General features: G+C 64.3%; 47 protein-coding genes (1 of these 47 running past the window's edge). 14 read left to right on the forward strand and 33 right to left on the reverse strand.

Going from position 1 to position 57,671, the window contains the following annotated elements:
- Together HY836_RS13520 and HY836_RS13525 are read left to right on the forward strand one after the other, a co-directional pair.
- Positions 1–378, forward strand: a 378-nt coding sequence (locus tag HY836_RS13520; protein WP_290676680.1) for a FlhC family transcriptional regulator, incomplete at its 5' end; no start/stop codon positions are given.
- Positions 379–607: 229 nt separating this feature from the next.
- Positions 608–1,741, forward strand: a complete 1,134-nt coding sequence (locus tag HY836_RS13525) for a hypothetical protein (protein WP_290676681.1) — start codon at positions 608–610, stop codon at positions 1,739–1,741.
- 21 nt (positions 1,742–1,762) lie between these two features.
- Here the strand turns inward: HY836_RS13525 and HY836_RS13530 are convergent, their stop codons facing one another.
- Complete coding sequence (locus HY836_RS13530) at positions 1,763–2,128, reverse strand: PilZ domain-containing protein (protein WP_290676682.1); 366 nt, start codon at positions 2,126–2,128, stop codon at positions 1,763–1,765.
- A gap of 301 nt (positions 2,129–2,429) precedes the next feature.
- Here HY836_RS13530 and HY836_RS13535 point away from each other — a divergent pair, with 301 nt between their 5' ends.
- The 3 genes from HY836_RS13535 (at position 2,430) to HY836_RS13545 (ending at position 4,996) form a co-directional block, all read left to right on the forward strand.
- Positions 2,430–2,690 carry a hypothetical protein gene (locus HY836_RS13535; RefSeq protein ID WP_290676683.1) on the forward strand — a complete coding sequence of 87 codons (261 nt, stop codon included), beginning with the start codon at positions 2,430–2,432 and terminating at the stop codon, positions 2,688–2,690.
- Between the two features lie 154 nt (positions 2,691–2,844).
- Entirely contained in the window at positions 2,845–4,395 is a 1,551-nt protein-coding gene (locus HY836_RS13540) for a methyl-accepting chemotaxis protein (protein ID WP_290676684.1), read from the forward strand.
- 16 nt (positions 4,396–4,411) lie between these two features.
- The gene (locus HY836_RS13545) at positions 4,412–4,996 is read left to right on the forward strand and encodes a chalcone isomerase family protein (RefSeq protein WP_290676685.1); all 585 of its coding nucleotides are present in this window, start codon (positions 4,412–4,414) and stop codon (positions 4,994–4,996) included.
- An 18-nt stretch (positions 4,997–5,014) separates the two neighbouring features.
- Here the strand turns inward: HY836_RS13545 and HY836_RS13550 are convergent, their stop codons facing one another.
- Positions 5,015–6,091: a hypothetical protein gene (locus HY836_RS13550; RefSeq protein ID WP_290676686.1), complete on the reverse strand. Its 1,077-nt coding sequence runs from the start codon at positions 6,089–6,091 to the stop codon at positions 5,015–5,017.
- 110 nt (positions 6,092–6,201) lie between these two features.
- On the reverse strand, positions 6,202–7,185 hold the full coding sequence (locus HY836_RS13555) for an MDR family oxidoreductase (protein ID WP_290676687.1): 984 nt from the start codon (positions 7,183–7,185) through the stop codon (positions 6,202–6,204).
- Between the two features lie 77 nt (positions 7,186–7,262).
- Between HY836_RS13555 and HY836_RS13560 the strand changes: the two genes are divergently transcribed.
- The 3 genes from HY836_RS13560 to HY836_RS13570 are packed head-to-tail and all read left to right on the forward strand — an operon-like array spanning position 7,263 to position 11,665.
- A complete protein-coding gene (locus HY836_RS13560; protein ID WP_290676688.1) occupies positions 7,263–7,913 on the forward strand; it encodes an ABC transporter ATP-binding protein in 651 nt (216 codons plus the stop codon).
- Positions 7,914–7,938: 25 nt separating this feature from the next.
- The gene (locus HY836_RS13565) at positions 7,939–10,512 is read left to right on the forward strand and encodes an FtsX-like permease family protein (protein ID WP_290676689.1); all 2,574 of its coding nucleotides are present in this window, start codon (positions 7,939–7,941) and stop codon (positions 10,510–10,512) included.
- Positions 10,513–10,543: 31 nt separating this feature from the next.
- Complete coding sequence (locus HY836_RS13570; protein ID WP_290676690.1) at positions 10,544–11,665, forward strand: carotenoid 1,2-hydratase; 1,122 nt, start codon at positions 10,544–10,546, stop codon at positions 11,663–11,665.
- 31 nt (positions 11,666–11,696) lie between these two features.
- On the opposite strand, the gene HY836_RS13575 is transcribed toward HY836_RS13570, so the two are convergent.
- From HY836_RS13575 to HY836_RS13595, 5 genes are all read right to left on the reverse strand, one after another.
- A complete protein-coding gene (locus HY836_RS13575) occupies positions 11,697–11,945 on the reverse strand; it encodes a DUF1289 domain-containing protein (RefSeq protein ID WP_290676691.1) in 249 nt (82 codons plus the stop codon).
- A 10-nt stretch (positions 11,946–11,955) separates the two neighbouring features.
- Positions 11,956–14,088 carry a peptidase domain-containing ABC transporter gene (locus HY836_RS13580; RefSeq protein WP_290676692.1) on the reverse strand — a complete coding sequence of 711 codons (2,133 nt, stop codon included), beginning with the start codon at positions 14,086–14,088 and terminating at the stop codon, positions 11,956–11,958.
- Between the two features lie 12 nt (positions 14,089–14,100).
- On the reverse strand, positions 14,101–15,360 hold the full coding sequence (locus HY836_RS13585) for an HlyD family efflux transporter periplasmic adaptor subunit (RefSeq protein WP_290676693.1): 1,260 nt from the start codon (positions 15,358–15,360) through the stop codon (positions 14,101–14,103).
- Positions 15,357–16,964 carry a TolC family protein gene (locus HY836_RS13590; RefSeq protein WP_290676694.1) on the reverse strand — a complete coding sequence of 536 codons (1,608 nt, stop codon included), beginning with the start codon at positions 16,962–16,964 and terminating at the stop codon, positions 15,357–15,359. The genes HY836_RS13585 and HY836_RS13590 overlap by 4 nt, the downstream gene beginning before the upstream one ends.
- Before the next feature lie 95 nt (positions 16,965–17,059).
- Complete coding sequence (locus HY836_RS13595) at positions 17,060–17,239, reverse strand: hypothetical protein (RefSeq protein WP_290676695.1); 180 nt, start codon at positions 17,237–17,239, stop codon at positions 17,060–17,062.
- A 423-nt stretch (positions 17,240–17,662) separates the two neighbouring features.
- Between HY836_RS13595 and HY836_RS13600 the strand changes: the two genes are divergently transcribed.
- The gene (locus tag HY836_RS13600) at positions 17,663–18,724 is read left to right on the forward strand and encodes an AraC family transcriptional regulator (RefSeq protein WP_290676696.1); all 1,062 of its coding nucleotides are present in this window, start codon (positions 17,663–17,665) and stop codon (positions 18,722–18,724) included.
- Positions 18,725–18,766: 42 nt separating this feature from the next.
- Here HY836_RS13600 and HY836_RS13605 read toward each other — a convergent pair whose 3' ends face one another.
- Positions 18,767–19,777, reverse strand: coding sequence for an AraC family transcriptional regulator (locus tag HY836_RS13605; protein WP_290676697.1), 1,011 nt, complete (start codon positions 19,775–19,777; stop codon positions 18,767–18,769).
- A 178-nt stretch (positions 19,778–19,955) separates the two neighbouring features.
- On the opposite strand from HY836_RS13605, the gene HY836_RS13610 reads away from it, so the two are divergent.
- The 5 genes from HY836_RS13610 (at position 19,956) to HY836_RS13630 (ending at position 24,934) form a co-directional block, all read left to right on the forward strand.
- A complete protein-coding gene (locus tag HY836_RS13610) occupies positions 19,956–20,732 on the forward strand; it encodes an SDR family NAD(P)-dependent oxidoreductase (RefSeq protein WP_290676698.1) in 777 nt (258 codons plus the stop codon).
- Between the two features lie 78 nt (positions 20,733–20,810).
- Positions 20,811–21,944: an acyl-CoA dehydrogenase family protein gene (locus tag HY836_RS13615; protein ID WP_290676699.1), complete on the forward strand. Its 1,134-nt coding sequence runs from the start codon at positions 20,811–20,813 to the stop codon at positions 21,942–21,944.
- Between the two features lie 32 nt (positions 21,945–21,976).
- A complete protein-coding gene (locus HY836_RS13620; RefSeq protein WP_290676701.1) occupies positions 21,977–23,509 on the forward strand; it encodes a CoA-acylating methylmalonate-semialdehyde dehydrogenase in 1,533 nt (510 codons plus the stop codon).
- Positions 23,510–23,544: 35 nt separating this feature from the next.
- The gene (gene mmsB, locus HY836_RS13625; RefSeq protein ID WP_290676702.1) at positions 23,545–24,432 is read left to right on the forward strand and encodes a 3-hydroxyisobutyrate dehydrogenase; all 888 of its coding nucleotides are present in this window, start codon (positions 23,545–23,547) and stop codon (positions 24,430–24,432) included.
- A gap of 121 nt (positions 24,433–24,553) precedes the next feature.
- Complete coding sequence (locus HY836_RS13630) at positions 24,554–24,934, forward strand: hypothetical protein (RefSeq protein WP_290676704.1); 381 nt, start codon at positions 24,554–24,556, stop codon at positions 24,932–24,934.
- A 1-nt stretch (position 24,935) separates the two neighbouring features.
- Here HY836_RS13630 and HY836_RS19015 read toward each other — a convergent pair whose 3' ends face one another.
- From HY836_RS19015 to HY836_RS13750, 24 genes are all read right to left on the reverse strand, one after another.
- Positions 24,936–26,354, reverse strand: coding sequence for a putative bifunctional diguanylate cyclase/phosphodiesterase (locus HY836_RS19015; RefSeq protein ID WP_367114704.1), 1,419 nt, complete (start codon positions 26,352–26,354; stop codon positions 24,936–24,938).
- 177 nt (positions 26,355–26,531) lie between these two features.
- Positions 26,532–27,044 carry a DUF4442 domain-containing protein gene (locus HY836_RS13640; RefSeq protein WP_290676706.1) on the reverse strand — a complete coding sequence of 171 codons (513 nt, stop codon included), beginning with the start codon at positions 27,042–27,044 and terminating at the stop codon, positions 26,532–26,534.
- The gene (locus tag HY836_RS13645; protein WP_290676707.1) at positions 27,041–27,481 is read right to left on the reverse strand and encodes an SRPBCC domain-containing protein; all 441 of its coding nucleotides are present in this window, start codon (positions 27,479–27,481) and stop codon (positions 27,041–27,043) included. Before HY836_RS13645 ends, HY836_RS13640 begins: the two co-directional genes overlap by 4 nt.
- Positions 27,482–27,567: 86 nt before the next feature.
- Complete coding sequence (locus tag HY836_RS13650; protein ID WP_290676709.1) at positions 27,568–29,064, reverse strand: M48 family metalloprotease; 1,497 nt, start codon at positions 29,062–29,064, stop codon at positions 27,568–27,570.
- An 18-nt stretch (positions 29,065–29,082) separates the two neighbouring features.
- The gene (locus HY836_RS13655) at positions 29,083–31,173 is read right to left on the reverse strand and encodes a glycosyltransferase family 41 protein (protein WP_290676711.1); all 2,091 of its coding nucleotides are present in this window, start codon (positions 31,171–31,173) and stop codon (positions 29,083–29,085) included.
- Positions 31,170–33,008, reverse strand: a complete 1,839-nt coding sequence (locus HY836_RS13660) for a tetratricopeptide repeat protein (RefSeq protein WP_290676713.1) — start codon at positions 33,006–33,008, stop codon at positions 31,170–31,172. The genes HY836_RS13655 and HY836_RS13660 overlap by 4 nt, the downstream gene beginning before the upstream one ends.
- 167 nt (positions 33,009–33,175) lie before the next feature.
- Positions 33,176–34,084, reverse strand: a complete 909-nt coding sequence (locus HY836_RS13665; protein ID WP_290676714.1) for a nucleotidyl transferase AbiEii/AbiGii toxin family protein — start codon at positions 34,082–34,084, stop codon at positions 33,176–33,178.
- Positions 34,081–34,680 carry a type IV toxin-antitoxin system AbiEi family antitoxin domain-containing protein gene (locus HY836_RS13670; protein WP_290676716.1) on the reverse strand — a complete coding sequence of 200 codons (600 nt, stop codon included), beginning with the start codon at positions 34,678–34,680 and terminating at the stop codon, positions 34,081–34,083. Before HY836_RS13670 ends, HY836_RS13665 begins: the two co-directional genes overlap by 4 nt.
- Positions 34,681–34,813: 133 nt before the next feature.
- Entirely contained in the window at positions 34,814–38,296 is a 3,483-nt protein-coding gene (locus tag HY836_RS13675) for a DUF4157 domain-containing protein (protein ID WP_290676718.1), read from the reverse strand.
- A 12-nt stretch (positions 38,297–38,308) separates the two neighbouring features.
- Positions 38,309–39,676, reverse strand: a complete 1,368-nt coding sequence (locus HY836_RS13680) for an AAA family ATPase (protein ID WP_290676720.1) — start codon at positions 39,674–39,676, stop codon at positions 38,309–38,311.
- Positions 39,673–41,745, reverse strand: coding sequence for a contractile injection system tape measure protein (locus tag HY836_RS13685; protein ID WP_290676722.1), 2,073 nt, complete (start codon positions 41,743–41,745; stop codon positions 39,673–39,675). The genes HY836_RS13680 and HY836_RS13685 overlap by 4 nt, the downstream gene beginning before the upstream one ends.
- Before the next feature lie 21 nt (positions 41,746–41,766).
- On the reverse strand, positions 41,767–44,523 hold the full coding sequence (locus tag HY836_RS13690) for a hypothetical protein (protein WP_290676724.1): 2,757 nt from the start codon (positions 44,521–44,523) through the stop codon (positions 41,767–41,769).
- Positions 44,516–47,245 (reverse strand): hypothetical protein, encoded by a 2,730-nt coding sequence (locus HY836_RS13695; RefSeq protein ID WP_290676726.1) that lies wholly within the window; start codon positions 47,243–47,245, stop codon positions 44,516–44,518. The genes HY836_RS13690 and HY836_RS13695 overlap by 8 nt, the downstream gene beginning before the upstream one ends.
- The gene (locus tag HY836_RS13700) at positions 47,245–50,349 is read right to left on the reverse strand and encodes a hypothetical protein (RefSeq protein WP_290676727.1); all 3,105 of its coding nucleotides are present in this window, start codon (positions 50,347–50,349) and stop codon (positions 47,245–47,247) included. The genes HY836_RS13695 and HY836_RS13700 overlap by 1 nt, the downstream gene beginning before the upstream one ends.
- Positions 50,350–50,363: 14 nt before the next feature.
- Positions 50,364–50,801 (reverse strand): GPW/gp25 family protein, encoded by a 438-nt coding sequence (locus HY836_RS13705; protein ID WP_290676729.1) that lies wholly within the window; start codon positions 50,799–50,801, stop codon positions 50,364–50,366.
- A 7-nt stretch (positions 50,802–50,808) separates the two neighbouring features.
- Positions 50,809–51,081: a PAAR domain-containing protein gene (locus HY836_RS13710; protein ID WP_290676731.1), complete on the reverse strand. Its 273-nt coding sequence runs from the start codon at positions 51,079–51,081 to the stop codon at positions 50,809–50,811.
- A 31-nt stretch (positions 51,082–51,112) separates the two neighbouring features.
- On the reverse strand, positions 51,113–52,804 hold the full coding sequence (vgrG, locus tag HY836_RS13715; protein ID WP_290676733.1) for a type VI secretion system tip protein VgrG: 1,692 nt from the start codon (positions 52,802–52,804) through the stop codon (positions 51,113–51,115).
- 74 nt (positions 52,805–52,878) lie between these two features.
- Positions 52,879–53,547 carry a hypothetical protein gene (locus HY836_RS13720; RefSeq protein ID WP_290676735.1) on the reverse strand — a complete coding sequence of 223 codons (669 nt, stop codon included), beginning with the start codon at positions 53,545–53,547 and terminating at the stop codon, positions 52,879–52,881.
- On the reverse strand, positions 53,547–53,708 hold the full coding sequence (locus HY836_RS13725) for a DUF5908 family protein (RefSeq protein ID WP_290676737.1): 162 nt from the start codon (positions 53,706–53,708) through the stop codon (positions 53,547–53,549). Before HY836_RS13725 ends, HY836_RS13720 begins: the two co-directional genes overlap by 1 nt.
- A gap of 1 nt (position 53,709) precedes the next feature.
- Complete coding sequence (locus HY836_RS13730) at positions 53,710–54,150, reverse strand: phage tail protein (RefSeq protein WP_290676739.1); 441 nt, start codon at positions 54,148–54,150, stop codon at positions 53,710–53,712.
- 9 nt (positions 54,151–54,159) lie between these two features.
- Entirely contained in the window at positions 54,160–54,594 is a 435-nt protein-coding gene (locus tag HY836_RS13735) for a phage tail protein (protein WP_290676741.1), read from the reverse strand.
- A gap of 32 nt (positions 54,595–54,626) precedes the next feature.
- Positions 54,627–56,588 carry a phage tail sheath C-terminal domain-containing protein gene (locus HY836_RS13740; protein ID WP_290676743.1) on the reverse strand — a complete coding sequence of 654 codons (1,962 nt, stop codon included), beginning with the start codon at positions 56,586–56,588 and terminating at the stop codon, positions 54,627–54,629.
- A 15-nt stretch (positions 56,589–56,603) separates the two neighbouring features.
- Positions 56,604–57,611, reverse strand: a complete 1,008-nt coding sequence (locus HY836_RS13745) for a hypothetical protein (protein ID WP_290676745.1) — start codon at positions 57,609–57,611, stop codon at positions 56,604–56,606.
- Positions 57,608–57,671: the end of a DUF4255 domain-containing protein gene (locus HY836_RS13750; protein WP_290676747.1), read on the reverse strand. It continues 509 nt past the right edge of the window; only the last 64 of its 573 coding nucleotides appear in the window; its start codon lies off the right edge, out of view; it ends in the stop codon at positions 57,608–57,610. Before HY836_RS13750 ends, HY836_RS13745 begins: the two co-directional genes overlap by 4 nt.

Below are 57,671 nucleotides of genomic sequence, written 5' to 3' on the forward strand. Positions count from 1 at the left end.
AAGGGTCAGCTGCCCTTCTCGACCGACTGGTTCATGACCTGGCAGCCCAATATCCACGCCAGCCTGTTCCTCAACATCCACGAGTACCTGAACAAGGCCGCCGAGATGGACGAGATCGACGTCGTCATCAAGGCCTACCAGCTGTACCTGGAGCAAACCGAATCCCAAGGCCTGGAGCCCCTGCTGTCCGTGACCCGCGCCTGGCGCCTGGTCAAGTTCATCGACAACGGCATGCTGACGATGACCAAGTGCTCCAAGTGCGGCGGCCACTTCGTCAGCCACCCCCACGAGATTTCGCGTCACTTTGTCTGCGGCCTGTGCAACCCACCCGCACGTGCCGGCAAGGGCAAGGCCGCTGGCGCCATCCAGATGCACTGATCTGCCTGGCCCCCGTTTACTGAATTTGTTTTCCTGCGTTAGTTTTCATTGCTTGTCTCCTCCTAGCGGCACTGCACCTGAGTGCCTTCAAACGGGGTCCTTCGGGACCCCGCTTTTTTTGACCTCAAAGGGCCCCGCTGATCCGGGTTTTCCCCTCGCGCCAGGCACCGCACAATGAATGGCGAGCGCAAGTGCCACTTGTGCACGCTCGATCAAGCAGGGAGAGGGCATGGATGTTTACCTGAATCGGACCTTGGAGCTGGGCCAGAAAGTGCCCTATGGCGCCAGTGACTTCAGGCTTCAGGTCAGCCAACACACTTATCACGTGGGCAACCCGGGCCGCTCGGGCGCCAGCTTTCCCGTCAAGCTCAAGGCTGCCGTGTATTGCGGCGAGACCGAGGTGCTCAATCTCGTCGCCGAGGTGCAGCCCGCCACCAAGGCGCAGGACATGGGCTACCTGTTCAAGTACCAGGCGGGCATCGGTCCTCATGAACCCGATCACATCCTGGCCTATATGGGCTCCAACCCGCAGGCCGACCCGGTTGGCGAACTGACCTTCACCGCCGTGGGCGCCTACTTGCAGGATGAAGACGTGCAGGTGGCCTACGAGCACCAGCGCCGTGGCATCGCCACGGCCATGTACCAGCAGGCCGAAGCGCTGACGGGCAAACAGTTTCTCTCCCGTGCCGGTGATGTGCTGACGGTTGACGGCGCGGCCTTCTGGGCTTGCGCTGATCGTCCCTTTGGCGTGGATGCGCTTTACAGCCAGCCCCGTCGGCTGCTGTGGATCAACCTCGCCGACCTGATGGCCGCCCCCTTGAAAGATCTGCCCAAGGTGGTGTTTGACGCGGATCGATTCACCCGATCAGCCACGGGACAGCGCTGCATCGAGATGGCCAACAGCGGTGGAGGCCCCCGAATGGGCCTGCAGGAGGCCCGCACGCGCGGTCTGGTTGCCCGAGGGCATGACGGGCTGGTCGAATCCTTTGTCAACGATCCGCATGCGGCACCCAAGCTGATGCGCAACGTCCAGTGCAGCTCCCAACCACCCGCCCTGGCCCTGTGCAACGCACGCGGCCTGCCGGATAACACGGTCGCCCCGCCACTGGCCTTGCTGACGGAGGAGTCGCGCGAAGAGGTGCTGCACTTCATCGGCCGCTACCTGCATGCACTGGCTGACCTCAACGCCCTGGACGTGCTGCACCCGATGATCCGCACGCTGAGCCGCCAGAGAACCGTGCACCACGAGCGCGGCGACCCGGACAGCATCGAGCGCGCCCTGGAGGTGCGGCGTGTTCAGTGCATCTCGGTCATGACCGACATGCTGGAAAAGGAAGCGGAGTTCCGCGCCAGCAAGATGTGACCGCTGGCGTTTGCAGGCTGCTCAGCCCTTCTTCACCCACTGCTCGATCATGTCCTTGACGGGCTGATCGATCTTGGCAAAGCGTGTACCGATCCTGAACTTGCCGCCCTTGACCACATGGAACATGACCTTCGCATGCAGGCTGGGATAGTGGTACTTGCTGCGGTCGGCAGGGTCGGGCATGGCGATCAGCACTTGCAGCGTCACTCCCTCGGCAAAGGCCCGCTCGCAAACCAGGCCAAGTCCGTCTCCAGAGACATTGATGATGCGCGCATCCATGTAGGACTGCGGCCCCGTCACAACCCTGGCAGCCCAGGACACATTGACTCGCGGAGTTTGGCGAGCATCTGCCGCTTGTTGCGGCGTCGAATCAGTAACAACGGTCACAGCCTACCTCTTTGCTGGGTGAACGCGGTGGCAGCTCATGCTCGGGAGCCACACACCTGATGGGTTTGTTTGCTCCTAGATCGGCAGCCTCCATCAAACCTTAAGTGGCTTGGGTTGTCACTGAAATATCTCTCGCTTTTACCGGATTTATCACTTTGCACCGAATTTGTGCGTTGCCGCAAAAAGCAAGGCCTGCACGCCGCTTTACAGGGAATCCACGCACTTGCGCAGAACACGCTCAGGCCTTAGAAACAGACAAGCGTCAAATACGTCACGGCTTACGCCCCTAAAAGGAGATGCGATGCCCGGTTCCACGCACCATCCGACTTCCATCAGGAAGCGCATCCGCTACCTGACGACCACCGCCTTCGTGCTGACGGCGATCACCGCACTGGCCATTCTGGCCAACGGCCATGTCGTGCATGGGGCCCTGCTGATGCTCGGCGCCACCCTGCTGCTGCCCGGCAGCATCTTCGGGCGCCGCCATCGTCAGCACCTCAGTGAGGCCGCGCTAGCGTCCAGCACATCGGCTCCACCACGCCGTTGGCGCAAGGCGGCCTGACACACGCATTTGTGCTGCCTGCGGCAGTTTTTTCACTTCAGTCCCTGCCTGCTGCTGCCGAAAACGTCGGAAACCGTCATCTCTTGTGACCTTTGGCGCACCGCGTCAATATCCATCGGATGGCGCCCTGTTGCGAACGTGGACGCAGTGGACCATGAACATCCGACATATCCGAATCGGGCAGCGACTGATGCTGGGCTTCGGCCTGGTCATCGCCTTGCTGATGCTGCTGGCCGGCCTGGCCATCCTGCGCATCAACAGTCTCAACAGCGAGATCGGGTCCATGGTCAAGGAGACCTACCCGCGCACGGTCATCGCCAACAAGATGAAGGCGGACCTCAACGACATCTCTCGCAGCATGCTCAGCATCCTGGTGATGTCCGACGGCGATCAGATGAAGGGCGAGGTGGCCAACATCGAGAAGGTCACCAAGCGCAACGACGAGAACCTCGCGCTGCTCAAAGCCAGCGTGCAGGATGCCGATGGGCTGGCGTTGATCAAGACCATCGTGGAGTTGCGCGAACGCGCCATGAAACACCAGGTCTCGTTCATCAACATGATCAACACGGATGAAAAAGACAATGCGCTGACCAAGTACCTGTTTTCGATTCGTTCGCTGCAGACCAAGTACTTCGCGGCCCTGGACAAACTGATCGCCCAGCAGAACGCGCACATGGAAGAGGCTGGCGCCAATTCAGCGGATCAGGCACGCAAGACGGCCTTGTTCATTCTGATCCTGGCTTTGGCGGCCACGGGCCTCAGTGGTGTGGTCGCATTGCTGGCCACCCGCAGCATCACTGTGCCGCTCAACCGGGCCGTGGGTGTGGCCCAGCGTGTGGCCAAGGGCGACCTGAGCAGCACCATCGTGACCAACAGCCAGGACGAAACCGGGCAATTGATGCAGGCCCTGGCCGAGATGAACGCCAGCCTGCAAAGCATCGTGGGCAATGTGCGCCAGAGCACGGAGCAGATCGCGTCAGCATCGACGGAGATTGCGTCGGGCAACCTGGACCTGTCCTACCGCACCGAGCAGCAAGCCGCCTCGCTGCAGGAAACCTCGGCCTCGATGAGCGAGCTGACCAACATCGTCAAGCAAAACGCCGACAACGCTCGCCTGGCCAGTGACCTGGCTCAGTCCGCATCGAATGTGGCGGCAGATGGCGGCTCCGTCGTGGCGCGGGTGGTGGACACCATGGGGGCCATCGACGCCTCCTCACGCAAGATCGTGGACATCATCGGCGTGATCGACGGCATCGCCTTCCAGACCAATATCCTCGCTCTCAACGCCGCCGTGGAAGCGGCGCGGGCGGGCGAACAAGGCCGCGGCTTTGCTGTGGTGGCCGGCGAGGTGCGCAGTCTGGCGCAACGCTCGGCCACCGCCGCCAAGGAAATCAAGACCCTGATTGGCGAATCCGTCGAGAAGGTGGCGCAAGGCGGCCAACTCGTGAACGAGGCGGGCAGCACCATGAACGAGGTGGTGGCCAGCGTCAAGCGTGTGAACGACATCATCACCGAGATCACCGCAGCCAGCCAGTCGCAAAGCCAGGGTATCGAAGCCATCAACCGGTCCATCCACCAGATGGACGGCGTCACTCAGCAAAACGCCGCCCTGGTTGAACAGGCCGCCGCGTCTGCCGAGTCCATGCAGAACCAGGCGACGAACCTGGCTCAAGTTGTCAGCGTCTTCAAGATTGCCAACCCCTAACCGCAAGAGGGCCCTCATGAAACTGTTTACCAAATCCGCACTGGCCACCGCTGTGCTGGGCATGGCCATGACCTTGGCTCAAGCCGCCGAAGTGGCTGGCGTGAAAGTGGAAGAAAGCGCCAAGGTGGGCGGCAAGGAACTGGTGCTCAGCGGTGCCGGGCTGCGCACCAAGACCGTCTTCAAGATCTACGTGCTGGGCATCTACCTGACCAAGAAAGAAACCACCCAGGCCGGCGTGCTGGCCGCGCAAGGCCCCAAGCGCGCCAGGATCCATGTGCTGCGTACGTTGACGGGCGAAGAGTTCGGCGGCGCATTCCTGGCCGGCATCAACAAGAACCTGGACAAGGAAGAGAAATCCAAGTTCGTCAACCAGCTGCTGAAGTTCGGTGAGCTGTTCGAAACCCTGCCACCCCTGCAACCCGGCGACACGGTGATGGCCGACTGGGTCCCTGGTCAAGGCACCATCATCACGATCAACGGCAAGCAGATCATTGAGCCACTGCCTGATCCCGCCTTCTTCAATGCCATCCTGCGCATCTGGTACGGTGACAAGCCCGCCGAAGTGGCACTCAAGCATGCCTTGCTGGGTGAGCCGACCTGATCGGATCACAAGCTGCAGTCAAGGGTGCACCAGGCCATCCATGCGCACGACTTCAAAGTTGCTGCCCTTGACCTGCTCCAACTCTGACACCAGCTTGTCGTTGTTCCAGCGGTCGTCCGGTGCACCGCTGACAAACCAGTTCCCACCGTTGTCCGCCACGATCAGGCCGTAGGTCTTCATGGCAGTCAACAAGGCGCGCGTCTCCTTCGTGAAGGTGGACGGGATCACATAACTGGCCTTGAGGCGCACACGCATGCCCATGGGTGGCAGATTCACGCTGGTGTTGCTGGATGCCCAGTGCGTCGCTGGCGGCACATAGGCCTTGCGAGACGATCGAACCGTGAAGCGCAAGGCGTGCTTGATGCCTCCCGGCCCGGCAGCGGCTTCTTCATAGCGCGCCAATCCAGGGAAGATGGGCAGGCCGGCCGCATCGGCACTGGTCCAACCTGGCTGACCACCTGGGCGCACATCGTTGCCGTCCAGGAAGAAGATGGCGCCGCAATTGGCATTCCAGCTGCCATCAGGGTTGTAGAAGCCGTTACCCAGTTCGTAGAGGCGGTTGTTGTCGCGGTCGATCACCAGTACATGGCGATCGCCGGTGCTGGCACTGCCACCTTCCACAGGCGCATTGGCCGGAACGGGGTAGGGGCCAGGGTCGCTCTCATCGCCGTAGGCCGTCCAGTGCATGGGCACCTTGGGCTGACTGCTGGCAACGACCACGTAGGGAATACCGATCGGGCCTCCGTAGGCCTTTTCCGAACCGAAATCTGGATGCAGCCCTGCATCCAGGCCAATGCTGGTGAGGATGGCGGTGGAGTTCGGATCGACCGGGCTCTTGCTGATGTCCGTGTTCCACGCATTGTCAGCAGGAAAGGGCACGGCACCATTCAAGGAAGCATTGAGGCCCAATGAAGCTCCCCGCAGATTGCCGTACACCGTGGTGGTCACGGCAGGCAAGCTGGTACCGTTTGACTGAGCTGCCGGATCGGCGGACGTTGTGGGTGTGCCACCACCGCCACCTCCTCCACCGCAAGCTGTCAGAGAAGTTGACAAGGCCACGACAACGGCCAACGTGATGTGATGAGTCTTCAACATGGTCGCCCTTGTGGATCCGGTCGGTATCTGTGCCAGCTCATCTGAAGATGCCACGAGAACCTCGTTACAAGACGTCTGGCTTACAAGCCAGACGTAACAGCCCTGCTGGGTCAGGCGTTCACATCCACCACCACGCGCCCGCGCACTTGCCCCTCGATCAGCTTGTGGGCAATCGAGATGGCGTCGCTCAGGCCGATCTGCTGGGTGATCAGGGCCAGCTTGCTCACGTCCAGATCACGGGCCAGACGCTGCCAGGCCTCCAGGCGATCAACACGCGGGCACATCACGCTGTCCACGCCGGCCAGTGTCACGCCGCGCAGGATGAAGGGCGCCACGGTGGCGGGCAGGTCCATGCCGCCAGCAAGGCCGCAAGCGGCCACGGTGCCGCGGTATTTGGTTGACGCGCAGACATTGGCCAGCGTGTGGCTGCCCACCGTGTCCACGGCGCCCGCCCAGCGTTCCTTGGCCAAGGGCTTGCCGGCAGAGGCGAACTCGGCGCGGTCCAGCACCGTGGCGGCGCCCAGGCTCTGCAGGTAGTCGGCCTCTTGCGGGCGGCCCGTCACCGCGGCCACCTGGTAGCCCAGTCTGGCCAGGATGGCCACGGCCACGCTGCCCACACCACCGGCGGCACCGGTCACCAGCACCTCACCCTTGTCTGGCGTGACGCCATGTCGCTCCAGCGCCAACACGCACAGCATGGCGGTGTAGCCGGCCGTGCCAATGGCCATGGCCTGCGCCGGTGTGAAGGCAGCCGGCAGGGGCACCAGCCAGTCGCCATTCAAACGGGCGCGCTGCGCCAGGCCACCCCAGTGGGTTTCACCCACACCCCAGCCATTGAGCACCACCGCATCACCCACCTTGTACTCAGGGTGCGAACTGCTTTCCACCACACCGGCCAGGTCGATGCCCGGCACCATGGGGAACTTGCGCACCACGGGCGACTTGCCGGTGATGGCCAGGCCATCCTTGTAATTGAGCGTGGAATGCGACACGCGCACGGTCACGTTGCCTTCCGGCAGCGCCGCGTCGTCGATGTCCTTGAGCGTGGCCCGGTAGCCCTGCTCGTCTTTTTCAATGAGGATGCCTTTGAACATGCTGAGAGTCTCCTGCTCGCTGGTGAGCCAGGGCCGCAGCATAACCGCGTGCGGCAATGCCGCTTATGCTTGCGGCCATGCTGCAAGTACGCCATCTGTGCAAACGCTACGGCGCCGAACCCGTTTTTTCGCAGGTTGACCTGGATGTCTCGCCCGGCGAATTCGTGGCCATCGTGGGTGAATCAGGCGTGGGCAAATCGACCCTGCTGAACTGCCTGGCGGGGCTGGACACGGTGTCTGAAGGCACGGTGCGCGTGCTGGATACCCCGATCACGCAACTCGATGACCAGTCCCAGGCGCTGTTTCGGCGCCGGCATCTGGGCTTCGTGTTCCAGGCCTTCCATGTGTTGCCGCATCTGGATGTGGCCCAGAACGTGGCCTTGCCCTTGATGCTTTTGGGGGAGCCTGACCTGGCCCGGGTGCAGGCGGCGCTGGAAGCCGTGGGGCTGTCGGAGCTGGGGGCGAGGCTGCCTCAACAGCTCTCCGGCGGGCAGCTGCAACGCGTGGCCATTGCGCGGGCTTTGATCCACCGCCCGGCGCTGATCCTGGCCGATGAACCCACCGGCAACCTGGATCCGGAGACAGCCGAGAAGATCATGACGGCACTGGTCGATCAGACGCGTGCCCATGGCGCGGCCTGCGTGATGGTGACGCACTCGCAAAGCGCTGCCGGCCGGGCCGACCGCGTCATGCGGCTGACGCGCGACGGGCTGCACCATGTCCGCTGAGGCGCAGGGGTATCGCCACAGCACGATGACGTCCCCCGTCTGGCGGCTCTTGCGCAGCTTCTCCTGGCAGGAGTTGCGCCATCACGGTTTGCGCCATGCCACCGCCGTGCTGGCCGTGTTGCTGGGTGTGGCACTGGCCTTCTCGGTGCACCTGATCAATGAATCGGCGCTCAGCGAGTTCAGCGCCGCCGTGCGCTCGGTCAACGGGCAGGCGGATCTGAGCCTGCGTGCCGCCCATGGCGGGCTGGATGAGGCGCTCTACCCCGTCGTGGCTCGCCACCCGCAAGTGGCCCTGGCCAGCCCGGTCATCGATCTGCAGATTCAGGCCAGCAAAGCCGGCAGCCAGGCCAAGGCGCAGACCCTGCGCTTGATCGGGCTGGACCCGCTGGTGGCCGCGCCGATGGCGCCCCTCATGCTGCCGCAACTGGACAAGGACATCGCCGACCGTGACAAGCTCAGCCTGTTTGCGCCGGATGCCATCTCGCTCAATGCGCCTGCCCAGCGTTTGCTGCACGTGCAGCCCGGCGACGTCATCACTGCGCAGGGAGGCGGCCTGAAGCTGGTGCGCCTGCGCGTGGTGGGCAGCGTGGCCGCAGGCGGCAAAGCCATGGGGGTGATGGACATTGCCGGCGCGCAAGATGCCTTCGGCACACCCAGGCAGATCACGCGGCTGGACATCAAACTGGTGGGCGGCGCACAAGCGCAAGAGGTGCTGCGCGCACTGGCCTTGCCGGCAGGCGTCCAGAGCGACTCGGCCGAAGAGGCGGGCCAGCGCGTCTCCAACGTGTCGCGCGCCTACCGGGTCAACCTCACTGTACTGGCGCTGGTGGCCTTGTTCACAGGGGCCTTTCTGGTGTTTTCGATCCTGTCGCTGTCAGTGGCCAAACGGCAGCAGCAACTGGCCCTGCTGGGCGTGCTGGGGTTGAGTGCCCGCGAACGGCTGCAACTGGTGGTCTGGGAGTCGGCCTTCATCGGCTTGATCGGCTCGGTGCTGGGCATCGCCCTGGGCACGGGGCTGGCAGCCGCCGCCTTGCGCGTGTTGTCGGGCGATCTGGGCGGGGGCTACTTTCCCGGCATCACGCCCAGGCTGCAATGGTCTGCCTGGGCCGCGTTGGGCTACGGCGCACTGGGCGTGGTGGCCGCCATGGGGGGGGGGTGGCTGCCAGCGCGCATGGCCCAGCGGCTGGTGCCCGCCCAGGCACTCAAAGGCCTGGGTGATGCGCTGCATGGTGCTGGCCGCTGGTGGCTCGGGCCCCTCCTCTTGCTGCTGGGTGCCGGGCTGACACGCCTGCCGCCCGTGGCTGGCGTGCCGCTGTGGGCCTACATCGCTGTGGCCTGCCTGCTGGTGGGCGGCATCGCCTGTGTGCCGGCTGCCGTGGGTGGTTTGCTGCGCCTGTGGCCACGACGCAGCCTGATGCGGCATGCCGCGCTGATGTTGTCGCTGGAACGTGCCCGGCGCATGCGGCACACGGCCACGGTGGTCATGGCGGGCGTGGTGGCCAGCCTGAGCCTGTCGGTGGCCCTGACCGTGATGGTGGCGAGCTTTCGGGGCTCGGTCACCGCGTGGCTGGACGTCGTGCTGCCGGCCGATCTGTACGCGCGCACATCGAAAACCACAGGCGGCACGGACAGCCAACACCTCACGCCTGCGTTGCTGGGCCGCATCCGGCAGATCCCCGGCGTGCAGCGAGCCGTGGGCATCCGCGTGAGCAATCTGAGCCTGCGTACCGATCAACCTGCGGTGGCGCTGATCTCTCGCCCCGTCGGGCAAGGCGCCGGAGCACCCGAGCGCAGCCTGCCCCTGGTGGGCGAGCTACAGCCCGCGCAGGCTGAGCGCATCAATGTGTTCGTGAGTGAAGCCATGGTGGACCTGTACGGCGCCCGGCCCGGCACCTTGCTGGCCTTGCCGCTGCGCACGGATCAGCCGCCCACGATGGCGCATGTGCGCGGCGTGTGGCGCGATTACGCCCGTCAGCAAGGCGCCATCGTGATCGACGAGGCCGACTACCAGCGCCTGACCGGCGACACCGACATCAATGACCTGGCACTGTGGCTGACCCAGGACGTCCGCACCGCCGATGTCCAGCAAGCGATTCGACAAGGTGCTGCCGCACAAGGCTTGAACGGCGAGCTGATCGAGTTTGCCGAGCCACGCGAAATCCGCCAGACCACCCTGCGCATCTTCGACCGCAGCTTTGCCGTGACCTACTGGCTGCAGGCCGTGGCCATCGGCATCGGTCTGTTCGGCACGGCGGCGAGCTTTTCGGCCCAGGTGCTGACACGGCGCAAGGAGTTCGGCTTGCTCAGCCACCTGGGCTTCACACGCCACCAGATACTGGCCATCGTGGCAGGTGAGGGCGCGGCCTTGAGCAGCGTGGGCGCCTTGCTGGGCCTGGCCCTGGGCATCGCGGTGAGCCTGGTGCTGGTGCACGTGGTCAACCCGCAAAGCTTTCACTGGACGATGGACATGCTGCTGCCCTGGCCCCGACTGGCTGCGCTGTGCGGCAGTGTGATCGCTGCGGGCACGGTCACGGCCTTGCTGGCAGGGCGTGCCGCCGTGAGCCGCGATGCCGTGATGGCCGTGAAGGAAGACTGGTGAACCCGCACGCACCCGACGAAAGAGGCTCAGGATGAACAAGCCGCCCGACAGGCGCCGTCGCCGCCAGCTGCTGATGATGGCCCCGGCCCTGCTGCTGCCGACCTGGGCACGCTCGACATCCCCCGCAGGCCCGCCGCCCGTGATCCGCCCCACGGACGTGCTGCGCTTTCCGCAGGACTTCGGCGCCCACCCCGCCTTCCACACCGAGTGGTGGTACATCACGGGCTCGCTCCAAACCTTGACCGAGCCCGCCCGTACCTACGGCTTTCAGATCACGTTCTTTCGCTCGCGGGTGGACGTGGCCACGCGCAGCCCCAGCCACTTTGCCGCCCGGCAACTCGTGTTTGCGCACACGGCCTTGAGTGACGTCAGCCAGGGCAGATTGCTGCACGATCAACGCATCGCCCGCGAAGGCTTTGGCCTGGCCGAGGCGGCGCAGGACGACACCCGGATCACCTTGCGAGACTGGACGCTCAAGCGGCAGGGCCCGGCCACACAGAGCAGCTACCACAGCCACATCACCGCACGGGACTTCAGTCTCGACCTGCGCTTCAACCAGACCCAGCCCCTGCTGCTGCAAGGCGACGCCGGCTACTCCCGCAAGGGCCCGCACCCCGAACAAGCCAGCCACTACTACTCGCAGCCGCAACTGGCCGTGCAAGGTCAGATCCGGCATCAACAACAGACCGTGCCAGTCAAAGGCAAAGCCTGGCTCGACCACGAGTGGAGCGAATCCCTGCTGGACAAGGAGGCCGTGGGCTGGGACTGGATCGGCATGAACCTGCACGACGGCAGCGCGCTGACCGCCTTCCGGCTGCGTCGCGCCGATGGCAGCACCTTGTGGAGCGGCGGCAGTTGGCGCCGCCAGGGTGAAGCGCCCCGTTCGCTGAAGCCCGACGAAGTGCGATTCACCCCCGGCCGGACCTGGGTGAGCCCGGCCACGGCGGCACGCTACCCGGTGAGCTGGCTGGTGGATGTGGCCGGCACGCGCTACGAGGTGCGCGCCCGCATGGACAACCAGGAGCTCGACAGCCGGCAAAGCACGGGCGGCGTTTACTGGGAGGGCTTGAGCGAGTTGCGCGATGCGCAAGGCCGCTCGGTGGGTTCGGGCTATCTGGAAATGACGGGCTACGTGGCGGCGATGTCGCTGTGAGGCCGGGCCTTTGGATCCGAAGTCTGCAAGCTCAGCGACGCCGAGGCGCTTGCCGCAAAGGCAGATTGGGCGGCGGGTAAGGTGGCAGGGGCCTGCCCAGTTGCTGCAGCGTGGCACGCGCCTGTGCCACACAAGCCTGTTTCTCGGCCTCGCTCATCTTCGTCCAGCCGGTGATGTCGGCCAGGGTGCGGCCGCAGCCCACACACACATCCTGCGCGTTGAGCGTGCACAGACGCACGCAGGGGCTGGCGACGGGCAGAGCGTCAAGACGATCAGGCATGTCGGCAAGCTTAACTCGCCACCGCCTGCGTGGGATGCGTCACTTTCACGAGTTGCCCAGCTGACAGCATGTGCACCTCATCGTCGGGCAACAAGCTGTGCTCCCGGTGCGTGATGATGAATCGACCACATCCCAGGGCGTTGATGGCGGCCTGCACATGGCGCTCGGTCTCGAAATCCAGCATCGAGGTGTACTCGTCGAGCAGCAGGAAGCGCGGCTGTTTGTACAAGGCGCGCGCCAGCAGCATGCGTTGCTTCTGGCCGCCGGAAAGGGTTGCCCCCATGCCTCCCACCAGCGTCTGATACGCCATGGGCATCCGCATGATGTCCTCGTGGATGCAGGCAGACCGGGCGGCCGCTTGCACCTTCTCCATTGAGGCCTCCACATCGTTCATCGCGATGTTGTCGTACAGCGAACAGGAAAAGAGCTGGTCTTCCTGAAACACCGTGCCCATGACGCTGCGCAGGGCCTGTGTGCCGATCCGGTCCACCGGCGTGCCGTTGAGCAGCACCTCGCCTTGCTCAGGTTGCACCTGGCCGGACAGCACCTTGAGCAAGGTGGATTTACCGCAGCCTGACGAACCGATGACCGCCAGCCCCTGCCCCGCATGCAGCGTCAGGTTCACGTCCTTGAGCACAGGCTCTTCGCCGGGGGCATAGCGGAAGGTCACGTTGCGCAGGGCCAGGGTCATGGGCTCGTCGCTCTTCAGGCTGTCCAGCGCATGGGGCGGCGAGGGCACCTCCGGCTCGGACAACACGATGTCAGCCAGCCGCTCCCCTTGCAGCCGCAGCAAACGCAGGTTGATGACACGCTCCAGCAAGTCCAGCGTGCGGGTGAGGAACTGATCCTTGTAGGCCAGGAAGGCCACCAGCATGCCGATGGAAAACTGTTCCTGGATGATCATGTGCGCGGCCAGGTACAAGACCACAGCCTGCTCCACGGCGCCGATCACGCCGTTGACCGCCTGATAGCCGATCGAGATGCGCTGCTGTTTGACATCCGCATTGACCACGCCCACCTGCTGGTTCATCCACCCATTGATGCGCCAGCCAGGCTGCGAGAAGAACTTGATCGCGGCCACGCCCCGCAAGGTCTCCAGCAGATAGGTCTGGGCATTGGCCTCGCGCACGATGCGTTCTTCAGCGGCTTGCCGAAACGGTTTGAACACGGCAAACCGCGTGATCGCATAGAGCAGGGCCACGCCCAAGGCAATCAAACCCAACTTGGGCGCGTAGATGAACATCATGGCCAGGGTGACCATGCTGATGACACCATCGAGCACGGCTTCGACCAGGTTGGTGGTCAAGGTGTCCTGAATGTGGGTGACCGATGAAAAGCGCGACAGCACATCACCCGTGTGCCGCTTGTCGAAGTAGCCCAGCGGCAGCTTGAGCATGTAGCGAAACACATTGGTGCTCGACGACACGCGCCACGACAGGCTGGCGCCCAGCACGATCCAGCTGCGCAGCAAGCGGGTGCCCAGGCTCATCAGGGCCAGCAGGAAGATGGCCATGGCCAGCACGGCCAGCAAGGGCGTGTCACGGGTGACCACCACGTCATCGATGATCCATTGGCTGAGCATGGGCATCAGGATGGCGAACACCTCCAGCACCACCGACAGCAAGGCCATCTGCGCAAACGCCTTGCCCAGGCCCGTCTGGCCGGCAAACAGCATGCGCAGATCGAAAGGCGTTTTCTCTTGCTTGCGTTCGAACTTGGCATTGGGTTGCAACTCCAGCGCCACGCCCGTGAAGTGCGGGCTGGTTTCCTTCATGCTCAGGCGGCGCTCGCCCATCGCCGGATCGACGATGGTGATGCCGTTGGCATCGGCCTTGGTCAGCACCACGAAGTGGTTCAGATCCCAATGGAGGATGCACGGCGTGCTCAGTTGCGGCAGCTCCTCCAGCTCCAGCCGCACGGCGCGCTGGTTGAAACCCAGCGTGTCGGTGATCTCCATCAGCCGGGCCAGCGTGGCGCCACGCGAAGACAACTCGAAGCGGCGGCGCAAAGTCAGCAGATCGGTTTCATGACCATGGGCCGTGGCCACCATGGCCACACAGGCCAGGCCGCACTCGGCCGCTTCCGATTGCAGGATCAGGGGAACGCGCTTGCGAGGCCACAAGGCAAACAGGGAAGGCTTCATCATCCAGCTCAATCAAAGGCGGCCCGTGAAGGCGAACAGCGGGTCCAGCATCCAGCGGTACAAGGGGCGGCGGTCGATCTCGATGTCGGCACTCAAGGTCAGGCCAGGGTGCAGACGCAGCTCCGTGCCGTAGGCCGTGACGGTGTCCTTGTCCAGCGTCACCTTGACCAGAAAGACGGCGCGCCGGTCCTTGTCATCGCCGCCCTGGCTGCTGCGCTGCACCGGCACATCGGTCTGCGACACACTGCGCACCACGCCTCGGTACTGCCCAAAGCGTTGATAGGGGTAAGCGTCATAGCTCACGCGCACCACCTGGCCGGCCTTGATGAAGCCCACTGCCGTGCTGGGCACATACAGCGTGGCTTCCAGAGCCGCTCGCTCGGGCACCACCGAGGCCAACACGCCCGTGGCGCTCAAGGCCTGCCCGGGCGTGGCCATCAGGCCCGACACCACCCCGTCGATCGGGGACTTGATCAGGGTGATGCGCTGGGCGCGCCTTTGCACCTGCTCTTGCTGCAGTGTCAGCAAATCGCGCTCCAGGCCGGAACGGTCCACCCGTGTCTGCCCGGCCACGCGGCGCAGTTCTTCGCCGGCCTGCGCGGCGTCGCCATCGGCGGCCGCTCGCTGACGCTTGAGCGTCTGCAAGCGGGCCTGCTGATCAAGCAACTGTGCGCGTTGCTGCTCGAACTGCAATTCGGAGATGACGCGATCGGCCAGCAAGGGCTGCAGTTGATCGACCATGCGGCGCGAGGTCGCGATCTGCTGCTCCTGCAGGCGGATCTCTTCATTCAAGGTTTCCAGGTCATGGCGTGCATGGCGTATGCGCTCCTCCAAGGCGCTGCGCGTCGCCTGCCCGATCTGCTGCTGCCCTTCGGCCTGGTTCTCCAGGCGCCGATGCTGGGCCAGCAGGTTTTGCTCCAGCAAGGCATCGGTACTGCCCTCATCGCTGAAGCGCTCCAGTGACACTTCGGCGATCACATCACCCGCCTTCACGTGCTGGCCTTCTCTGACCAACACACGCTTGATGATGCCGCCGCCTTGCTGCCCCTGCGCGGGTACGATCAGCGCCACGCCCTGCTGAGCCTGCACAACGCCGCCCACGCGCTCTTTCTTGGTGTACGAACCCAGGATCAACAAGGCCAGCACGGCCAGCGCCAGCCCGACAAAGAACGCGGTCAGGCGAGGCGCAGACACCGGGCGAATGCCCAGGGCCATGCCGTGTGCGTCCTGTTTGGCTGCCAGAGCTTCCTGGCGAAACAGTTCACTGCTCATGGCAGATCTTTCATGACGTGATGAGGACTGGAGAGGGACATCCGCGCCGACAAAGGGGCCACCGTGGCGGCATCCAATTGTTCGGTCTGGCTGAGGATGTCTACCTGCGCCAGCAGCACATTGATGCGTGCACTCACGCTTTGCGAGCGCGTGGCGATGAGCTGTTGCTGCGCATTGAGCAAGTCCAGATTGGAGCGATAGCCCGCGACGAAAGCGCGCTGCAACGCCTCCAGCGTGGCTTGGGCAGTCGTCGCCACTTCGCGCAACGCACGCACCTGGCGTTGGTACTGCGTCAGGCGCTGATAGGCGTCCTGCAACTCGGCCTGGGCGCGTGCCAGTGCGTCATCACGCTCGGCTTCGGCCTTGATCAACAAGGCTGCTGACTCTTGATTACGCGCGGACTGCCTCCCACCGCTGTAAAGCGGCATGCTGAGCTGGACGCCCAGCGTGCGCTCGGTGTAGTTCAGGGTGTCATGGCTGTCTGCTGACTTGGTGATCTGCCTGGCCCGATTGAGCCCGGCTACGGCATCAATGCTGGGATGCCAGGTTTCAGCCCGGCGGGCCTCGATATCCATCCTGGCCGAACGCACCAGGGCTTGCGCCTCCTGCACCGGCAGGCTGCGATCGGGCACACGGGCCAAGGCCTCGTTCAGGGGTTCGACCACAAGGGTGCCACCATCCTCATCCTGTACGCCATGCAGATTCAGACTGGCCACCTGGGGCACGTTCTGCCCCAGCAGCCGGCCCAGCGCCAGGCGTTGAGACTCGTACTGGCCTTGCCGATCATGCAGGTCTGCCTGCAACTGGTCCAGTCGGGTCGCGGTTTCCAGCGTGTCCAGCGAGGTCCCGACGCCGCCCTTCAAGCGCTGCTCATTGACGCGCAACTGCGCCGCCAGGATCGCTTGCTGCTCCCGCATCAGCTCAAGTTGGGCCGCAGCCTCCACGGCCAGCAGATAGGACCGGCTCACGTCGCGCGCGGCGACCATGCGCGCCAACCGTGCCTGCCAGATCGCACGTTCTGCCAGCGCGCTCTGCGCCTGTTCGGTGGCGCGATCGGCGCCATGCCAAAGTGGCACACTGGCCTGCACGCCAGCACTGGAGCTGGGCTTGCGGGTGGTTTCGTACTGGGTACGCAGCTCATCGTGTTGCCATTGCGCGCTCAGATCAAGGCGCGGCATGTAGGCCTGCGCCCACGCTTGCCGAGCCACGCCACCCTGGGCTTGAGCCTGGGCCACGGCTGCCCGCACCAGGCTGGATTGCTGAGCGACCAGCGTCAGCGCCTCCGACCACGACAAGGCGGCGGGGTCGTTCTCTGCGTCCACCTGGCTCGAGCTGCCATGCGCGAAAGGCGGCATCGACACGATAGGGCTCAGGCGCAAACTCATGCCGCGCATGTCCATCCGCTCAGCCATGGCGATCGCACCGGTGGGCCCCACCTCGCCAGCGGCCACGCACAAACGGGAAGCGCCTCCCAGACCGACCAAGACCAGCGCGACGCCTGCCAGGTCAGTCAGATGGTTCAAACGGTTCGAGCTGGCCCGTCCACCAGGGTGCTTTACCAACTTCAACTCACTCACATCGTCATCCAGAAACACGAAACCCATGCGGAGGCCGGAGCCTCGTTCGCATGGGTATTCAGGGCCAACAGCCTGATCGAACGAGGCTCGGGCCCCGTCAGACCGCTGCTTGGTCCCGCTATTTACAGCTTGCCAATCAGGTTCGAGATGAACTTGACGAGATCGTTGATCTGCTTCCAGCTCACGGTCGTGGTGTTGCCGTTGGTGGTGAAAGTCAGACCACCAGTGGTGACACCGACTGTAGGCAGGGTGATGGCAGCGCCGCTCACGGCGTTCAGTTCTTGCACGGTCAAAGTACGCATAGCTCGTTCCAATGATGTTAGTGATAAAGGTGATGTGGCACTTGGCGATCAACACCTCGCATCCACCATGAAATGTTAGAAACCACACCTCTTCCCTCACGCAGGGCAAACCCCGTGCATTGCAAGACAAGTGTTCCGCAATGGCGCCATTTGCCTGCACCTGGCGCGATGAGATAAGGCCGCGACCTACAAGCCCTGGCGATAACCCGAAACTGTCGGGTACCCAACAGTGCTTAGCACGGCTGTTGTTTAACGACTGACTGAAAGGGCGCCCATCCCTGGAAAGTCCCAGCAGGAGTTACCCTCACAAACGGTCAGCAAAGGCAGTCAATGGCCCATTCCGGTAATGACATTTCCGGCCAAACACCAACAATGTGCGTCCATTGAACACACCCCATCCTCACTCGGATCTGCGCGCATCACATGGTCATCGACGGTCGCTTTCATCGCACAGTAGGTGTGGCCTATGTTCGGCTCATGCTCAGCTATCTGCGCAGCCTGGGCATCGATCCCGCTCAGGTGTATGACGCAGACGCCCTGGCGCGCATCGAACACGCCGATCCGATGGCGCGCTACGCCTTGAGCGAATGGCGCGACACGATGGACCGCGCCCAGGCCTGCACGGGCCAGCGGGACCTCATCCCCAGCATGTCCCAGCATTTCCAGCCCTGGCATGCTGGTGTGGTCGGCCTGACCGTGATGACCAGCCGCACGATCTACCACCTGGGTTGCGCGCTGACTCGCTTTCACCACCTGCTCAACGATGTGCACCGGGTCGAACTGGGCATCGAAGGCGAACGCTTCTATCTGCGCCTGGATCAGGTCACACCAGAGGCATCGGATCGGCTGGCTCGACTGTCATTGACGGCCTGGGGGCAGAACCTGCGCTCGCTCACGGGGCGGCACGATCTGCGCTTCGATGGCCTCTTCACCGGCCCGGCCCCACAGGACATCACGCCCTATCAGCGCCTCTTCGGCGGCACCGTGCAGTTCGAACAGGCAGAGAACTCGATGTGGGGCCCGCTGCCCTATATCCACCTGCCACTCATCCCTCAGGACACCTTCGTGCACAGCATGCTGCATGACCAGGCCCGGGAACAACTGGAAACCATGGCCCAAGGTGCCAGCCGTTTCGTGGCCAGGCTGGAAGCCCTGGTGAAGAAGCACCTTGACCAGGGCGAGGCCACGCTGGACATGCTGGCCGCCGACCTGAACATGCCTGCACGCACCTTGCAGCGCCGCCTGGACGGCCTGGACCTGAGCTTTCGCAAACTGGTAGAGCGGGTGCGCAAGATGCAGGCGATCGGCTATTTGCAGGACACGCGCATGCCCCTGTCGGAGATCGCCGCCACACTGGGCTTTGCCAACCAGGGCAGCTTCAACCGCGCCTTCAAGCGCTGGACGGGCCGCTCACCCGGCGAGTACCGCCATGGCCCCAAGCGAGGCGAACCTGCCGACGCGGAGCCCCAGGCAGATCTGGCCTGACGCCAAACCCATCCTGGCAGGTGCTTCAGTCCGGCAGGCGCTTCAAGCATCCACCACGGCTTGCCGATAGTCCGAAGGCTTGGCCCCCGTCCACTTCTTGAAGGCCCGGTAAAACGCAGCCGGCTCGGCAAAACCCAGGTCGATGGCGATGTCTTCGATGCTGCGGCGGCTGTCTTGCAGGCGCGTGATGGCCATGTCGCGCCGCAGATCGTCCTTGAGCGACTGGTAGCTGTGGCCCTCTTCCTTCAAACGGCGCCGCAAAGTGGCCTCGGTGAAGTGCAGCTCGGTGCACAGCACGGCCAGATCGGGCCATGACCCCGGCGGCTGTTCACGCAGACGGCGCCGGATGCGGGCGGCCAGGCTCTTGGGGTTGCGGTACTTGACCAGGAAGTTGTCCGGCACATCCTTGAAGAAGGACTTGAGCGTGCTGGCGTTCTGCACGATGGGCAGTTGCAGATCGACCGCACGCAGGCACAGGCGCGTCTGCTGGGCATCGAACTCAAGCTGCTCGCAAAACAGCACGCGGTACTCGGGCGATGCGTCCGGCTCGGGGCAGCGGAACGCGCCTTCGGTGAGTTGCAGGCGCCGCCCGGTCAACCAGCAGGCCAGGCCATAGACCATGATCAGAAAGGTCGCGTAAGCGAACAGACGCTGGGGCCCTTGCCGGTCATGCAGTTGCAGCACGGCCTGGTCGCCTTCCACCTCCAGGGAACCGTGCATGTCATCCAGCACCAGGCGCATGAACCTGAAGATGCGCTTGAGCGCCTGGCCCAGGGTGTGGGCATCCAGCACGCTGTGGCACATGAGCACATAGGTGCCCTGGCGGGCGGGGTGGCTGTCCAGGCCGAAGAACTCGTCGTCCAGCTCGCGGGCGATGTCGCGCCACAAGGCGCCGAACTGCGCAGGCGACACCCTCGACAGCGGCTCGCTCACAAACGCCGCCGGGATGCCCGCGCGCTGCAGAAAGCCGTCCACCGCCAGGCCACGCGCCTGCACGCAGCGCAGCGCCTCCTGCACGAAGTGGATGGAGATGGTGCCGCGTTCGGGCTTCATGCCGGGCTCCTTCGCGAGACGGCTGCGCCCCAAGGGATTGCACCGAGTGACTGGCGGGAACGTGCAGCGATATTGACGGATTTGGGCATCGAAAACAGGGCGGCGTCTGCCTAGGATCGGTTCAAGGCGCCGAGCGCCCAGCCATCAACCTTACCCAAGCCACCGAGAGAGACAAACCATGCAAGTATCCGACAGTGTCTTCCTGATCACCGGCGGGGCGTCCGGCCTGGGTGCCGCCACCGCGCAGATGGCCTTGCAGGCGGGCGCCCGTGTGGTAATCGCCGATCTGGCCGAGCCACGTGAAGGTACGTTTGCCCCTTCGGAGAACCTGGTCTACGTCAAGACCAATGTGTGCGATGAAGACAGCGGTCAGGCCGCCGTGCAGACCGCTTTGCAGCGCTTTGGCCGCCTGGATGTGCTGGTCAACGCCGCCGGCATCGGCCCTGCCGAAAAAATCCACGGCAAGAACGGCCCGCATCGGCTGGATTCCTTCACCCGCACCATCCAGGTCAACCTGATCGGCACCTTCAACATGATGCGCCTGGCCGTGCCGGCGATGATCACCTCGGGCGCGCCGGGCAATGCGAGCGATGCCACCGTCTCGCAGGGCGTGATCATCAACACGGCCTCCGTGGCGGCCTTTGACGGCCAGATCGGGCAGGCGGCCTACGCGGCCTCCAAGGGCGGCGTGGTGGCCATGACCCTGCCAGCCGCACGTGAGCTGGCGCGTGACCGCGTGCGCGTCATGACCATCGCCCCCGGCATCTTCGAGACCCCCATGCTGCTGGGCCTGCCCCAAGAGGTGCAGGACTCGCTGGGCCGCTCGGTGCCCCACCCTTCGCGCCTGGGCAAGCCCGCCGAATTCGCCGCGCTGGTGCGCAGCATCGTGGACAACGAGTACCTCAATGGCGAAGTGATCCGCATTGATGGCGGCATCCGCATGGCGGCCAAATAGGCACGTGGCCTGACACGACACCAACCCGCCACGCCAACCTGAACCACGCTATCCAACCGAAAGCCTTTGATGAGCACCATGGATGCCCTACTGAGCGATGACCAGCGCATGGTGCGCGATGCCGCACGCACCTTTGCCCAGGCCGAACTGGCGCCACACGCCGCCCAATGGGATCAGGACGGGCAGCTGCCCGCGTCCGTCGTCAAGCAGATGGGCGAGCTGGGTCTGCTCGGCATGCTGGTGCCGGCCGAACTGGGCGGCACACGCTCTGACGACCTGAGCTACGCCCTGGCCCTGGAAGAAGTGGCCGTGGGCTGCGCCTCGTGTGCCACCTTGATGAGCGTGCACAACTCGGTGGGCTGCGTGCCCATCCTCAAGTTCGGCACGCCCGCCCAGCAACAGCAATGGCTGCCCAAGCTGGCCACGGGCGAGATCATCGGCGCCTTCTGCCTGACCGAGCCGCAATCGGGCTCCGAAGCCGATGCCATGAAGACCCGCGCCGTGTTGGAAGACGACGGCTGGGTGCTCAACGGCAGCAAGCAGTTCACCACCAATGGCGAGCGCGCCGGCATGGCCATCGTGTTTGCGGTGACCGATCCCGAGCTGGGCAAGAAGGGCCTGTCGGCCTTCATCGTGGACACGGCCACCCCCGGCTTCACGGTGGCGCGCAAGGAAAACAAGATGGGCATCCGCGCGTCGGACACCTGCGCCATCACGCTGGACAACTGCCGCGTGCCGGCTTCCAACATGCTGGGCCGGCGTGGTGAGGGCCTGAAGATCGCCTTGTCCAACCTGGAAGGCGGGCGCATCGGCATCGCGGCACAGGCCGTGGGCATTGCGCGCGCCGCGCTGGAAGCAGCCAAGGCCTATGCCGCCGAGCGCGTGCAGTTCGGCAAGACCATCGATCAGCACCAGGCCATCGCCCACATGCTGGCCGACATGCACACCCGCCTCAACGCGGCCCGCCTGCTGGTGCACCACGCCGCCCGCCTGCGCACGGCTGGCGTGCCCTGCATCTCCGAAGCATCACAAGCCAAGCTGTTTGCCTCCGAGACGGCCGAGTGGGTCTGCTCCAAGGCCGTGCAGATCCATGGTGGCTACGGCTTCCTGGAGGACTACCCCGTGGCCCGCCACTACCGCGACGCCCGCATCACCCAGATCTACGAAGGCACCAGCGAGATCCAGAAGATCGTCATCGCACGCCACATCTGATCGTCACCACACACATACCGAGGCAGACACCCATGAGCATCACCCCCGCCCTGTACGGCAATACCGATGGCACACATACCGTGCGCCTGTTGATCAACGGCGAGTTCACGGATTCCGCTTCCACCGAGCGCCGCCCCATCGTCAACCCCGCCACGCAGGAGGTGCTGGCCCAGGTGCCCTTTGCCACGGCCGACGAAGTCAACGCCGCGGTGGCCTCAGCCAAAGCCGCCTTCAAGACCTGGAAGAGCACGCCGCTGGCGGCCCGCATGCGCATCATGCTGCGCTTTCAGGCGCTGCTGCGCGAGAACCTGCCGCGCATCGCCGCCGTGCTCACCAACGAGCAGGGCAAGACCCTGGCCGATGCCGAAGGCGACATCATCCGCGGCCTGGAAGTGGTGGAACACGCCTGCTCGATCGGCAGCCTGCAGATGGGCGAGTTCGCCGAAAACGTGGCCGGTGGCGTGGACACCTACACGCTGCGCCAGCCCATCGGCGTGTGTGCGGGCATCACGCCCTTCAACTTCCCCGCCATGATCCCGCTGTGGATGTTCCCCATGGCCATCGTGTGCGGCAACACCTTCGTGCTCAAGCCCTCCGAGCAGGATCCCATGTCCACGATGGAACTGGTGGCGCTGGCCCTGCAAGCCGGTGTGCCTGCTGGCGTGCTCAATGTGGTGCACGGCGGCAAGGACGTGGTGGACGCCATCTGCACGCACCCTGATATCGTGGCCGTGTCCTTCGTGGGCTCGACCGAAGTCGGCACGCACGTCTACAACCTGGCCGGCCAGCATGGCAAGCGCGTGCAGTCCATGATGGGCGCCAAGAACCACGCGGTGATCATGCCGGACGCCAACAAGGAGCACACGCTCAACGCCCTGGTGGGCGCGGCCTTCGGTGCCGCCGGCCAGCGTTGCATGGCCACCTCGGTGGGCGTGTTCGTGGGCGCCGCCAAGGACTGGCTGCCCGATGTGGTGGCGCGCGCCAGGCTGCTCAAGGTCAATGCCGGTGTGCAGCCTGGCACCGATGTGGGCCCGGTGATCTCGCCACGCGCCAAGGCCCGTGTGAAGTCGCTGATCGACAGTGGTGTAGCCGAAGGCGCCGAGTTGCTGCTCGATGGCCGCGGCATCAGCGTACCGGGCTATGAGCGCGGCAACTTCGTGGGCCCGACCGTGTTTGGTGGCGTCAAGACCGACATGCAGATCTACACGCAGGAGATCTTCGGCCCCGTGCTGATCACACTGAACGTCGACACGCTGGACGAAGCCATCGCCCTCATCAACGCCAACCCCTTTGGCAACGGCGTGGGCCTGTTCACGCAAAGCGGGGCCGCGGCGCGCAAGTTCCAGAGCGAGATCGATGTGGGCCAGGTCGGCATCAACGTGCCCATCCCCGTGCCCGTGCCCTTCTTCAGCTTCACGGGCTCACGCGGCTCCAAGCTGGGTGACCTGGGTCCCTATGGCAAGCAGGTCGTGCAGTTCTATACGCAGACCAAGACCGTGACGGCCCGCTGGTTCGATGACAGCACCGTCAACACGGGCGTCAACACCACCATCAGCCTGCGCTGAGCTGCATTGAACTGAACTGCCGAGGAGAACACCACATGAACATCGCCTTCATCGGATTGGGCAATATGGGTGGCCCCATGGCCCGCAACCTCGTCAAGGCCGGCCACGCCGTGACCGTGTTCGATCTGAACCAGGAGGCCGTGGCCTCACTGGTCAGCGAAGGCGCGCGCACGGCGGGCACCCCGGCCGAGGCTGCACGCGAAGCCAGCTTCGTGCTGACCATGTTGCCTGCGGCCGCCCACGTGGAGGCGGTGCTCACCGGCCCGCAGGGTGTGCTCACCGGTGTACCCAAGGGCGTGCCCATCGTGGACTGCAGCACCATCGACCCGGCCACCGCACGCCGGCTGGCCGAGAAGGCCGCAGCACACGGCAACCCCTTTGCCGATGCGCCCGTGTCAGGCGGTACAGGCGGTGCGGCTGCCGGTACGCTGACCTTCATGGTCGGTGCCGATGAGGCCTTGTTCAAGCAGGCGCAAACCGTGCTGCAGGCCATGGGCAAGAACATCGTGCACTGCGGTGGGGTAGGCACGGGCCAGGTGGCCAAGATCTGCAACAACCTGCTGCTGGCCATCTCGATGATCGGTGTGTCCGAAGCGATGTCTCTCGGTGCCTCGCTGGGCATCGACCCCCAGGTGCTGGCCGGCATCATCAACACCTCATCGGGCCGTTGCTGGAGCGCCGACACCTACAACCCCTATCCCGGCATCATCGAGACGGCCCCCGCTTCGCGTGGCTACACAGGTGGCTTTGGCGTCGATCTGATGCTCAAGGATCTGGGGCTGGCCACGGATGCTGCCAAAGGCGTGAAGCACCCGCTGATGCTGGGCGCACTGGCCCAACAGCTCTATCAGATGTGGAGCCAGCAAGGCCAGGGCAAGCTGGACTTCTCGTCCATCATCCAGCTGTACGAACCACCACAGTAAGGCCCCTGCCGTCGTCATGGCCATGTGACTTTTGGACAATGCCCACTGGCGATGCGCCCGACATAATGCGCCGCATCGTCGGGCCATTTGGCGCGACTCCACACAAGCACGGGATCGCATCATGGCACTGACCATCTGGGGTATGAAACGCACGGACAAGATGGGCGTCATGGACAGTGACGACTTCCTCGCCTTCGTGGTGAGCAAGGTTGGCCAGGGCAGCGTCACCTGGGTCAAGAACGTCAACAAGGCCTTTGAAGCCATCTCCAACCACGTTGGCGAAACCGGCGCCAATGACAAGTTCCCCTACAAGGGCTCAGGCGTGTGCCACGTGTCGGAAGGCAAGCGCAGCAGCAGCGAAGGCGTGAGCGTGTTCTTCACGGCCAAGGGTGGCCAGCTGGCCAACGTCATCGGCATCGGCTATCACATCGGCTCGTCGTCTTACAAGCTGGAGTGGCAGATGGATGGGTGGGAAACCCAGAGCAAGGACATCACCCTCTGATTCACACCGGGCTGGGGCTCAGTTCGCCTGCAGCCCCCACGCCCAGTACCTCCACCACGCGGCGGATATAGGCTTCGAAGTCGGCCACCGGCACGGGCTTGCTGTAAAGGTAGCCCTGGAAGTGGTGGCAGCCGATCGAGGTGAGGAAGTTGCGCTGGCCTTCGGTCTCCACGCCTTCGGCGATCACCTCCAGGCCCAGGTTCTGGCCCAGGCTGACCACGGTGTTGGCAATGGCCGCATCGTTGGCGTTGCTCAGCAGGTCGCGCACAAAGGCCTGGTCGATCTTGAGCTGGTCCAGCGGCAGGCGCTTGAGGTAGGCCAGCGATGAAAAGCCGGTGCCGAAGTCATCCAGCGAGAAGCTCACACCGCGCTCGCGCAGCGCTTCCATCTTGCCGATGATGTCATCCAGGTCATTGGCCAGCATGCTCTCGGTCAGCTCCAGCTTGAGCCGGCTGGGATCAATGCCACAACGCTCGATGATGTTGGACACCTCAGCCACAAAATCCGGTTGGCGAAACTGCCTGGCACTCACGTTGACCGACACCTTCAGGGCGGCCGTGGCCGGGTTGCGCGCCCAGATGGCCAGCTGGGTGCAGGCCTGGCGCATCACCCACTCGCCCAGAGGCAGGATCAGGCCCGTCTGCTCGGCCAGCGGAATGAAGTCACCCGGTGGCACCATGCCATGGCGGGGATGCTTCCAGCGCACCAGGGCCTCGGCGCCGATCACGCGGCCATCCACGCTGACTTGCGGCTGGTAGTAGAGAACAAACTGGCCCTCGACCAGCGCCGTGCGCAGGTCGTTTTCCAAGGTATTTCGAGCGCTCACATCCGACTGCATCACCTGCAAGGCCATGTAGAGCGTCGCCATGGCAAAGAAGTTATTGCCCCAGGCGTTCATGGCCCTGAGGTCATCAGGCTGCACATAGGCGGTCAGGATGCCCACGCCCGGCAGATCGAACAAAGCGTAGGCTACAAAGCAAGTGCCCGTCACCCCATGACGCAACCACAGGCTGTTGCCGCGCAAGAGCATGAACGCACAGGCGCCCAACGCCGGAAAGAGGTGATGGGTCGAACGTGGTACGTCGGGTGACGGGATGTCCAGCAGGAGGCAAATGCCCACCAAGGCTGCAAACACCGTGGCCAGCACGATCAGGCCTGCTTCATGCACCCTGCCCCGACGAGCGATCACGATGCCCAGCACACCGGTGAAGGCCAGGCCTACTTCAACCGGCACCGCCAACCACTGATCACGGATGGCAAACACGACGGCCCATCCCAGGCTACCTGTGATGAGGAAACCGCAACCGATCAGCACCATCAATTCGATACGGCGTTGATGCTTGGCACTCGGACTGCGCCACACACTGGTGCTGCCCTGTTGACTTGACGACCCCTTGGATTGACCCTGCGGCGGCGACATGGCTGGATGATGGATGACTGCTTTTGGTCAACCCAGTATCAAGCAGTGCCCTGGCAGCTCATAGCCAATTTGCCCGGATTGACCCGCTCACTGTCATGCTGCACAACAAAGCCGTGAAACTGGTCACGCCTCAGTGCTTCCCCGCCCTAGGGAGAACACCAAGAGCCCACCGCGACCTCACCGTCGTTTGGGCAACCAGGCCATCTCCATGTAACCCGTGATCGGCGTCTGGCCTTGCGCGTCTTCAATCGTCACCGGCACCTTGAGACTGCCCTTGGGCTCGGTGCCGATGGCACGCGTTTCCTCTGGCGTCAGCCTGGCCGTGGCCCGGATGCTGCCCTTGTTGGGCTTGCGCAATTCGACATGGATCGTCTTGACTACGACGATGGCACTGTCGGGCACATGCTGCCCAACCAACAAGCCGCTGGCGTACTCGGCCGCCAGGGTGGCCGCCACCGCATGGATGCCACCCACGTGATTTCGGACACGCCGTTTGAGCATGATGCCCACGGTCACCTGGTGTTGATCGAGGGTCAAAATCCGACAACGGTTGGTACGGAAGTAGGGCGTGAACAAGCCAAAGCCAAACCCCACCAGGCGCAGGCGCAAGGGCTCGGGCCAGCGCGCCAGGCGGGCCAGCATGCGGGCGAAGTTGTTGGGTTTGTACTCAGTGGTCGCGGCGCTGGTCATGTGCTGGCGGGAGATGGGTGTCGGGCGAGGTCTGCCGCCAGGCGGTCAAGGTTTTGCTCGTTGGCGGGCACCACGATATGGCGAATGGCTTGCGCCACCGCGGCATCGGCAAACGCCTGATCCCAGTAAAGCAAGGTGCCTGACGATGCAGGCGCCAACCTGATGGTGAGTTGAAACTGCGGCGCGCACACGTGCTGGATCACCACTTGCCTGTCGGGCTCGATGCTGGCGAAGACGGCCTCGTTGGGATAGGTCTTGCCATCAGGGCCGATCATGTCGAAGACCCATCGGCCGCCCGGCTTGAACTCGAAGACATCGAAGCGGTTGGAGAAACCGTCCGGACCCCACCACCTGGCAAGTCGTTCGGCATCCTTGATCGCGGCAAACACCTCAGCTGGCGCCTGCGCAAATGCCCTTGTCGTGCTGAACGTGGTCATGGAGCCTCCTTGCCATTTCACTGTTTGATCATGAAGGCCGATGTCAGCCGCCGTCATCAAGATAACACCCGGACGCAGGGCACCGATCACTGCACCGTCTTGACCAGTTGCCCGGGCTTGGGATCGACGCTGCCTTCGCCGTACGCGCCATTGATGAGCTTGAGGCGGGCCTCCTGCTGGCTCAACAGCGATGTGGAACGTGCCAGCTCGGCAAAGCCACCACGCGGGAAGGCCACGGACTTGAGCGCCCATGGCCTGGCTGCGACCCGATCTGCCGCCGTGAGCGCGCGGAAGGAGCCTTCGGCTTCCTGAATCGGCGCTGCGTTGCGCTGCAAGGTGGCGGCGTCTTTGGCTGCGTATTGCATGAGGTACTGATGCCCGCCTGGCCCCGTGGCGATGGTCAGGGTCACATTCTTGCTCTGTCCCTGGCTGTTGCGCACAGCCCCTACGAAGTGCAGTGCGGTGAGCCCGTTGAGGTTGCGCTTCTCCGTGCGACCCTCGCTGGGCTTGACCACGTTGCGGATGACCTCTTCTGGCGTGCTGCCTGCCTTGTCGGGCACGAGCCTGACGATCAAACCGGCATCGCCAGCGTCATTGACCAGCGTGATGGCTTGCGGTGCGTTCTGGATGCGCCAACCATGGGGCGCCGTCAGCGCAATGCCCAGCCCCTCGTGATAGAACTGCCGCCCTCTGGTGACACCCTGCTCGCGGCTGTCACCAAAGGTCACGCCCTCCAGGGTCTTGAGATAGCGCACATGCTCGTCGTCTGCATAGCGCCCGCCATAACCCGCCGCGATCTGTTCGATGTCGGCCAGGCGTTTGTCGTTACTGGGGTGAGAGGCCAGCCAGTTAGCGCCGGAAGGCACTGGTTTGCCTTCGGCCTTGGCCGTGTCCGCCGCAAAACGCTCCTGGTTCTTGAGCACCTTGATGACATCGACCATGTTCTGGGGGTTGTACTGGTTACGCGCCAGGTACTCCGCGCCCAACTCGTCAGCCTGGGACTCCTGCTCGCGACTGTAAGAAGCGATGTAGCCCGCAGCAGCCGTTTGCGACACCTGGCTGGCCAGCTCGGTGGCACGGCTGATACCCTTGGCTTCCAGCACCGCGCCCAGCACCGTGGCGGCCAGCACGCCCAGGCCGGCGGTCTGCTGCCGAGTCGCACGTTGCGCACCATGACGGGCACACACATGCCCGATCTCGTGTCCCAGCACACCGGCCAGTTCGGCTTCGCTGTCCAGGTAGGCCATGATGCCGCGGGTGATGTAGACATACCCGCCAGGCAAGGCAAAGGCATTGATCTCCTGGCTGTCGAGCACCGTGAACGTCCAGGTCAGCTGAGGCCGGTGCGATTGCGCGGCAAGCTTCTGGCCAACGCCGTTGACATAGTCCTGCACCTTGGGGTTGGCATAGACCCCGTATTCCTTGAGGATCTCCTGATGCTGCTTCTGCCCGGTGGCGATCTCGGCCGATTCGTCCATGGCCGACATTTCGGCCTCACCCGTCACGGGGTTGACCACTGAAGTGCCGCAGGCCGTCAGCATCAAGGTCAGCGCCAAGGCTGATGTCATGCGGTTCAGGCGCATCACGAAAGCTCCTTCAGTTCAGGGTTGGGCACACCAGCGTTGCCACATGGCACGCAAGGCTGCCTCGAAATGGGTGGCAAAAGCCGCCGCATCAAACAGGGGAGAGGCCAACACCCGCTGGCGAAGGCCTGCCCGGCAAGCCGCCAGGGCCTGCAGATCCGCTGCATGGGCCACCGCCTTGGCCACGTAGTCATCGGCATCCTGGGCGACCCAATCCGGCAGGCCCGCATTCATCATCAAGCCCACACCTTGTCGTGACACCAGCCGATCACCCGCCAGCGTGAGCACGGGCACGCCCATCCACAAACTCTCGACGCTGGTCGTGCCACCCGTGAACGGGAAGGGGTCCAGGCTGATGTCGACCGTCTGGTAGGCACGCAGGTACGTCAGGCGATCAGATCGGCCATGCAGATCCAGACGATCCGCACCCACACCCTGGGCCGCGAAAGCCGCCAACACCGTGGATCGTACCGATGCATCGTCAAGCTGCTCCGCCTTCAGCATCAGGCGGCTGCCCGGCACAGCATGCAGGACCCGCGCCCACAATGCCACCACCGCGACATTCATCTTGGTGAGGTTGTTGAAGCATGCAAAGGTGACATGGCCGCTTCGTGAGGCCGGAAGGGGCGTCACAGGCACATCCACATCGGGCGCCGTGAAGCACCAGCGAGTCTGCGGCAAACGCCAGAGTTGCTCGGTGAAATGCGCTTGTGTCGATTCGGGTGCCGTCCAGGGATCAGCCAGAACATAGTCGATCCCGGCCACGCCCGTGGTGGCGAAGTAGCCCAGCCAGCTCACTTGAACAGGCGCGGGCTTCCAGGCAAATATCGGCAGGCGGTTATGTGCGGTGTGCCCAGACAGATCGATCAGGATGTCGATGCCATCGGCCCGGATGCGTTGGGCCAGGGCTTCATCCGACAGGCCGACGGTCAGGCACCAGCCTTGGCACGCGGCGCGGATGCGATCGCTCCAGGCATCGTGTCGAACCTGGGTGGCATACGCCAACACCTGAATGCGCTCACCGGCCTGCGCCTTCAAGGCCTCCAGCACACTCTCCACGAAATAGCCTACCGGGTGCTGGCACAGGTCACCGGAGACCAGGCCCACGCGCAAAGGCCGATCAGGGTCACGGGCTTGGGGGCAGTCGCAGTAGGGGCGCGCCAGCGCCGCCACGCAATCCCCGTAGCGATGGGCCAGCGCCAGCAAGGCCTGCGGTGCCTGTCCAGACAGGTAGTTGCTGGTGAACAGCAGATTGCCCAGTGCCTCGGTGTAATCGGGCCGGATGGCCAGGGCACGCTGGTAGCACTCCAGTGCCTCATCCAGCCTGCCCAGGTCCTTCAATGCATTGCCCAGATTGTTATGGGCATCCGCCAGATCAGGACGGATGGACAGGGCACGCTGGTAACTGCTCAAAGCTTCGTCATAGTGCCCAAGGTCCTTGAGTACATTGCCCAGGTTGTTGTGCACCTCGGCCAGGTTCGGCTGCAAGGCCAGGGCACGGCGGTAACTCGCTTGCGCATCGTCATGGCGGCCCAGCAACTCCAGCACCACCCCCAGATTGCCGTGGGCTTCAGCATGCTCCGGCTGCAGGGCGATGGCCTGTTGGTAGGCCTGGATGGCTCGCGCCGATTGACCAAGGTCCTTGTAGACATTGGCCAGGTTGTAATGGGCATCGACGAAGCCCGGCAACAAGGCCAGCGCCTGCTCGAATGCGCCGGCCGCCTGATCGAGTTGCTGAAGGTCCTTGAGCGCGAGGCCCAGGTTGTAGTGCCCCGCTGCGTAGTCTGGTCGAATCTCGATGGCGCGCTGGTAACTGGCGGCCGCGTCGGCGAGACGGCCTTGCGCCTTCTGGACATTGCCCAGATTGCTGCGAGCCTCCACATCGGTCGGCAAGAGGGACACGGCGCGCTCCAAGGCGTGCAAGCCATCCTTGTTCTGAACCAGCAAGGCGGTGCCCAGCACCTTCCATACAAAGCCGGATGCCGGATACAACTGGCTCAACTGGCGGGCCCGGCTTTCCAGCTCGGCATACTGACCCGCATTGAACAAGGCAATCAAATGGGCGCCATCGGCTGGTGGCAGCTGTTGTGGTGCAGCTTGCCTGCTCATGACTGAACCCACCGCAGCCACATGCCGCGCAACGCCACCTGGAGGTGGGCTGCAAACCGTGCGGCATCGAACAAGGGCGATGCCATCACTTGCGCACGCAAACGAGCACGCAATGCAGCCAGCGCCGTGATGTCGCCCGCATGGGCCACGGCCTTCGCCACATAGTCATCCTGATCGGATGCGACCCAGTCTGGCAGGCCGGCATTCACCATCAGGCCCACGCCCTGCCGCGCAATCATGCGCTCACCCGCCAACGTCAACACAGGCACGCCCATCCACAGGCTTTCGGCGCTCGTGGTGCCGCCGGTATACGGGAAAGGGTCCAGCGCGATGTCAATCTGTTGATAGGCACTCAGGTAGTCAGCCCGCGGTGAACGGCCCTGAAGCTGCACACGCTGAGGATCCAGCCCATGCACGGCAAATCGTGCGTGCATGCGCTGACACTCGGCCGCATCGGCCAGTTGATCGGCCTTGAGAATGAGCTGGCTGCCGGGCACCGCTTGCAGCACCCTGGCCCACACCTTGATGACATCGTCGTTCACCTTGGTGAGGTTGTTGAAACAACCAAAGGTGACATGGCCCTGACGCTCTGCCGGCAAGGGCGATATGGCTGCATCAACCTGTGGCGCAGTGAAACACATGCGCGTTTCGGGCAGTCGCCAGATCTGCTCGGTGAAATGGGCATCTTCGGAAGTGGGCAAGGTCCAGGGATCAGCCAGGAGCCAATCAATGGCACCCACCCCGGTTGTAGCAACATACCCCAACCAACTCACCTGCACCGGTGCGGGCTTCCAGGCGAACATGGGCAGACGATTGAGCCCTGTGTGACCAGACAGGTCAACCAGGATATCGATGGCATCGCTGCGAATGCGCTGCGCCAGCACCTGGTCCGACATGTCGCTCACATCGCACCAGCCCGCACTGCAAGCCCGAATGCGTTGCGTGACGTCGTCCACATGGCGGTTGTTGGCGTACACCAGCACATCGAGGCGATCGGACTCATGGTCGGCGATGGCCGCCATCACGCCTTCGAGAAAAAAGCCGACGGGATGCGCGATCAAATCACCGGACACCAGGCCGATGCGCAGTTTGCGTTGGGCGTCCTTCAGGTTGGGCCAACTGGTGAAGGGTTGAGCCATGCCTGCAACAAGCGAACCGTAGGCTCGCGCCTCGGCCAGCATGACATCCGGCGACGAACCAGGCAGATAGTTGCGCGCAAACAGCACGTTGCCGCAAGCCTCCACATAGTCCGGTTTGCACGCCCAGGCCTGACGGTAAGCAGCCAGCGCCTCGTCCAGCCGGCCGAGATCCTTCAAGGCATTGCCCAGATTGTTGTGCGCCTCGGCAAAGCCAGGCGACAACCTCAATGCCTCACGATAGCTGTCTACGGCCTCGTTCAAGCGCCCCAGATCCCGGAGTGTGATGCCCAGGTTGAAATGGGCTGCCGCATAATCCGGGCGCAGTGAAATAGCCTGACGGTAGCTGGCCTCGGCTTCCGACAGGCGGTCGCAGGCCCGCAAGAGGTTGCCCAGATTGCTGTGCGCTTCGACATCCCCTGGCATCAAGGACACCGCCCTTTGCAGCGGCCCTATACCCTCGGCGTGTCGGCCCTGCATCAACAGGGCCGTGCCCAGCACCTTCCACACAAAGCCAGAGTTCGGATAGGTCAGCGACAGCTGCCGAGCACCGCTCTCCAGGTCGGCGTAGCGCCCAGCATTGAACAAAGCAATCAGCTGGCCCCCATCAGCCTGCGGCAGCACCTTGGGCGTGGATACCTGTGCAGGAACAGGCGGCTTGCTGAATATATGGGAAGGGGCCTTCCTCTTGTGCTTCATGGTGCGCCTGATGTCCACCTGATTGCGAAAAAAGGCGGCTCGAAAATCCTGATGTCGAAGCGTTTGACTTTATCAGATGCCTCTGGCGACCCTTCACAGCAAAAGCACTAGGCCATGCTGTGTGTGTTCTGCGCAGTGGGTCTCGCCGATCCCCTCAGGCCAGATGCTCATTCAACAGGGATCCATTGATCTTGCACCCACACGCTGTCTTGAGGCCGCCCTCCATTTCGTGCTCTTTCCGTAGGATGACCGAGCAACGCTGCAAGCAATGAAACCGTGTCGGCCAGGCTCCTAGAGGGCAATCGATTTTTGGTCAGGAAGGCCTGCCACTGCCGTGCCTTCGCGATGTCCTCGCTGAACTCACTCGTCAATGCAAGTGGGTGCCCTGAGGGTAGTGCTGTTGACCTGCGCGCAAAGGTGGCCGCGATGGCACCCGCAAGGGTTGCGCCATCCAACTCGGTCCGGCGAGCGATAACAGCGAGGTCGTAAAAGTCCTTCATGCGGCTGTTGGCCAGGCCCAGCATCACCATGGCCTGGTACTTTTCGGCGATGACCGTGTAGACCGGATAGACCCTCAGCGTTGGTGCTGGGAAGTCGTTCAGTAAAGTCGGAAAGACCACAGTCTGCGCCTCAGGCGTTACCGCGTCACCAAAGCCCACGTCGATTTGAAGCGAGCAGCGAGCCGAGCCTATATGGGCAACCAGGTTGATGCGCGTGCCGCCGTAATTGTTGTCTTCGCGGATCGCATCTGCGCGAACCGAGGCAAGGTCAAACACGATCCCGTCTTCCATGCTCATCGCGGCCACATCGCGAAAGACGGCAATCAGGTGTTCAGCGTCGTCCTGACCAGAACCAAGCAAATCGGCGTCACGGGTTGGGCGGTGCGGGTCGTCGTACCAGATGGCAAACAGCAGAGCGCCTTTCAGCAAGAAGTTGTCCGCGTAAGCTGAGGCGCTCAGGCGGCAAAGCAAGCGCTCCAAGGCAAAGCGGTTGAGTACCAGGTTGTAATCATCACCGCGTTGCTTTGCCAAGGTCAGCAAGCGGTCCAGGATAGATGCAGACAAATTGGCCATCACGCGACCACCGCCTCCAGGTAAGGCTGCATGACACGCTCAACGCGGTTGATCTTGGCAAAGTGACTCAGGTCGGCCATGCTTGCCTTCCGCTTGAGCCAGGCGTCTTTCAGCGCTTCCAAGGTAACATCAAGCCCGATTTTGTGGCGGAATTTGAAGCAGTCGGCCACGGTCTTGGCCACGCCGTACACGCGGATGGTGGCGCCGTACGCCGTGATGGTCTCAATGCCATCGCTGTAAGCCATGCCGCGCATGCGGGCGACGCGCAGTGGCGGGTAGCCCAGGGAGGGTGTTTGCGCACCCTCTGGCATGGCCAGCCAGACCTCGCGCGGCAACTGGGTGCCTATCTCATGGAATTGCAGCGCCGAAAGCAGGCACACGACCCCCTTGGGCACGCGCTGGCAGACCTCCATGAGGGTTTGATGCTCGTTGATTTCAGCATCTGGCAGGCTGTATAGGCCTCGGGCAACACGCTGTAGATGCCCCATCTGGTGCAGGCGGATCAGCAGTTGAGGTGACCAACCATGCGCGCGGACATCCACGGCACGCAGCAGGCGTTGCCGTTGAGCAAGCTCGAGGATTTGGTCAGATTGACTCATTTCGCCTGGAGTTTAATATGCGCATTACTTATTTACAAGTAATGAGAATTTCAAAACGAGTGCATTCATCTCGCTCATGACTGATCCCCAAGGCAGGACTGTCCAGAACCCTCATGGATTGTTTGAGCCGAAATCACTCACACCGGATACTGACCCCTGCCGTGCTCACCATGGCATGCCAGACGGTGCCGCCCAACCTGGCCAGTGCGTCGTCGCGGTCGGCGAAGTGGCGCTTCTTGCGCTCTTTCATGATGGTGTCGGCCACGGCATCGGAGACACCGGCCAGCGTCATCAACTGGGCCTTGCTGGCCACGTTGATGTTCATGGGCTTGCGCGCCACGCCACCCAGCGAATAGTGGTCGAGGTTGGTGTCGATCACGTTGGCCACGCTGGATTGCACCAGGGCCTTGCGGCTGCCGTCGTCGGCCACCTCGTGGGCCACACAGTTCACCGAGCTGGGCACATGGGCTTCGGCCGCGATGATCTTGGCAATCTGGTCAGCATCGGCCTTGGGTGTCCAGGATTTCTTGACCTTGTCGGCATCGGCCTGGCGCCCGGGCTGGCCGTAGCTCATCGTGACGGTAAGGTTGACGGTCTTCTTGTCGTTGAGCACGGCGTTCTTCACCGTGTTCTCGAAGGTGCGCAACATCGACACCGCACTGCGGTTGTTGGTGGCCTGGGTCAGCGGCGCCAGGTTCTGCCACTCGGCCCCCGTGCCGCCCAGGTTGTCGTTGAGCAGGTGCCCGCGCACGTAGTAGGTGCTGCCGCCATCCTTGCGTGAGGCCAGGGCTTCCCATTCGCCGCTGCTGGCAGAGGGGCCCGATCCCGCTTCGTGGTCTTCGGTGAGCTTTTCCACGCCCACGGTCACGCCAAACCCACCGGGACCGGTGCCGCCATAGATGGGGGGCGTGGACTTGCCCGCACCCGCCTTGCTCATGAACTGGACGGTCAACAAGGCCAGTTCACCCATCAGCGCATCGATGCCCTCGGCAGCCTTGGCCCCATCCGGCCCACCCTTGGCGGCCTTGGTCATGGCGTCGTTGAGCTTGTCCAGGGTGGCCAGGGCGCCAGCCTTGGCCTTTTCCTTGTCCTTGGCTTTGGGGTCGCTGTCCTTGATCTTCACCTTCTCCAGAGTCTTCTTGTACTCGGCCGGGTCCGAGGCCATCATCACGCGGCGTTGTGCGCCCTCGCCCTGGATGTAGAGGTTGTGGGATTCGTTGTCCACCTTCAAGGGCTTGCGGATGCCGGCCCAGTTGAGCACGCTTTGCACTCCGCTCTTGACGGCGCCCACCACACGGCGCGCCAGGCCCACGATCCAGCCGATCACGCGGTCGATAGCGGCATTGATGGGCGCACGCACACGCTCCACCACATTGCGGATGGCATCGCTGACACGGCCCAGGCCCATCAGGCGCGCCAGGAAGCTGATGGCCAGGGTGAGCAGGCCGGCCAGCGTGCTTTCCACCTTGTTGGCTGCTGCCCCGATCGAGCCCGCCGCGATAGCGGCGATGGAGTCGATCACCGCCATGGCCACCTGCGCGATCTGCTGCAGGCGCTCCACGAAGAACATGATGGTGTTGTAGATGGCGATGATGGCCTGGATGAAGGCGCCAGCCGGGTTGAGCATGCTCACCAGCTTGACGATGGCCGCCTCCACGATGTTGCGCGACACGAAGGCCATGATCTGCTCCATGACCATCTCGCGCAGATTGCCCAGGGTCTCCATCAACTGGCCCCAGGCCGCCGCCGGCCCGCCGCGCACCAGCGCCACCACGATGTCCACGCCCAACTCCATGGCGCGCACGGCGGTCTCGCTGGTGGCCTTGACGAGTTTTTCCCGAATGTTCGCCCAAGTCAGGCCCAGCACACTGGCCACGAACTTGAAGATCTCGACCAGGGTCAGGGCCTGCGGGATGTAGATGCCGGCGCCGCCCAGTGCCCCGGTGAGCCAGCCGATGATGGCGCCGCGCAGGTGCGTCAGGAAGCGTGACGCGAACTGGCGCAAGCCCGTCACCCCCGCCCGCACCAGGTTGCCGATGAAGCCGATCGGGTTGTTGAGGATGGTGCGCAAGGCGCCGCCTGCCCGCTTGAGGTAGACCAGCACATTGGGCGCCACCACCGAGAAGATGATCTCCAGCAGGTTCCAGGTGGTCTCGCCCGCCCAGGCGATGAACTGCCCCACGAAGCTGCCAAACACCCCGACGATGCGCGCAAAGGCACGCGGCACCAGGATGATGTCGGCCAGTTGCAACGAGGTAAACGCCGTGATGAACAGCTGCGGGATCTGGCGCACGAAGCCCATCAGGCCGGCCATCGCGGTCTGGAACCAGCTCATGGCTCGCCCGATGGCGTTGCCCTTCTGGATGTTGTCCCAGATGTCTTCCCGGCCGATCAGCTTCATGAAGCCGCCGATCAGGGTGGCGGGGGTGCGCGCCACGGCATCACCTGTCACCGGATCAAAGCCCAGCACGGCACACAGCAGGTCGTAGCCACGCGTGCCTTGCGCCAGGCCGGCGATGGGCCGCAGGATGGCATCCTTGATGAAGGTGATGATGCCGGTGATCAGGCCGCGCACGAAACTGAGCACGCGGTCGATCGGCTCGGTGACCAGGCGCACAGCCCTGTCCCACAGGCTGCCCAGGCTGAAGATGTCGCGCCAGCTCAGGCCATCCACGAAAGCGCGCACCGCCTGGCGGATGCTCTGGCCGATGCCCGCCAGCGTGGCGAGTTGCTGCATGGCCCAGTTGGCCACCTTGTCGACGATGCCATGGTTGTCCAGCGCCTGGGTGACCAGGGCGCCGCCGGGCAACAGTTCGATCAAGGCGCGCAGGATGTTGCCGGCGCTGCGGTCCACGTTCTGGCCGCTGATGGGGTTGAAGCCCAGGATCAGGGTCATCATCCGGAAGCCCGGGATGAAGTTGGCCTTGTCGGCGAAGTAGTCGATGGCATCGCTGACACCCAGACGCTGGATGCTGCTGCCGGGGTTGCTGCGCTCGGTCACGCGGGTGTCGACACTGCGCTGGATCTGGGCCTGCTTCTGTGGTGCCGCCCCCTGCTGGATGGTGTGCGTGAGTTCATGCGCGATCAGCTCGCGGCCTTCGCTGCTCTCGGGCTGGTAGGCGCCCTTGGCAAAGAAGATCTGGTTGCCGGTGGTGAAGGCGGCGGCATTGAGTTCGCGGCTCTTGGCGGCGGCCGCGTCATCGGTGTGGATGCGCACGCCCGAAAAATCTGCGCCAAAGCGAGGCTCCATGAAGCGGCGCACCGATACCGGCAAGGGTTGGCCACCACCACCGGACACCATGGGTGAAGCCGCCTGAGCAGGGGCGGCCTTGGCGGCAGCCGCCTGCCCTGCCCCCGCCACACCCTTGGCCCCGGGCACCGCGCCCGCAAAGCGTGCCGCTGTGGCCGATTGAGGCGCGGCCGGCATGCTCACCACCCGTTGTGCCACCCTGGCCGCTTCGCGCTCACCCGCATCCCCCGGCTGCGACACCGTCATGTTGGCCGGCACCTGCGGCCGCGTGGGGGCGGCGACCGGGCTGGGCGCCCGCACCGGCGCGGCCACAGCCTGACGGGTGTCAGGCGCGCGCTGGATGAGCTGGCGGGTGAGGGTGCTCATGGGCTTGCGCGGTCAGTTCGACCGGCCCTCCTTGAGCAGCTCGCGGCGCAGGCCTTCTTCCACATCATGGGCCTGCACGATGTGCTCGCCACGGCCCAGGGTGCGCAGACAGGCATAGCGCACCACGTTCATGATGGTGCCGCCAGAGATCTCGTGCTGCTGGGCCAGGCGAGGCAGGTCCACATCCGGCGCCAGTTGGGCCACGGGCGGGAAGGCCTCACGCCACAAACGCAGGCGCTCCGGTGCGCGCGGCAAGGCAAAGTGCACCACCGACTGGAAGCGCCGCAGGAAGGCGTCATCGATGTTGTGGCGCAGGTTGGAAGCCAGGATCACGACCCCGGCATAGTCCTCGATGCGTTGCAACAGGTAGCTGATTTCCTGGTTGGCATAGCGATCATGCGCATCCGACACGCTGGTGCGCTTGCCGAACAAGGCATCAGCCTCATCGAAGAACAAGATCCACTTGTGCTGCTCGGCGGCTTCGAACACGCGGGCCAGGTTCTTCTCGGTCTCACCGATGTACTTGGACACCACTTGCGAGAGATCCACCCGCCACACTTCGCGGCCGCAGCGCTGGCCCAGCAGGCTGGCCGACAGGGTCTTGCCCGTGCCCGATGGCCCATGGAACAGGCAGACATAACCCGGTGCGATGCGCCGGGCCATGCCCCATTCATGCAGCAAGGCCTGGCCATGGTTCAGCCACAGCCCGATGTCTTCGAGCTGCTCCAGCGCGGTCTGGGGCAGGACCAGATCCGACCAGGCCAATGCCGTGTCCACACGTTGGGCAGGCAGGCTTTGATCCGGGCGCGTCAGCAGGCTCATACCCGGTAGTGCCTGCGCCATGAAGCCGGGTACCAGGCTCAGCGCACCCGACAAGGGGCGCTCGCCTGGTGCTACGGGTGCGGCCACGGTGAGCACGCCCAGGCGCGCCAGACGCCCTTCCGGGGCCAACAGATGGATGGCCTGCAGGCGCTCGCTCATGTGGTCGCCCGCCAGCAGGAAGCAGGCTGTTTCACCCGTGGGTGCGCCCTGGGCATTCAGGCCAAACTCCGTGTAGGCGCGCTGTGTGACCTCGTTGCGCGTGCTCAGCACATCCAGCAACTGCGGGCGCAACTGGTGGGCCACGGCCAGGATCAGCAACAGGCGTTCGGTGTCTTCCAGCTCCAGCTGGTGCACGGCACGGCTGTAGGGGCAGTCCTTGTCCTGCAAGGCGGGCGCGGGTCTGCTTTGAGGCAAGGCCGGCGACGAAGGGGGCTTGCCAAAGTAGTGCTCGAGCCTGTCCTGCAGGCAAGTGGCCAGCCATTCCAGCTCGGCTTCCAGCGTGCGCGCGGCGGCGCCGCTCAGGGTACTCAAGGTGCTCATGGCCTGGTCTCGATTCATGACGCACTCCATTCGACATGCATGGGCCGGTCCATCCAGGGCAGCTTCACCATGCTCAGGCCCCAGGGCAGGCTGCCCAGCAGCATGTCAAAGGCAGCCGGCTGCACACGCAGCTGCCAGGCACGGTCCAGTGGCTCGATCCAACCCGCACGCTGCAGGAAGCTCTGGCGCAGGCCTTCCACACTGGTGCCCTTGAGCGCAGACCAGTGGCCCAGCACGGCTTGCAGCAGCGCAGCGGCCTCCTCACTTTCATGCGGCAGCAAGGCGGGCAGGCCGTGGCTCAGCGCCTCATGTTCGCCACGCCCCAGCAGCAGCTTGATCAGGCCCAGATCACACTCCAGCGCCTCGGTGGCATCGCCCATGGCCAGCCAGTGCAGCACCGCGGCGGCACGTGGCCACAGGGCGTCTGCGATCGGGCCACGCTGGCCTGTGGGGTACAGACCCAGCACGTTGAAGCAACGTGGCAGGTAGGGGTGGAGCAGCACCAGGCCTGCCTGAGCGATGAGGTGCCCCTGGCTGATGACCGGTTCGCGGATGGGCCTTGCCGCTGGGCGAATGAGATCGGTGTTTAGTGTGGACGTGGCCACTGGCGTTGGGCTAGTGGCTGTGGCCCCACGCCGGGTTGAGCCATCAGGTACATGCCGCTGCGCCTTGCTTGATTCATGCTCGCCCACGGAGCCAACGCCCTGTTCCGACGACATCAACGCCTCATGCGATGCCGATGCGGCCACGCCGGCAGCAGCCAACCCTTGTGTCAACGAGGCGCTGATCTGCTGCTGACAGGTTTTCCAGGCGTCATGGACGGGCCCTTGTTCGACCCACCCCGCCGCCCAGGACAGCGCGGCCTCGCCCCACGCCTGCAGCGCTGCATCAGACATGCCCTCAACACCGGCCTGCTGCCAATCCAGCCAGAGGGCCAAGGCGTGCAGCTGATCGGAGGAAGCCCCTCGAACCGCTTGCATCAAGGCGATCAGGCTGGTGCGAATCGAACGCCCATCCGATTGCCCTGAAACGCCTGCATCACGCCCACGGGTGGCAACCGAAGCAGCCAGGCCCCAGCCATGGCGCTGGATCACCCCCTGCCTCTGCGATTCGTTCAAGAGGCTCAACCAACGGCACAGAGCGCCCAGTCGATCAGGCAGTGGTGCACCATCTGGCCAGGCCTCGGGCCACATGCCCAGTTCTACCCAATGCACAGCCGCCTCACGCAGTTGCCGCCGTGCCTGATCAACGGGTAGACCGGCCAGCATCCAGTCCATCTGGCCGGTGCGCAGGTAGTGCATCAGCTGGGCCTGCAGATGGGGCAAGGTGGCAGCCGGTGTCGCGCCATGAACAGGGTCAGGTGCGGATACAGGTGTTGGAACGACCGCATCTTTCTGATGGGCGTGACGGTCTGACACGGCTGAAGAGCCCAGCTCTGGCGCGGCCTCCACCGATGCGCGGCCCGCCGTGTCACTCACGGCGCCTGTCTTGCTCGCAGCGAGCAGACCACCCGGATCACCCACGGTGCCCAGGCTGCCAGCGCTGACCTCCGCGGCCAGCCAACGCTGCCAATGCACCAAGGCAGCCTCGTCAACCCGCCACTGTCGCCCATCGAGTATCAGGTCCGCCGAACCCTGCATCCGACCACGCCAGGCCACATCCAGGCATTGCTGCAACCTTTGCGGCGCATGTTGCTTCAAGGCCAGCAGCGCGCACAGCAAGGCGCCGCGTTCACCGAAGGGCATGGCACCGATGTGGTCGCCCGCTTGAGCAGCAGCGGCTTGCATGGCCCATGGCAAGGGCTGCATCTCGGCCGCCGCTTGCTGCAAGGCGTGCGCAAGGGCTGAACCCAACTCCTGCATCAGGGCTTGCGGCGAGGCCTGGGCAGGCAAGCGCAGCTGCACTTCCAGCCGATCCAGATAGCGCACGGCCTCCCCCATGCCATGTGCATCGAAGGCCTGCTGCAAGGCGGCCTCCACATCCGGCATCAGCTCACGCAGCATCGTGCGCATGCCCATGGCCGCGTCTGCACCAGGGGTGCGGACCTGCCAGCGCAAGCGGCGGATACGGTGTGCAAGTTCAGCCATGGTTCAGTTCACCTGGCGGGCTCAGCCGCGAATGGCACCGATGTTCTTCAAGCCGCCAATCAGCACCTTCTGGTTCTGGTCGGTGGCAGCCACCTCCAGCGTACCCAGCTTGGCCGTGAGCTTGGTGGAGGCCGCGCTGTCGGTGACCAGCATGGTGCTTTGCGCCAGAATGGATGCCACATTGGCCGCACCGCCGCTGGCCGTGTTGGTCTTGCTGGCGACCACGTGCTCAGCCGTTATGCCCACTGCGGCACCGAGTTCGCCCTGTGCGCTGGTGAGCATGTTCTGCGCCTTGCTGCGCTGATCCACCGTGAGATCGGTACGGCCCACCAGATCAACCAGGGTCTGCACACGCTGGCGCTTGTAATCCACGTCCTGAGCCAACTCGTCGAGCAAGGTGTCGCCCGTGGCGACAAGGCGACCACCGCCCAGCCCCGCCGCACCCGTGGCCTCCTTGACGCTGAAGGCGCCTTTGACCAGGCCCTCCACATTCGAGGTGGTGAACTTGAGGCGGTTGTCCACATCCGTGTTCAGGGCCAGGATCCTGTCGTCCAGCTTCTTGCTGGAGACCGCAAACTGCGTGTCGATGCGGCTGGTGACCAGGCTGTCGAGATCCAGCTTGATGGGGCGCACGATGCCAACCGGCGTGATGTCCTTGATGGGCGGGCGCAGCAGGGGGGGCCGCTGCAACACGGGCTCTTCGGGCTCGGGCTCGTCCACCTCTTCGTAGGTGTAGGGCAAGGCGAAGTCGCCCACCACCTTGCCGTTGTCGTCGTACAGCAGCACGAGGGTGCCGCCACGCCAGGTTCCACCGAGGTGATCCAGCGAGGGGTGATCGCCCACGAAGCGAGACAGCAGCAGCTTGTCGTCTTCTCGATCATCACGCGCCACGATGAGGTCATCCAGCCAGTTCAACCAGATCGGGTGCGTGGTCTGGATCAGCGAGTCGATGGGCGAGACGATGTCATTGCGGGCCACTTCACCGAGCTTGCTGCGGACATCGCCCAGCATCTGAAGCTGGTCGCCGAGCTTGTCGGCCCAGGCGGTCTGGCGGGTTTCTTCGCGGTACGCGGTGTAGCGCGTCTTGGCCAGCGCAGGTTGCGCCTTGGCGCTGAGCGTTTCCATGTTGTTGCGCGCGGTCTGCACCACCTGCGTCACCGAGACCACGTTTTCCAGCTGATCGGGAATGGTCTTTTGCTGCACGGCCGCCTGCATGTTCTCGGAGAACTTCGAGGTGAAGCGCTGGCCTTCATCCAGGCGAACAGCCACGTCCTGCCGCAGCAGGTAGTGGAAGCGGTGCAGATCGGTGTAGCGGATCTGCGGGCGGATGCGGATGAACTTCTTGAGGTTGTGCGCCAGCACCGCGTGCACCTTGAAGGGCAGGTTGTACTGCGCGACCTGAGCCTTGAGCTCTTCGCGCACCTTGTTCACATCGCCGCCCAGATGGCCTTCGACGCGGAACATCTCGTAGCCGGCAATGGCGCTGCCCAAAGGGTTGCGCGCCCGCACCGAACCACCGTAGTCATTGGCGCGGTAGCCCAGATTGGTTTCAGACTGCTGACGCTTGTTGAGCCGGTAGTTCCACTGTGTGCTGATGTCGGGCTTGTAATACCAGGGGATGGCGCGGTCTTCCAGCGCCACCTCTTCGCCCATGCTGGGCGTGATGCGCAGCACGGTGTCTTCGGGCACGAAGAAGCAATCCATCTGAGCTTGCAGCTTGCGCACGAGGAAGCCGGCACGGGCCGCTGCTTCGCGGGCACCGGTATCGGCCACCGACGGGAAGAAGGCCGTGCGCAAGGCCGTCGGGTCCTGCAGGCTGCCCAGCAGCAGGTGCTTGGGGAAGGCCGAGGTGCCGGGCAACAGAATGGCCGTGGTGTCGAGCAGGGCGTCCACCATGGCGTTCCAGGTGTCCACCATGTCCTTGAAGAAGCCGTAGATCAACTGGGCATTGCCGATGGTGATCTGGCCGAAGATGTCCTTGAGGCGCAGCTGCCAGGCCTCGACCGGGCTGCTGCCGAACAGCGATTTCAGCTCGGGCGCAAAGTCCTGCCCGAACTGCTTGAGCGCGTCGTTCAGGGCGTTGAGCACCTCGTTGCAGGCATCACGGTAGCGGGACATGAACAGCGTGGTGTTGCTCATCGCCGTGTTGAGCTGGGGGCGCGTGGCCAGCATGTCAGGCAGGCTGCGGGCCCGTTCGCTCACGGGCTGGAAGGTCGCGCGCAGGGCCTTCGCATCGTCGCTCAGGGCCAGCAGCAGGCGGATCTTCGTCATGGCCTTGCGGCCCAGGTTGTCGCAGTTCTCGCCAATGCACAGGTCGGGATCCAGCTCGCTGGTTTCCACCAGCAGCACCACGACCCAGTCCTGCTTGGCCAGCGGTGTGGGCAGGGGCGTGCCCAGCGGGTCGGCCTCGTCGGTCAGCTCCACCAGCTTGTTGATGGTCTTGCCGTCCGGGAAGAAGGGCGCGTACTGGGGCTGCTTGTCGTCGTACGGCTTGCTGTGCGTGTAGCGCACTGCCTCAGGCCGGATGACCAGGTCACCATCGGTGGTGATGCCCAGGCCCGGGCCCACGGTGACCGCGGCGTCTTCCACCGCCAGATCCAGCCCGCTGATCACGCCCACGCCGACGAGGTTGGTGCGCGTGAGGCGTTCCTGCTGGTTGAGGTAGAGGCTCAGCTCGTTGAGCTGGCCGTGGGTGAGCACCTGATCGCGCTCGAAGACCGTGTAGGTACTCGCCGGGGTCGAGCCCAGCAACTGAAGGACCTTGATCGGATCAGCCATGGTCCGTCTCCTTGGGTGCAGAAATATGGGTGGTGCCGATGCTGCCCAGCGCCGTGCGGCCTAGAACAAATGGCTCTTTGGGTGGCACGTCGGCAGCGCAGTCGTACAGGGTGCGTTGCGGGTAGACGCTCTTGATGGTGGACAGCACCTCGATGAGCGTGCGCAGCTTGATGTTGCGGTCGGCGTGGGTCTGGCCGGCGTGCACCTGGATCCAGTCGCGCAAGGCGCCTTCGAAGCGGGCCATGTCGTCGCTGTTGACCCAGCAGATGCGCGGGATGATGTGCGCCGGCACTTCAGCGCGGATCACGCGTTCGGCGAACTCGCGGAAACGCATGTCCTGGAAGCGCCCGGCGTAAGCGGGCAGCACGATGAACAGGCGCCAGGAATACGGGTCCACATCGGTGCACTCGTCGCAATCGTTGTCCAGGCAGATGGGCATGAGCGGGTCGCCCTGGGTGCGGGGGCGCAGCAGCAGGCCCTCCAGCACATACAGGCCTTCGCCGCTGTAGTGATGCTGCAGGTAATCGCGCAGCGCCTGCATCGCAGTCAGCGCCGCCTCTTCGCTCTCGAAGCCTTCGTTGCGGCGGCCCAGTACCTTTTTGTCATCGGCCGGGTCCACCACGCGGAAGTAGAACTGGCCGTCCTTGCCCTCGTGCCAGCGGTAGTGGCCCAGCTCCTGACCAGCCGCGATGGCGCTGATCATCTGCTGGCGCGCTTCTTCCGGTGTCTTGAAGTAGGTGGTGGACGACAGCAGGATCTTGTCCGTCACGCCATGCACCACGCGGTAGCGGAACTCGTTGTTGGGCGTCTGGTCGATCTGCGGGTAGGCGTCATACGAGACGGTAGCCAGGTTGCGGCGGCTCACGTCCTGGATACCCAGCAGGTAGGAGATGCGCTGCTCGATGCCGCTGATGTTGTCGCTGTTCCAGACGCCGTTGACCTCGTCCGGGTACTGCCGATAGGCCCCGGCGCGGTTGGCCGTGAGCGCGGGCGCCTGGGCCAGGAACTCGCACTTGTCGGCCAGCACCTTGCGCTGCGTGTGGTCAAACACCGAGGCCATGATGGAGGCATAGGCCGAGAAGTCCTCGCCGATGCGGGCCAGCAGGTGATCGAGCTGGCGATCGCGCCGTGCCAGGGCCTGGGCTTCGGTCTCGATCAGGTCGGTGAGCTGGGTGTCTGACAAGGGCTGGGTGAACAGCTTGCTGGTGGGGATGAAGTCATCTCGCACGGGCTGGGAGGTCAGCGCATGGAAGGGCGCCACGTCATCACGCAGGCGCTCGGCTTCATCCGCCAGGCCTTGTGGCCAGACGCTCAGCAGCTCACGCGCCCGCTTCATCTGCGCCATGTCATTGGCCATCTGCTGATCAAACAGCATGAGGTAGGCGCGCCATTGCAACTGGTGGGCCTTGCGCGCCTCATCGGCCGTGCGCGGCAAGCCGGTGGGGCCCAGGCCATAGATCACCGGGAAGTCGCGTTGGATGCTACGGTACTCGGCCAGATCGCGCCAGCGGCCCTGGGGCACGGCGGGCACATCGGCACGATCGGTTTCCACGGCGGCGCGTTCGGCCTCACGCAGGGCGTTGAGGCGGGCCATCACGGCAGCGGGCACGGCATCCATGTTCCAGGTGGACACGGGCACGCCGCGCTTGCGCAGCACCAGGCGGCCCTGCGGCTTCTTCGCGTACAAAGCCAGGCGGGGCATGTGGCCCGCCGCCACCGGGATCTGCCAGGGGTTGGGCACCGATACGGGGAAGGCATCCTCGTCCAGCGGGTTGACGGTGATCGTGGCAATCGCGTGCACACCAGGCACATCCATCAGCTCGCCGATCAGGTCAGACAGGCGCAAAGACGAGGGCAGCTCGGAGGCCTGCAGATCACGCTCGTCGATGAAGCCGTTTTCCAGCAGGGGGCCGTCAAAGATCTCGTCGATGCGATAGGGCTGCCCGCTGGGAGACAGGCGTTCGCGCATCTGCGCCAGGCTGTAGCAAGGCACCTGCGGGGCCAGGGTGTTCTCGGCCACGAAGAGCAACTGCGCCGCGGCCTCGGTGACATCGGCCTGCGTGTCCAGATCGATTTCGGCGCACAGTGAGAAGTACTGCACCGCCACTTCCTGGGGTTCCAGAAAGTCTTCGCACAGATTGCGGTTGGCCTCCAGCGCGTTCTTCACGCGGGCCAGCACGGTCTGCTTGTCAGCCTGCGTGCCGATGTGGTCCATGAAGTCGATGCGCACCTGGTAGAGCCCATCGATGCCCACGGGCTTACTGTGGCCATGCGCGGGCGGCACATACACCAGCTCGCGCGCGATCTGATCGGCGTAGAAGGGGATGTCAAAAGGCACCGGGGCCACCCAGGCGTTCTTGACGCCGTCCAGGTCGATCAGCAGCTTGCGCCAGTCCAGCGTGGTCAGGGGGCGATTGGGCAGGCTGGCGCGGGGGCCGTAGAACTGACGTGCCAGCGCGGGCGGGGCGCCGGTGGCAGGGTCCACCGGCTCGGCCAGCCAGTCTTCAATGGGGGTACCGGCCCGGTAGCCTTGTTCGGCCAGGGCCATGCTCAGCATCTCCAGCGTGGTGATGCCGGGGTCGTGGATGTTGTGGTCCGTCCATTGCGCACCGGCCAGCTGGCGCAGCCAGTCCAGGCCCTCGTTGAACAGGGCGCGCGGGTCTTCGCCGGGTGGAAGCGCTTCGCGCTTGAGAGACGGCAGGGTCTTGGCTTGCGGGGCCATCACGCAATCTCCTCGATCTGGTGTTCTGCGGCCGACACCAGGATCACATCGGGCTCCTGCGGGCTGAGTTCGCTCTGGTCTTCGCCGGGATGGTCTTCACGGGCCAGTCGCACATCGGTCACATAGTCCACATAAGGCAGGGCCTCGATGGCATCCACCAGCGCGGAGCGCACCACGCGGCCACCGAAGTTCAAGGGATGGCTCACATCAAAGGCCCAGGGCGAGAGCGTCTGCACCACGGCCTCGTTGAGGCGGGCCTTGTAGAAGCTGAAAGCAAAGCCATCGCGCATGTGCACCTTGAAGCTGAGCTTGACCGGCTGGTAGCGCGGGTTGCGCACGGTCACGGCCGAGGTCTGGCCTGCGGGCCTGGCCTGCAGGCACATGGCCGAGCGCGGCAGCACGAACTGTTCGATGCGGGCCAGGGTGTCCAGATCGACACGCGGTTGAAGCACACCCATCGCGCCCATCGTGTTGCGCTGGCGCAGATTGGGCACCACCACCAGCATCACGCAACCCGGTGCGCGCCACGACTGGCTGTTGGCATACGGGATGCACTTGACGCGGTCGACCGTGGGGAAGGCTTCGAGCACCAGGCGCTCGTGGTCCCACACCGTGATGGCCCGACCACGATGGCGCAGGCGCTCGGCGGCGCGGCGGGCCAGGGCACTGTCGTCTTCCTTCAAAGCGCCGTCGAACGAGGCATAAGGTTGGCTCAAGGCCTTGACCTCGGCCAGCGGACTCTTGAAGCGGGTGATCTTGCCAGCGGGCAGGCCATCGGCGAGGTGGGCAGCACCGTGGCCCTGCTCGACATAGGCCACCTCCACCGCATTGGTGTGCACGGCCACCAGGTTGCAGGCGGCACGTGGCTCAGCGGGAATGGCGGCACGCAACCACACCAGGCCAGCGGGCAGGCGCGTGTTGTCGGTGGTGACGGCATCCGGCAGCACGATCTGCACGATGCCACTGCGGCGCAAGCTGTTGCTCGTGTCCAGCGGTAGCGCAGGCCCAGGCGTGAGCGCATGCCAGGCGTTGTCGGCCAGGACGGCCCAGCGCACGTCCTGCACATGGGCCAACGGGTCAGCACTGCCCTCCTGCACCTGCAGCAGCAGGCTCACCGGTTCACCAGCCTGCACGCCTGAGAGGCCGATGAACAGCTCGCCTGCGGCGGTGTGGCGAGGCATCAGGGTGACGCTGCGCTGGCGGGCCCATTTGCGTTGCTTGGTGAGCCACAGGTGCTCACGCGCCACGCCAAACACGTCCACGTGATAGAAGGCCAGATCGGAGGCCACAAAGTCGTTTTGACCGCCTTTGTTGAGTGGCGTGAGGCCGGACTCGGCGTCATAGCTCAGGGTCAGTTCCTTGAGCTTGGGCGTGTAGGGCTCCTTGATGACCACAGGCTTGGTCAGCAGCAGGTTGGTGACGGCGTCGGTGCGGTAGTCGTTGTGCAGCAGGTCCGTCAGCAGGCTCAGGGTGATGAAACCGGGGCGCACGGTGGCCGGCACGGGCTTCTCGTCCGATCGCTTGTGATGCAGGCGCTCTTCGAGCTTCGCCAGGAAACGCCCCACGGCCGTGCCAGACTGGCGCAAGGCATGCGCGACGGGCCGGTCCACCTTGCGCACCTTGAGGTTGGCCTTCTCCAGGGTCAAGGTGCTGCCCACGGCAAGGGCCGGCAGCATGGTTTGCACCACCTGCTTGTGCTCGGCACGGGCATCGGCCCAATCGGCTTGCACGGACACGCCGCTGCCCAGCTTGCTGGCGTTCGTGTAGCCGCTGTAGCGCGTGGTGATCTCGGCCTGCGTGGTGGGTGCGCCCTGCCAGACCATGTTGATCGACAGGTTGGTCAGCGACTTGCTCAGGGCCTCTTCACAGCCCACAAAGAAGCGTGAGCCGTCAGACGGCTGCGCCCCGAAAGGCAGGAAGGGCTTCTTGGCGTCCAGCAGGCCCAGCTCGCTTTCCAGCACCAGCTTGCGCATGCCCTGCACGCTCACGCCCAGCTTGATCTGATCCAGGCTCAAGGCGGCCAGGTCATCGTGCGCCAGGGGCCCGTCGGTCTTGAGCAGCAACTGCGCCACAGGCAGGCCCGGCTCGAAGGGCTGGCCATGCAGGGCCGTGATGTCCACCACAGCGGGCTGGTCATCGGCCAGGGTGAACTGCAGCTTGCGCAGGCCGTTTTCAGTGGCCGATACAGCCTTGAGCGCATAAGGCCCGATCCAGCCCTTGGGGCCGGTCAGCAGCACCTCGAACGAGGCGGCCAGGTGCTCGGCCGTGTGCATGGTCTGCAGGCCTTCGAGGTAGAGCGTGAGCGTGACCGTGCGGGTGCCCTCAGCCAGGCGCAGCAGGCCGGACGACAGGGCAAAGCCCGTGGTGGCGGCCAGCATGGCGGGGCGATCGGGCAAGGGCTGCGCAAAGGGCGACCACACGGCGTTGTCAGGTGGCAGCTTGCCGCCCACGCCATCGACCGAATCGGCCACGGGCGCACACACCAGGCGCTGGCCCACGTGGGTCACGGCGCGCAGGGAGGCCACTTTGGCGTGGTTGAGCACGGTGGGGCGCACCGGGTCATACAAGAGCTCGTTTTGCTGTTTGTCCTTGCCGGCAGACAGCCACTGGCCGGGCTGGAGTTCGATGCTGGGCGCGCCTTTTTTCAGCTCCAGCAGCACGTGAGCATGGTCGGGCTGCGCCGGCTTGGGCCTGAAGGCCAACACCGTCTGCATCTGGAAGTTCAGGTGCTGGCGCGTGAAATCATTGAGCTGCGCACGCGGATGGCGGGCCAGTTGGGCATAGGCCATCAACAAGGCCAGATGCGGCGGCACGCTGCCATCGGTGGTGCGCAACAAGGCGGCCACGCGAGCACGGTAGCTGTCTACCGTGTCAGTCGGCAGAGGACGCAGCAGGATGTCCTGCCAGTTGCCGTCGGGCTGGGCGCTGCTGGCGTCAAAGTAGTTCAGCTGCCTGGCCAGGGCGCTGGCGGCCAGCACCATGTCAGCAGGCGCGCGGTCGTCCAGCGGCGCGTAGGCGGCGTCCAGATGCGGGTTCAGGCGATCGGCCTGGCGTGTGCCAGGGTCCGCCATCTGCGCCGGGTTGAGTTCAGGCATGGAGGCCATGTCGGTAGGGGCGATCAAGCCGTGCGGGGCGCCGCAGCCATGCGCTGCTCGTTGGCGTCACCCAGGTAGAAGGGGTAGACCAGGTTGAAGCGCGAGTTGGTGCTGCGCACCTCGTAGTCAAGGCGCACCTTGAGCACGCCCTCCAGCGCTTCGCTGTCGTCAATCAAGAGGTTGAGCACACGGATGCGTGGCTCGTGAACCAGCACGCCGGTGCGGATGCGGTCCAGCAGCAGGCTGCGCAAGGTGGTGCTCAGGGGTTCGAACATCAGCTCGCTCAAGTCCAGGCCATAAGTCGGGAACAAGGGGCGCTCGCCGGGCGTGGTGCCAAACAGGATGCGCAGGCTGGCATCGATGTCGGCTTCGTCCTGCGTCATGCTGGCGCCACCGAGGCCAAAGGCCGGGGGGAAGGCCCAGCCGCGGCCAAGGAAGGAGGGGGTGATGTCGTCGCTCATGGCTGCCTCATCCAATGATCACGGTGGGCGCCCCGACGGCGGTCGAGGCCCCGCAGGCGCTGCTGTCACCCACGCGCAGCGCGGGCTTGCCACCAATCAGCACCGTGGCGCTGCCCGCCACAAAGGGCGTGACAGGCGGGTGCGGTGGTGGGATCACGCAGCTGTGCATGTCACCCAGCACCGCCGCGGGCATGCCGCCAATCAGCACGGTGGGCACACCGGGGCCGAGGACGGATCCCCCATGGGTGCTCAGGTCGGTGACGCGTGCGGCGGCGGGCATGGTGTGGTGTCCTTGGTGTGCGGGGGGTGGGTCAGTTGATCTGCACGAGCGAGCCCGCGACCTTGACCGTGGCCGAGCTTTGCAGCTCCGCCCCCGCGCTGCCACTGAGCTTGAGCTGGGCACCGGCTTCCACCTTGAAATCGGTGCTGGTCTTGAACTCGCCCTTGCCGCCGATGTCGTAGGCGGTGTCCGCCGAGGTCTTGACCTTGAGGTCCTTGCAGCTTTCCACCGTGATGCCCTTGTCGTCGAGCACGATGGTGTTGCCGTTGCTGTCCGTCAGGGTGATGGCACCCTTGTCGTCATCCAGCACGAAGCTGTGGCCACCGGGCGTGGACAGGGTCATCACGATCTTGTCGTCATTGAAGTGCACCTTCATGCCGCTGCGGCTGACGAAAGCCTTCTCGTGGTTGTCGTTGCTGCCGGCAATGGGCGCTGGCTTGGCGCTGCTGTGCAGCATGCCCAGCACCACAGCCGAACGGGGGTCGTCATCCAGGAAGCCGACCACCACCTCATCGCCTATCTCGGGGCGCACCACGAAGCCGCGGTCCTTGCCGGCGTCCAGGCTGGCCAGGCGCGCCCACACGCCATCGCTGCTGTCGACCAGGGGCAGCTTGACGCGGATACGGAACTCGCTGTCCGGGTCTTCGTTGTCGGAGCAGATGCCGATCTGCAGGCCATGCACCGGCGCCAGCAGGCTGGGGGTGCGAGCAGCTTCCAGGCGCGCACGGCGCTCCGGGTCTTCGGGCACACCGCCGAACTGGAGGTGGCTCTTCCAGCCTTGCACCATGTCCATCTCGTGGCGCACACCGGTGACCAGCACCTTGCCGTTGAAACGGTCACCCACGCCGGCGAGTTCCACCACATCACCAGGCAACACCTGGCCCAGGCCATCGCACTTGACGCGGCCGCTGGCCTTGTTCAGGCGGGCGGTGGCAAAGCGGGCATCGGCGGCGGTTGTCGCTTCATCGTCAGGCAGCATGGCGTGGCGCAACTCCAGTTCGCTCACGCCCACGGCATCGGCCAGGTCATCGGGGCTCAGGTTGCCCGGGCCGGTGAACGAGGGCGCGGTGCCGTCCATGGTGTGCACGGCCTGATCGGCGGCGTTCCAGGTCAAGGTCTTGACGGCCTTGGTCTGCTCACGGGCATCCACCTCGGCGTCCAGCTCGATCAGGGTCGAGCCATATTGCAGCGTGGCCACGGGCGAGCCTTGCAGCGCCAGCTTGCGGGTTTCGATGTCGGCACCACGTGTGAGCACCAGATGGCCATTGGCCTGTGCGCGGGTCACGAGGAAATCCCAATCGGTGGTGTCGTACTGCACAAGGTGCTTGTGCTGGTAGCTGGTGGATTCGACCGTGGCCTTGATGCTGGCGTCACCCAGCAGGGCCGTGATGATGTCACTGTCGGTCTTGTCCAGGTGGTTGACGCTGTGGCGCTTGAGCGTGAGTTTCGCGGCCTTGTGGCGGCACTCGACGATCAGCTGCGAGGCCGATTGCTCGCGCACTTTCAGGCGCTGGCGCACCACGAGGCCCTTGAACACCGTGTCCACCTGGGAGCCTGCACCGGCCTGGATTTCGATCTCGGCACCGGGCACGAACAGGCTGTCATTACTGAGCGTGAAATCGCTCGTGTCGGCCGTGCCATCGCGGTAGACCAGGCGGGCCGAGGCGATGTGGTTGGCCGTGTTCACCACACTCACAGCCAGCAGCTGGTGCGTGCGGGGCACGGCCGTGCCGCCCACCTTGACGGTGAACTCGCGCTGTTCGGCCTGCGTGGGGAGGGTGCGTGGCGCGGGAATGGTTATTTCTCCAGCGGGGGGAAGACCACGCGTGTGCCAGGCGGCAGTTGCCGAAAGCCGTTAAGGCCGTTGGCGCGGGCCACGCGGGGTGCGTAACAGGGGTCGCCATAGATGGCATGACACAGGCCGTGCAGGGTGTCGCCGGCCTTGATCACGCGCACATGGGTCAGATCAGGTGACGAGTCTTGCGCCAGGGCCACACGGGTCTGGTCATCGGACGAATCCGTGAACACCGCCGTGATGACCGCACGCAAAGGCTCGCCCGTGGGCTTGAAGAGCTTGTAGACGATGGACGCGCTCTTGAGCACGCAACGCTTGACGGCGATCTTGCCCCAGGCCACCTTGAGGAAGTTGGGGCGGTGGATGTCGCCGTTGTAGCCCGTCACCGTCTGGAAGGAGGCGATCTTCTGCTGCACATCGAGCGCACGGCCATTGGCACCGGTGCCATCGAGGAAGAAGGTCAGGCTCAGGTCGCCAGGCTTGATCTTCTTGAAGTCCATGCGGCTGGCCGTGGTGCCCGCACCTTGGGCGCTGTCGTACTCCATCTCGTAAGACAGGGTCAACTCGGCCGGGTTCACATAGGCCTCGAAGGTGTCGATGGCCGAGCCGCTGTAATCCGGCTTGGTGAAAGCCTGGATCAGCAGCCGCTCGAGTTGGCCGGAGTTGCTCATCAGGCTTCCTTCTGCTCGCGCAGGATCTCCAGCACGCGCTCGACGCACTCGGCCACCAGGGCCTGCTTGTCGTCGGTGCCGGACGCGGCGCCACCGCCGCCGCCAGCGGCCTGGTTGTCGACCTCCACCGAGATCACCACTTCGTCAACGATGATGGGCATGTCAGGATTTGTCCAGCGTGAAGTACTGATAGGCCAGTTGCAGTGACTCGACCACATAGGCATTGGCCGTGGCGCTGAGGTCGCTCACCGCCCACTTGACCGGGTAGGCACCCACGAGGTGCCAGGTCATCAAGGGCTGGTGCGACTCGTTGAGCAGCGTCACGTCCACGTCATGCGGTTCGATGGTCAGCGTCTCGATGCACTGCTTCACCCAGTCCCAGATGGCGGACTGTTTCATCAAGCCCCTTTTGAGGACCAGATCGGGGTACTTGGCCCGCACGGGGTAGCGCTGGATGAAGCGGTTCTCACCGCCCTCCGGTACTTCCTCGGTGGCCAGGTCCACGGTGAGACCGCCCACATCGGTGAAGCGCACGTCGTTGTCCGACGGCGCCAGCCCCAGTACCTCGACCTTGAAATGAAAGCCAACTGGCGGTGTGTACATGGGCCGCTATCAGTCGTTCTGCACTTCCATGCCTTCGTGGGCGATCTCAATGGACTCGATGGCCACTTCGTTGGCCGCAGCCTTGAGCTGAGGCCCTTCCACCTTGACCGGGAAGGCGTTGTGGATCTTCCAGACCATCACCGGCTCATGCGATTCGTTGAGCAGGCTGATCGTGAGGTCACGCCGCTCCACGGTGTTGAGCTTGATGGTGGTGAGCCATTTGTAGAAGTCGTTGTCCGACTTGACCACGCCACGCTTGAGCGTGATGTTGCTGAACTTGCGCAGGCCGGGCATCTTGATGGACGAGTACTCGGGAAAGAAGCCGTCGCGGTATTCGATGACCTGGTTTTCCTGTGTGAGACCTGTCACCTCGGAGAAGCCAAGGCGGTTGCCGCCCCACTGAACAGAGAAGTGGAAGACGGGCAAGGGATATTGTCCGGGCATGTCGATTCCTTCGGATGTTTTTCAGTGTGGGATCAAGAGGTCTGCAGCTTGTGCGAGAACTTCAGGATGATGAATTCCGCAGGGCGGACCACGGCCATGCCGATCTCGACGATAAGGCGGCCTTCCAGGATGTCCTGGCTGCTCATCGTGGTGCCCAGACCGCAACGCACGAAGAAGGCATCCTTGGTGCTGGCACCGGCCAGCGCACCTTCGCGCCACTTCTGCGTGAGGTAGTTCTCGATCATGCCGCGCACCTTGACCCAGGTGTTGGCGTCATTGGGCTCGAACACGGCCCAGTAGGTGGACTTCTTCACCGACTCTTCGACCATGTTGTAGAAGCGGCGCACCGACACGTAGCGCCACTCGTTGTCGTTGCCGGCCAGGGTGCGTGCGCCCCAGACCAGCGTGCCCTTGCCGGCAAACGCGCGAATGGCATTGACCGACTTGCCCGAGTTGGCGTCGATGTTGAGGTTGTCGGTGTCGTCGCTGTCGAACAGGTAGGTGGGGGCCAGCACACCATTGAGGCTGACGTTGGCCGGGGCCTTCCACACGCCACGCTGGTTGTCCACCAGGGCATAGATGCCGGCGATGGCGCCTGAGGGCGGGCACACGGTGACCGCGTTGTTCACGCCACGCAGGATCGAGCGGTACAGGCTGAAGTTCTCGCCCAGATAGGCTTCGTCGTTGCTGCGGTAAGTGTCGGCCGCGGCCGAGATTTGCGCCAGGACGGTACCGACCGCGGCCAGGGCTGCCAGCACGGTGGGCTGCGTGGCATCGAACTTGGCGGCAGCCGTGGTGCCCGGTGCCGTGGGGATCTTGCCAGAGCTGGCCACCACGGCGCTGAAGGTATTGCCCCAGGCGGGCGCAGAAGGCTTGGTGCCCAGATCCTGCTGCAAGGCATAGCTCGCCTCTTCGTTGTCCAGCTCCTTTTCAAGCGACAGCAGGGGCTTGAACACGGGCACCAGCACGTCGGTGATCTGGCCATTGACCACGGTGATCAGTTCGGTGCAGGTCAGCTTGACAGCCGCCGTGACCAAGCCATCAACCGCGCGCGCCGCCTTCAGCAGGAAGTCAAACAGGTTCTGCGTGTTGGTCGCGTTCTTGGCGCCCTTGTAGGCCAGCAGCAGTGCGTCCTGTCTGGCCGAGAAGCTGGTATCCGGGTCGAACAAGCCGGACTTGGCCGTGTTGATCACGGGCACATCGGCCAGCACCTTGTCCAGGCGGCTGAGCTTGTCCTTGATGGCTTGCTCGGAGGTGAGTGTGGCCAGTTCAACAGGCTGAGAGCCCTTGTACAGCTTGGTGGCGGGTTTGGTCAGATCCGCGTAACCGATCTGCTTGGGATAGTTGACCTTCAGCCAGGGGGCGTAGGCAGCGCCGTATTTCAGGCTGTTGATGCCGACCTTGCTGCGGAAGTCTTCCACGGCGGTGCCGTGTGCGGTCTTGTTGTCGTAGTAGACCGTGTCCATCAAGGCCACGCGGTCACCCAGCTTGCCGCACTGGGCCAGCGCCGCCTTCTGGAAGGCCGCCAGGTTGTCCGTGCTAAGGGAGGCCGCATCCGGGGCGAGCAGGATGGTGGGCTCGTCCACCGTGGCCACCTTGGCCAGGCCGGTGATCAGCACGTTCTGGTCTACCGAGTCGGTGTACTTGCCCACCGACACGATGTAGCAAGGGCCACCGCCGTTGTCGAAGAACAGGCGCATGCTGTTGTACAGGTGCTTGGCGTTGCCCGAGCCCAGTTCGGCGCGCACGAAGTTGCCGCCCTCATCGAGCTGCACCTTGGCCACGTCCAGCGTGGGTGCGCCACCGAAGAGCTGCTCGAACTCCAGCAGCGAGGTGATGCGCGTGGGCACGTTCTTCAGATCGCCTTCGATGTCGCGTGTGGCTTTGGCGGTGTAGCCAATGAAGGCGGGCACGGCAGTCGCCACCTCGGCCACCGAGGGCGGAAACACCGAGATTTCTTCGACATACACGTCAGGCGTGCGATAGGTTGGCATGGCGGATTCGCTCCTCTACGGTTTACTCAGGTGAACGACAAACTGGGCATCACTGCGCTCGGCACCGGGCTGAGGCAGATCGCCGATGACCACCTCGCCAAGACGTTGCAGTGCGATGCCGTGCGGACCTCGGGCCTGGCGGGCCAGCGGGGCATCAGCTTCAAACAACACGACCTGACGGGTGTGATCCGGATCGAGCAGATCCGGGGTGAGACAGCCTGCGCCAAAGGGCGGCAGGTGAGGGGTGAAGACAATTGGCGTGCGACCGGCAGCCGCGGCGCCCTGATCCAGCACCTTGATGCTGTCGAGATCAGCCTGATTGGCTGGCTTGACGAGCACGTAGTAGCGCAGCACGTCTTCGCGCGCAGCCAGGTTCAAGGTGAAGGCATGGCCATGCAGCACGTGGTCGGCACTGATCTTCAATTGCAGCAGGCCCCAGCAATCGCTCAAACCTTGGCCAATAAACAGGCGCTGCTGCGCCAGCACGTGGCCGGGCTGGTCTTCTTCGGTGATGAGCACCTCACCAGTCAGGCCACCCGCATCCCATTGCCAGGCGGCATCGGTGTCTTTCAGTGTGATGCTGGCCTTGGGCAAACCTTCTTCGGTAATGGCACGCAGGGTCAGCGGGCGCGTGGTGCTGATGGGGGTGATGCTCATGCGATGTGCCACGATGCGCACACCACGCGGCGCGGCACCAATGGCATCCACACTGGCCTCGTTGGCAAACAGTGCCCGCTCGCCCTTGGCCAGCGCCAGATCACGGGTGTATTGCGCAAACAAGGTGCTGCCAGGCAGCAAGCCGAACACCAGCGTGCGCCCGGTACTGTCCACCACGGCATGCCCATCGGCGTCCTCTTCAATCAGCACATGCAGCTGGCCGTTCAACTCGCGCGCCATGGCCCGCATGGCCTTCAAGGCCTCCTGCGTGGTGGGTGGCACGACGAAGCTCAAGGCGTCACACACGCCATCATGGAAGTCGTGCGAGACGGAGATCGTCCAGAGCGTGCGAAAACCGGTGTTCATCGCAGCGCCATCTTCGTCTGGATGCCGGTGACAGGCTGGCCGGTACCCTGGGGCTCGACA

The organism is Aquabacterium sp. (genome assembly GCF_016234775.1).
Taxonomy (GTDB): Bacteria; Pseudomonadota; Gammaproteobacteria; order Burkholderiales; family Burkholderiaceae_C; genus Aquabacterium.

Bases quoted from the DNA above. Each gene is read 5' to 3' on its own strand.
- HY836_RS13525 (WP_290676681.1), top strand. From the start codon at position 608: ATGGATGTTTACCTGAATCGGACCTTGGAGCTGGGCCAGAAAGTGCCC.
- HY836_RS13535 (WP_290676683.1), top strand. From the start codon at position 2,430: ATGCCCGGTTCCACGCACCATCCGACTTCCATCAGGAAGCGCATCCGC.
- HY836_RS13540 (WP_290676684.1), top strand. From the start codon at position 2,845: ATGAACATCCGACATATCCGAATCGGGCAGCGACTGATGCTGGGCTTC.
- HY836_RS13545 (WP_290676685.1), top strand. From the start codon at position 4,412: ATGAAACTGTTTACCAAATCCGCACTGGCCACCGCTGTGCTGGGCATG.
- HY836_RS13550 (WP_290676686.1), bottom strand. From the start codon at position 6,091: ATGTTGAAGACTCATCACATCACGTTGGCCGTTGTCGTGGCCTTGTCA.
- HY836_RS13555 (WP_290676687.1), bottom strand. From the start codon at position 7,185: ATGTTCAAAGGCATCCTCATTGAAAAAGACGAGCAGGGCTACCGGGCC.
- HY836_RS13560 (WP_290676688.1), top strand. From the start codon at position 7,263: ATGCTGCAAGTACGCCATCTGTGCAAACGCTACGGCGCCGAACCCGTT.
- HY836_RS13565 (WP_290676689.1), top strand. From the start codon at position 7,939: ATGACGTCCCCCGTCTGGCGGCTCTTGCGCAGCTTCTCCTGGCAGGAG.
- HY836_RS13570 (WP_290676690.1), top strand. From the start codon at position 10,544: ATGAACAAGCCGCCCGACAGGCGCCGTCGCCGCCAGCTGCTGATGATG.
- HY836_RS13575 (WP_290676691.1), bottom strand. From the start codon at position 11,945: ATGCCTGATCGTCTTGACGCTCTGCCCGTCGCCAGCCCCTGCGTGCGT.
- HY836_RS13580 (WP_290676692.1), bottom strand. From the start codon at position 14,088: ATGAAGCCTTCCCTGTTTGCCTTGTGGCCTCGCAAGCGCGTTCCCCTG.
- HY836_RS13585 (WP_290676693.1), bottom strand. From the start codon at position 15,360: ATGAGCAGTGAACTGTTTCGCCAGGAAGCTCTGGCAGCCAAACAGGAC.
- HY836_RS13590 (WP_290676694.1), bottom strand. From the start codon at position 16,964: ATGGGTTTCGTGTTTCTGGATGACGATGTGAGTGAGTTGAAGTTGGTA.
- HY836_RS13595 (WP_290676695.1), bottom strand. From the start codon at position 17,239: ATGCGTACTTTGACCGTGCAAGAACTGAACGCCGTGAGCGGCGCTGCC.
- HY836_RS13600 (WP_290676696.1), top strand. From the start codon at position 17,663: ATGGTCATCGACGGTCGCTTTCATCGCACAGTAGGTGTGGCCTATGTT.
- HY836_RS13605 (WP_290676697.1), bottom strand. From the start codon at position 19,777: ATGAAGCCCGAACGCGGCACCATCTCCATCCACTTCGTGCAGGAGGCG.
- HY836_RS13610 (WP_290676698.1), top strand. From the start codon at position 19,956: ATGCAAGTATCCGACAGTGTCTTCCTGATCACCGGCGGGGCGTCCGGC.
- HY836_RS13615 (WP_290676699.1), top strand. From the start codon at position 20,811: ATGGATGCCCTACTGAGCGATGACCAGCGCATGGTGCGCGATGCCGCA.
- HY836_RS13620 (WP_290676701.1), top strand. From the start codon at position 21,977: ATGAGCATCACCCCCGCCCTGTACGGCAATACCGATGGCACACATACC.
- mmsB (WP_290676702.1), top strand. From the start codon at position 23,545: ATGAACATCGCCTTCATCGGATTGGGCAATATGGGTGGCCCCATGGCC.
- HY836_RS13630 (WP_290676704.1), top strand. From the start codon at position 24,554: ATGGCACTGACCATCTGGGGTATGAAACGCACGGACAAGATGGGCGTC.
- HY836_RS19015 (WP_367114704.1), bottom strand. From the start codon at position 26,354: ATGTCGCCGCCGCAGGGTCAATCCAAGGGGTCGTCAAGTCAACAGGGC.
- HY836_RS13640 (WP_290676706.1), bottom strand. From the start codon at position 27,044: ATGACCAGCGCCGCGACCACTGAGTACAAACCCAACAACTTCGCCCGC.
- HY836_RS13645 (WP_290676707.1), bottom strand. From the start codon at position 27,481: ATGACCACGTTCAGCACGACAAGGGCATTTGCGCAGGCGCCAGCTGAG.
- HY836_RS13650 (WP_290676709.1), bottom strand. From the start codon at position 29,064: ATGCGCCTGAACCGCATGACATCAGCCTTGGCGCTGACCTTGATGCTG.
- HY836_RS13655 (WP_290676711.1), bottom strand. From the start codon at position 31,173: ATGAGCAGGCAAGCTGCACCACAACAGCTGCCACCAGCCGATGGCGCC.
- HY836_RS13660 (WP_290676713.1), bottom strand. From the start codon at position 33,008: ATGAAGCACAAGAGGAAGGCCCCTTCCCATATATTCAGCAAGCCGCCT.
- HY836_RS13670 (WP_290676716.1), bottom strand. From the start codon at position 34,680: ATGAGTCAATCTGACCAAATCCTCGAGCTTGCTCAACGGCAACGCCTG.
- HY836_RS13675 (WP_290676718.1), bottom strand. From the start codon at position 38,296: ATGAGCACCCTCACCCGCCAGCTCATCCAGCGCGCGCCTGACACCCGT.
- HY836_RS13680 (WP_290676720.1), bottom strand. From the start codon at position 39,676: ATGAATCGAGACCAGGCCATGAGCACCTTGAGTACCCTGAGCGGCGCC.
- HY836_RS13685 (WP_290676722.1), bottom strand. From the start codon at position 41,745: ATGGCTGAACTTGCACACCGTATCCGCCGCTTGCGCTGGCAGGTCCGC.
- HY836_RS13690 (WP_290676724.1), bottom strand. From the start codon at position 44,523: ATGGCTGATCCGATCAAGGTCCTTCAGTTGCTGGGCTCGACCCCGGCG.
- HY836_RS13695 (WP_290676726.1), bottom strand. From the start codon at position 47,245: ATGGCCCCGCAAGCCAAGACCCTGCCGTCTCTCAAGCGCGAAGCGCTT.
- HY836_RS13700 (WP_290676727.1), bottom strand. From the start codon at position 50,349: ATGGCCTCCATGCCTGAACTCAACCCGGCGCAGATGGCGGACCCTGGC.
- HY836_RS13705 (WP_290676729.1), bottom strand. From the start codon at position 50,801: ATGAGCGACGACATCACCCCCTCCTTCCTTGGCCGCGGCTGGGCCTTC.
- HY836_RS13710 (WP_290676731.1), bottom strand. From the start codon at position 51,081: ATGCCCGCCGCCGCACGCGTCACCGACCTGAGCACCCATGGGGGATCC.
- HY836_RS13720 (WP_290676735.1), bottom strand. From the start codon at position 53,547: ATGAGCAACTCCGGCCAACTCGAGCGGCTGCTGATCCAGGCTTTCACC.
- HY836_RS13725 (WP_290676737.1), bottom strand. From the start codon at position 53,708: ATGCCCATCATCGTTGACGAAGTGGTGATCTCGGTGGAGGTCGACAAC.
- HY836_RS13730 (WP_290676739.1), bottom strand. From the start codon at position 54,150: ATGTACACACCGCCAGTTGGCTTTCATTTCAAGGTCGAGGTACTGGGG.
- HY836_RS13735 (WP_290676741.1), bottom strand. From the start codon at position 54,594: ATGCCCGGACAATATCCCTTGCCCGTCTTCCACTTCTCTGTTCAGTGG.
- HY836_RS13740 (WP_290676743.1), bottom strand. From the start codon at position 56,588: ATGCCAACCTATCGCACGCCTGACGTGTATGTCGAAGAAATCTCGGTG.
- HY836_RS13745 (WP_290676745.1), bottom strand. From the start codon at position 57,611: ATGAACACCGGTTTTCGCACGCTCTGGACGATCTCCGTCTCGCACGAC.